Annotated in this window: 43 protein-coding genes and 1 pseudogene (2 of these 44 running past the window's edge); 33 read left to right on the forward strand and 11 right to left on the reverse strand. The window is 41.0% G+C overall.

What is annotated here, in order from left to right; genetic code table 11:
* From T359_RS0100940 to rsfS, 28 genes are all read left to right on the forward strand, one after another.
* Positions 1-1,180: the 3' portion of a DAK2 domain-containing protein gene (locus T359_RS0100940; RefSeq protein ID WP_026515842.1), read on the forward strand. 599 nt of this gene lie to the left of the window's left edge; only the last 1,180 of its 1,779 coding nucleotides appear in the window; its start codon lies beyond the left edge, outside the window; its stop codon occupies positions 1,178-1,180.
* Between the two features lie 72 nt (positions 1,181-1,252).
* Positions 1,253-3,322 (forward strand): ATP-dependent DNA helicase RecG, encoded by a 2,070-nt coding sequence (recG, locus tag T359_RS0100945; RefSeq protein ID WP_026515843.1) that lies wholly within the window; start codon positions 1,253-1,255, stop codon positions 3,320-3,322.
* A 75-nt stretch (positions 3,323-3,397) separates the two neighbouring features.
* Entirely contained in the window at positions 3,398-4,267 is an 870-nt protein-coding gene (locus T359_RS0100950) for a DegV family protein (RefSeq protein ID WP_026515844.1), read from the forward strand.
* Between the two features lie 29 nt (positions 4,268-4,296).
* Positions 4,297-6,216 (forward strand): DNA gyrase/topoisomerase IV subunit B, encoded by a 1,920-nt coding sequence (locus tag T359_RS0100955; protein ID WP_026515845.1) that lies wholly within the window; start codon positions 4,297-4,299, stop codon positions 6,214-6,216.
* A gap of 57 nt (positions 6,217-6,273) precedes the next feature.
* Positions 6,274-8,472 (forward strand): DNA gyrase/topoisomerase IV subunit A, encoded by a 2,199-nt coding sequence (locus T359_RS0100960; RefSeq protein WP_051544999.1) that lies wholly within the window; start codon positions 6,274-6,276, stop codon positions 8,470-8,472.
* A complete protein-coding gene (gene rsmD, locus T359_RS0100965; protein WP_026515847.1) occupies positions 8,469-9,023 on the forward strand; it encodes a 16S rRNA (guanine(966)-N(2))-methyltransferase RsmD in 555 nt (184 codons plus the stop codon). Before T359_RS0100960 ends, rsmD begins: the two co-directional genes overlap by 4 nt.
* Entirely contained in the window at positions 9,023-9,541 is a 519-nt protein-coding gene (coaD, locus tag T359_RS0100970) for a pantetheine-phosphate adenylyltransferase (protein ID WP_026515848.1), read from the forward strand. Before rsmD ends, coaD begins: the two co-directional genes overlap by 1 nt.
* A 20-nt stretch (positions 9,542-9,561) precedes the next feature.
* Positions 9,562-10,239, forward strand: coding sequence for an ATPase (locus T359_RS18880; RefSeq protein ID WP_035783436.1), 678 nt, complete (start codon positions 9,562-9,564; stop codon positions 10,237-10,239).
* Positions 10,240-10,304: 65 nt separating this feature from the next.
* A complete protein-coding gene (locus T359_RS0100980; protein ID WP_026515849.1) occupies positions 10,305-11,039 on the forward strand; it encodes a pseudouridine synthase in 735 nt (244 codons plus the stop codon).
* Positions 11,040-11,058: 19 nt separating this feature from the next.
* Positions 11,059-11,664 carry a hypothetical protein gene (locus T359_RS0100985; RefSeq protein WP_026515850.1) on the forward strand — a complete coding sequence of 202 codons (606 nt, stop codon included), beginning with the start codon at positions 11,059-11,061 and terminating at the stop codon, positions 11,662-11,664.
* A 10-nt stretch (positions 11,665-11,674) separates the two neighbouring features.
* Positions 11,675-12,670 carry an RluA family pseudouridine synthase gene (locus T359_RS0100990; protein WP_026515851.1) on the forward strand — a complete coding sequence of 332 codons (996 nt, stop codon included), beginning with the start codon at positions 11,675-11,677 and terminating at the stop codon, positions 12,668-12,670.
* A gap of 2 nt (positions 12,671-12,672) precedes the next feature.
* Positions 12,673-13,212, forward strand: a complete 540-nt coding sequence (locus T359_RS0100995; protein ID WP_026515852.1) for a Holliday junction resolvase RecU — start codon at positions 12,673-12,675, stop codon at positions 13,210-13,212.
* Between the two features lie 94 nt (positions 13,213-13,306).
* A complete protein-coding gene (gene hisZ, locus T359_RS0101000) occupies positions 13,307-14,422 on the forward strand; it encodes an ATP phosphoribosyltransferase regulatory subunit (RefSeq protein WP_026515853.1) in 1,116 nt (371 codons plus the stop codon).
* An 11-nt stretch (positions 14,423-14,433) separates the two neighbouring features.
* Positions 14,434-15,069, forward strand: coding sequence for an ATP phosphoribosyltransferase (gene hisG, locus T359_RS0101005; protein ID WP_026515854.1), 636 nt, complete (start codon positions 14,434-14,436; stop codon positions 15,067-15,069).
* Between the two features lie 3 nt (positions 15,070-15,072).
* Entirely contained in the window at positions 15,073-16,362 is a 1,290-nt protein-coding gene (hisD, locus tag T359_RS0101010; RefSeq protein WP_026515855.1) for a histidinol dehydrogenase, read from the forward strand.
* A gap of 198 nt (positions 16,363-16,560) precedes the next feature.
* Positions 16,561-17,148, forward strand: coding sequence for an imidazoleglycerol-phosphate dehydratase HisB (gene hisB, locus T359_RS0101015; protein WP_026515856.1), 588 nt, complete (start codon positions 16,561-16,563; stop codon positions 17,146-17,148).
* Position 17,149: 1 nt separating this feature from the next.
* Positions 17,150-18,439, forward strand: a complete 1,290-nt coding sequence (hisIE, locus tag T359_RS22010) for a bifunctional phosphoribosyl-AMP cyclohydrolase/phosphoribosyl-ATP diphosphatase HisIE (RefSeq protein ID WP_026515857.1) — start codon at positions 17,150-17,152, stop codon at positions 18,437-18,439.
* A 9-nt stretch (positions 18,440-18,448) separates the two neighbouring features.
* Entirely contained in the window at positions 18,449-20,329 is a 1,881-nt protein-coding gene (locus T359_RS0101025; RefSeq protein WP_026515858.1) for a TIGR03960 family B12-binding radical SAM protein, read from the forward strand.
* Positions 20,322-21,059 carry a TIGR03936 family radical SAM-associated protein gene (locus T359_RS18885; protein WP_051544841.1) on the forward strand — a complete coding sequence of 246 codons (738 nt, stop codon included), beginning with the start codon at positions 20,322-20,324 and terminating at the stop codon, positions 21,057-21,059. Before T359_RS0101025 ends, T359_RS18885 begins: the two co-directional genes overlap by 8 nt.
* A 2-nt stretch (positions 21,060-21,061) precedes the next feature.
* A complete protein-coding gene (locus T359_RS0101035; RefSeq protein ID WP_026515859.1) occupies positions 21,062-22,225 on the forward strand; it encodes a ribonuclease E/G in 1,164 nt (387 codons plus the stop codon).
* A gap of 93 nt (positions 22,226-22,318) precedes the next feature.
* The gene (gene rplU, locus T359_RS0101040; protein ID WP_026515860.1) at positions 22,319-22,621 is read left to right on the forward strand and encodes a 50S ribosomal protein L21; all 303 of its coding nucleotides are present in this window, start codon (positions 22,319-22,321) and stop codon (positions 22,619-22,621) included.
* Between the two features lies 1 nt (position 22,622).
* Complete coding sequence (locus tag T359_RS0101045; RefSeq protein WP_026515861.1) at positions 22,623-22,952, forward strand: ribosomal-processing cysteine protease Prp; 330 nt, start codon at positions 22,623-22,625, stop codon at positions 22,950-22,952.
* 3 nt (positions 22,953-22,955) lie between these two features.
* Positions 22,956-23,243 (forward strand): 50S ribosomal protein L27, encoded by a 288-nt coding sequence (gene rpmA, locus T359_RS0101050; protein WP_013280832.1) that lies wholly within the window; start codon positions 22,956-22,958, stop codon positions 23,241-23,243.
* A 111-nt stretch (positions 23,244-23,354) separates the two neighbouring features.
* Positions 23,355-24,710, forward strand: coding sequence for a GTPase ObgE (obgE, locus tag T359_RS0101055; protein WP_026515862.1), 1,356 nt, complete (start codon positions 23,355-23,357; stop codon positions 24,708-24,710).
* The gene (gene yhbY / locus T359_RS0101060) at positions 24,710-25,021 is read left to right on the forward strand and encodes a ribosome assembly RNA-binding protein YhbY (protein ID WP_026515863.1); all 312 of its coding nucleotides are present in this window, start codon (positions 24,710-24,712) and stop codon (positions 25,019-25,021) included. Before obgE ends, yhbY begins: the two co-directional genes overlap by 1 nt.
* A 33-nt stretch (positions 25,022-25,054) precedes the next feature.
* Entirely contained in the window at positions 25,055-25,663 is a 609-nt protein-coding gene (nadD, locus tag T359_RS0101065) for a nicotinate-nucleotide adenylyltransferase (protein ID WP_026515864.1), read from the forward strand.
* Positions 25,660-26,241 carry a bis(5'-nucleosyl)-tetraphosphatase (symmetrical) YqeK gene (gene yqeK / locus T359_RS0101070; RefSeq protein WP_026515865.1) on the forward strand — a complete coding sequence of 194 codons (582 nt, stop codon included), beginning with the start codon at positions 25,660-25,662 and terminating at the stop codon, positions 26,239-26,241. The genes nadD and yqeK overlap by 4 nt, the downstream gene beginning before the upstream one ends.
* A gap of 13 nt (positions 26,242-26,254) precedes the next feature.
* Positions 26,255-26,617, forward strand: a complete 363-nt coding sequence (gene rsfS, locus T359_RS0101075) for a ribosome silencing factor (RefSeq protein WP_026515866.1) — start codon at positions 26,255-26,257, stop codon at positions 26,615-26,617.
* Between the two features lie 14 nt (positions 26,618-26,631).
* On the opposite strand, the gene lexA is transcribed toward rsfS, so the two are convergent.
* Positions 26,632-27,249 (reverse strand): transcriptional repressor LexA, encoded by a 618-nt coding sequence (lexA, locus tag T359_RS0101080; RefSeq protein ID WP_026515867.1) that lies wholly within the window; start codon positions 27,247-27,249, stop codon positions 26,632-26,634.
* 204 nt (positions 27,250-27,453) lie between these two features.
* Between lexA and T359_RS21220 the strand changes: the two genes are divergently transcribed.
* Together T359_RS21220 and T359_RS18895 are read left to right on the forward strand one after the other, a co-directional pair.
* On the forward strand, positions 27,454-27,873 hold the full coding sequence (locus T359_RS21220) for a LysM peptidoglycan-binding domain-containing protein (protein ID WP_051544842.1): 420 nt from the start codon (positions 27,454-27,456) through the stop codon (positions 27,871-27,873).
* A gap of 76 nt (positions 27,874-27,949) precedes the next feature.
* On the forward strand, positions 27,950-29,479 hold the full coding sequence (locus T359_RS18895) for a DHH family phosphoesterase (protein WP_035783629.1): 1,530 nt from the start codon (positions 27,950-27,952) through the stop codon (positions 29,477-29,479).
* Positions 29,480-29,513: 34 nt separating this feature from the next.
* Here the strand turns inward: T359_RS18895 and T359_RS0101095 are convergent, their stop codons facing one another.
* Positions 29,514-30,590: a tyrosine-type recombinase/integrase gene (locus T359_RS0101095; RefSeq protein ID WP_026515868.1), complete on the reverse strand. Its 1,077-nt coding sequence runs from the start codon at positions 30,588-30,590 to the stop codon at positions 29,514-29,516.
* Positions 30,591-30,701: 111 nt separating this feature from the next.
* Between T359_RS0101095 and T359_RS18900 the strand changes: the two genes are divergently transcribed.
* The 3 genes from T359_RS18900 to T359_RS0101110 all read left to right on the forward strand — a co-directional run bounded on the left by T359_RS18900 (position 30,702) and on the right by T359_RS0101110 (position 48,412).
* Positions 30,702-31,826, forward strand: a complete 1,125-nt coding sequence (locus T359_RS18900) for a D-alanyl-D-alanine carboxypeptidase family protein (RefSeq protein WP_051544843.1) — start codon at positions 30,702-30,704, stop codon at positions 31,824-31,826.
* 352 nt (positions 31,827-32,178) lie between these two features.
* On the forward strand, positions 32,179-33,327 hold the full coding sequence (locus T359_RS0101105) for a hypothetical protein (RefSeq protein ID WP_026515869.1): 1,149 nt from the start codon (positions 32,179-32,181) through the stop codon (positions 33,325-33,327).
* A 22-nt stretch (positions 33,328-33,349) separates the two neighbouring features.
* Complete coding sequence (locus T359_RS0101110; RefSeq protein WP_026515870.1) at positions 33,350-48,412, forward strand: YDG domain-containing protein; 15,063 nt, start codon at positions 33,350-33,352, stop codon at positions 48,410-48,412.
* Between the two features lie 65 nt (positions 48,413-48,477).
* On the opposite strand, the gene T359_RS18905 is transcribed toward T359_RS0101110, so the two are convergent.
* The 9 genes and pseudogenes from T359_RS18905 to T359_RS0101150 form a co-directional block, all read right to left on the reverse strand.
* Positions 48,478-49,074, reverse strand: coding sequence for a helix-turn-helix domain-containing protein (locus T359_RS18905; RefSeq protein ID WP_035783439.1), 597 nt, complete (start codon positions 49,072-49,074; stop codon positions 48,478-48,480).
* Positions 49,075-49,127: 53 nt separating this feature from the next.
* Positions 49,128-52,052, reverse strand: a complete 2,925-nt coding sequence (locus T359_RS21225; RefSeq protein ID WP_026515871.1) for an EAL domain-containing protein — start codon at positions 52,050-52,052, stop codon at positions 49,128-49,130.
* Positions 52,053-52,076: 24 nt separating this feature from the next.
* Positions 52,077-53,735, reverse strand: coding sequence for an ABC transporter substrate-binding protein (locus tag T359_RS18915; protein WP_197027040.1), 1,659 nt, complete (start codon positions 53,733-53,735; stop codon positions 52,077-52,079).
* 173 nt (positions 53,736-53,908) lie between these two features.
* On the reverse strand, positions 53,909-54,847 hold the full coding sequence (locus tag T359_RS0101130) for an AEC family transporter (protein ID WP_026515872.1): 939 nt from the start codon (positions 54,845-54,847) through the stop codon (positions 53,909-53,911).
* Positions 54,848-54,877: 30 nt separating this feature from the next.
* Complete coding sequence (locus T359_RS0101135; RefSeq protein WP_242839019.1) at positions 54,878-55,531, reverse strand: YczE/YyaS/YitT family protein; 654 nt, start codon at positions 55,529-55,531, stop codon at positions 54,878-54,880.
* Between the two features lie 73 nt (positions 55,532-55,604).
* Positions 55,605-55,769: pseudogene (locus tag T359_RS23320) on the reverse strand (DUF6688 family protein); the annotation flags it as partial.
* Between the two features lie 118 nt (positions 55,770-55,887).
* On the reverse strand, positions 55,888-56,475 hold the full coding sequence (locus tag T359_RS0101140; protein ID WP_026515874.1) for a DUF6033 family protein: 588 nt from the start codon (positions 56,473-56,475) through the stop codon (positions 55,888-55,890).
* 230 nt (positions 56,476-56,705) lie between these two features.
* Positions 56,706-57,341: a cytidylate kinase-like family protein gene (locus tag T359_RS0101145; RefSeq protein WP_026515875.1), complete on the reverse strand. Its 636-nt coding sequence runs from the start codon at positions 57,339-57,341 to the stop codon at positions 56,706-56,708.
* Between the two features lie 45 nt (positions 57,342-57,386).
* Positions 57,387-57,671: the end of an RluA family pseudouridine synthase gene (locus tag T359_RS0101150; RefSeq protein WP_026515876.1), read on the reverse strand. It continues 648 nt past the right edge of the window; only the last 285 of its 933 coding nucleotides appear in the window; its start codon lies off the right edge, out of view; its stop codon occupies positions 57,387-57,389.

Here is a 57,671-nt window from a genome sequence, read left to right on the forward strand (position 1 = left end):
TGCTTTTGACGGATTCCTGGGTAAAGAGATCAACCTTACTATTTCAGAAGAGTCAGTAACACCTGTATCTAAGAATAAAGAGAATGCGGTTCAGGAAGAGGATATTAAATTCGGTTATTGTACTGAGTTCATCGTTCTTTTATCCAAACCTCTTAATGTTAAGCAGGAGATAGATTTCAAGGCTTTCCTTGAATCAATCGGTGACAGCATTGTTATGGTTGCGGATGACGAAATCTGTAAGGTACATGTTCATTCCAATGATCCCGGACTTGCAATCCAGAGAGCTCTTATGTATGGTCAGCTCTCTAATATGAAGATTGACAATATGAGGATGGAGCATCGTGAGAAGCTCTTCCATGAAAATAACGACGGTTCCTGGGCTGAGATCAAGACAGAGATCAATGGTGCCGCAGAACTCACTCCCACATACCTTCCCGGAGACGATATTCCTCTCGGAGATAAGGTTGAGATGGCCGTAGAAGTACAGGCAGAGCCCGAGATGCCTCATAAAGAAGTCGGATTTGTTACTGTTTGCGCAGGAAGCGGACTGGCTGAGATCTTCAGAGGCCTTGGTGTTGACTATGTTATCGAGGGTGGTCAGACCATGAACCCTTCTACAGCTGATATTCTTGATGCTGTTGAGAAGGTTAACGCTGATACAGTTATCGTTCTTCCTAATAATAAGAACATTATCCTTGCAGCTAATCAGGCAGCAATCATGTCTGAGGACAATGATGACAACAAGAAGATCGTAGTAGTACCTTCAAAGACTGTTCCTCAGGGTATCACAGCACTTATCAATTATGTTCCTGGTGCAAGCGTTGAGGACAGCGTTGCTGCTATGACTGAGTCACTTTCTACTGTTAATACAGGTGAAGTTACCTACGCTGTTAGAGATACAGTGATCGATGATGTACAGATCAAGCAGGGCGACTACATGGGCATCGGTGATGCCGGTATTCTTGCGGTTGGCGGCGAGATAGCTGATGTTACCTTCGATATGCTTTCCAAGATGATGAGCGATGAGCTTGAGCTCATAAGCGTTTATTACGGAGAGGATGTGGAAGAGAGCGAGGCTGAGAATCTTAGACAGAAGATCAGCGACAGCTTCCCTGGATGTGACGTTGAGCTTCAGTATGGCGGACAGCCTATCTACTATTACATTGTTTCAGCAGAGTAATCATATGAGATATTTAGCCGGGATTTATCCCGGCTATTACTTTATTACAGGAATTACAAAAGAGGTTTCAAGGTGGGAAAAAGAGAGCGACAGGAATCAGTTACAGGCATAAAAGGAATCGGGGATAAAACTGCAAAGCTTTTCGAAAAGTGCGGCGTCAGGACCATAGATGACCTTCTTACATATTATCCAAGGGGCTATGATCACTATAAGACTCCTGTAAGAGCCTGTGATGTCAGGCCCGGAGAGATCAATGCTGTCAAACTGACAATAATTGGAAGAGTTACTTTGCGACGAGTAAGGAATCTTTCCATTATTGCCTTTGAGGCTGCAGATCAGACCGGTAAGCTCAGAATGGCTTATTTTAACTCTCCCTACCTTATGAGTTCCTTGAAATCAGGAACTACTCATATATTCAGAGGTATGGTTCAGAAAAAGGGAAGTTTCCTTGAGATGGACCAACCCAAAATATATAAGGATGTGGAATACGCTGCTTTATTGGGAACCTTGCAACCCAGATATCCTCTCGTAAAAGGGCTTTCCAACAACACAGTTTCCAAGGCTGTAAGTGCGGCATTTAAAAGCGCCGGCGAATTTGAAGAATTTGTTCCGGCAGACATTCTTGGAAGGCTTAGCCTGGTTTCATTTTCTCAGGCTGTCTATAATATTCACTTTCCAAAGAATGAAAAGAGCCTTGAGGATGCCAGAAGAAGGCTTGCTTATAATGAATTTTTGCTATTCGTATTACAGCTTCGTCTACTGAAGGCTAATCAGGAGGATATTCCCAATGCATATCCTATGATAGAGACTTCAGATACAACAAGGTTTCTGGAGAAGCTACCATATAAACTTACAGGAGCCCAGGAGAGAGCCTGGGAGGATATTAAGGCTGACATTACAGGCAAAAGTGTGATGAACCGCCTTATCCAGGGTGATGTTGGCTCGGGTAAAACTGTTCTTGCTATGCTGGCACTTCTTATGACGGCTTCCAACGGCTATCAGGGGGCTCTTATGGCACCGACAGAAGTTCTTGCTGCCCAGCATTACGAAAGTTTTATGGGGCTTATCAAAAAATATAATATAGACAATCTTAAACCTGTTCTTCTTACGGGCTCACTTTCCGCCAAGGACAAAAAAGAAGCCCAGAGACAGATAAAAGAAGGAGAGGTCAACTGTATAATCGGCACCAATGCTCTTATTCAGGCAAAGGTGGAGTATAAGAACCTGGCTCTGGTTGTTACCGATGAGCAGCATCGTTTTGGGGTTAGGCAGAGAGAGTCCCTTGCCGGAAAGGGGATGAACACCCATGTTCTTGCCATGAGCGCTACGCCGATCCCCAGAACTCTGGCCATTATCCTTTATGGGGATCTTCATATTTCCATAGTGGATGAACTGCCTATGGGCAGACTTCCTATTAAGAACTGTGTGGTGGGCACCGATTACAGGCCAAAAGCCTACAAATTTATAGCTGATCAGGTTGCCATGGGCCACCAGGCTTACGTTATCTGTCCTATGGTTGAGGAGGGAGAACTGGACGGCGTGGAAAATGTCACCGACTACAGCGAAAAACTAAGGGAAAATCTTCCACCTTCCGTTAGAGTAGAGATGCTCCACGGCAAAATGAAGCCTGACCAGAAAGACCGGATAATGGATGCTTTTGCCCGAAAGGATATAGATGTCCTTGTCTCTACTACTGTTATAGAAGTAGGCATCAATGTTCCCAATGCCACTGTGATGATGATCGAGAACTCAGAGAGATTCGGTCTTTCACAGCTTCATCAGCTCAGAGGCCGTGTAGGACGAGGAGATGCACAGTCCTATTGTATCTTCCTCAATACTTCTGAATCCGATGAGGCAAAAGAACGTCTTGATACCATGAACAAGACCAATGACGGATTCAAGATCGCAGAAGAAGATCTGAAACAGAGGGGGCCCGGAGATCTCTTTGGAGTAAGGCAGAGCGGTGAACTCAATTTCAGGGTTGGAGATATTTATCATGACAGTGATCTGGTTAAAGAGTCTGCTATGGATGCCGACAGAATTTTAAACGAAGATCCGGAACTTTCTTCAATACAATATAGTGTACTTAGGAACGTTTTGACCACAAAATCTGCAAATTTGGTTGACTTTGCAACCCTTTAAAAGTAAGATATATTTTAGTTTATAGTTAAAATATAGGAGAATTGTCAGCATTTGCTGATAGGGGAGAATTCTGATATGTCTAAGATTGCAATAATCACAGATAGTAACAGTGGAGTAACTCAGGCACAGGCCAAGGAGCTGGGCTTATTTGTTGTTCCTATGCCCTTCATGATCAATGAAGAGGACTATTATGAGGATATTAACCTTACACAGGAGCAATTTTATGATAAATTGGCCGGAGATGCGAATGTTTCTACCAGCCAGCCTTCACCGGATTCATTAATGACTCTCTGGGATAAGGTTTTGCAGGATTATGACCAGATTATATATATTCCCATGAGTAGCGGCCTTTCAGGTTCCTGCCAGAGCGCTACCATGATTGCCAACGAAGAATACGAAGGCAAGGTTTTTGTAATTGATAATCAGAGAATCTCTGTTACTCAGAGACAGTCAGCTCTCGATGCCAAGGCTATGGCTGATGCAGGTCTTCCTGCAGAAACAATTGTCGAGAAGCTCATGGCCAATAAATTCGAGTCAAGTATTTATATCATGCTTGATACTCTTTATTACCTTAAAAAGGGCGGAAGAATCACTCCTGCCGCAGCTGCGCTTGGAACTCTTTTGAGACTTAAGCCCGTTCTTCAGATCCAGGGTGAGAAGCTTGATGCTTTTGCCAAGGCAAGAACATCATCTCAGGGTAAGAGTATTATGATCAATGCCATCAAGGCAGATATTGAGAACCGTTTCGGTGGAATGGATGCCAAGGATTTCTATATTGCCAGTGCATATACCAAGGATCTTGAGGCTGCTAATGAATGGAAAAAGGAAGTGGAAGCAGCATTCCCGGGATTTGATATCCATATGGATCCTCTTTCCTTATCAGTTGCTTGCCATATCGGACCGGGCGCACTGGCTGTTACGGTTACCCGCAAGCTTCACTTTTAATAATATTTAGTTTTTTTGGGGGTTATAGCATGGCAAATGAACAATATAATGCTTCCAGCATTACCGTACTGGAGGGACTTGAGGCTGTTCGTAAGCGTCCCGGAATGTACATAGGAAGCGTTACTACAAGGGGTCTCAATCATCTGGTTTATGAGATTGTAGACAACGCTGTAGATGAACATCTTGCAGGTTTCTGCAACAAAATCCATGTTACTCTTGAAGCCGACGGATCGGCTACTGTAGAAGATAACGGTAGAGGTATTCCCGTTGAGATGCACGCCAAGGGTGTTTCCGCAGAGCGTGTTGTTTTAACCGTACTTCATGCCGGAGGAAAATTTGATAATAATGCTTATAAAACCTCAGGAGGTCTCCACGGTGTGGGATCTTCTGTTGTTAATGCGCTTTCAACAAGACTTTCTGTAGTTGTTAAGAAGGACGGATATATTTATAAAGATACTTATGAGAGAGGTATCCCAACCACCGAGTTAAAGGATGGTCTTCTGGTTCCTATCGGTACTACCAAGGAAACAGGAACAGCCATCAATTTCCTGCCTGACGATACCATTTTTGAAAAGACCAGATTCAAAGAGGATGATATCAAGTCAAGGCTTCATGAAACAGCTTATCTCAATCCGTCGCTTACCATAGTTTTCCAGGATAAAAGACCGGGAGTTGAGGAATATATAGAATTCCACGAGCCTGACGGAATCACCGGATTCATCAAGGATATGAACAAGTCCAAGGAATCTGTACATGAAGTTGTTTCCTTCAGCGGCGAGAGCGAAGGCGTTGAGGTAGAAGTAGCATTCCAGTATGTTAATGAATTCCACGAAGAGGTTCTTGGATTCTGTAATAATATCTACAATGCTGAGGGGGGCACACATCTTACCGGTTTCAAGACGATGTTTACCAACATTATTAATCAGTACGCCCGTGAGCTCAACATCCTCAAGGAAAAAGACAATAACTTCACCGGAACAGATGTAAGAAATGGAATGACTGCCGTTATTTCCATCAAACATCCGGATCCACGATTTGAAGGACAGACCAAGACCAAGCTTGATAACCAGGATGCGGCAAAGATCGTTTCTAAGATCACAAATGATGAGGTTACAAGATACTTTGACCGTAATCTTGAAACATTAAAATCAATCATCGGCTGTGCAGAAAAGGCTGCCAAGATCAGGAAAACTGAAGAAAAAGCCAAGACAAACATGCTTACCAAGCAGAAATACTCCTTTGATTCCAATGGTAAGCTGGCTAACTGTATCAGCAAAGATGCATCCAAATGCGAGATCTTTATCGTAGAGGGAGATTCCGCCGGCGGAAGTGCCAAGATGGCAAGAGACAGAAACTTCCAGGCAATCCTTCCCATCAGAGGTAAGATCCTCAACGTAGAAAAGGCCAGTATCGACAAGGTCCTTGCCAACGCAGAGATCAAGACCATGATCAATGCCTTTGGCTGCGGCTTTTCCGAAGGCTACGGCAATGATTTCGATATCAGCAAGCTTCGTTATGACAAGATCATTATCATGGCCGATGCGGACGTGGATGGTGAGCACATCTCGACTCTGCTTCTGACACTGTTTTACAGATTTATGCCTGAGCTTATATATCAGGGGCATGTTTATGTTGCTATGCCTCCGCTTTATAAGGCAGTTCCTGCAAGGGGCAAAGAGGAATACCTCTATGATGATTCAGCCCTTGCTAAATACAGAAATACACACAAGGGTTCTTTTACTCTCCAGAGATACAAAGGTCTCGGTGAGATGGATCCCGAACAGCTTTGGGAGACAACCCTGGATCCCGAAAGAAGACTTCTTAAGGCCGTGGAGATTGAAGATGCCAAGATGGCTTCCCATATGACGGAGCTTCTTATGGGCGTTGATGTCCCTCCGAGAAGAGAATTTATTCATCAGTATGCAACTGATGCGACACTTGATATTTAAAGATTTTGAGGTAAAAGCGTGGAAGACAGAATTATAAAAACCGAATATTCTGACCTGATGCAGAAATCTTTCATAGATTATGCCATGAGCGTTATCGTTGCCCGTGCACTTCCTGATATCAGAGACGGTCTTAAGCCGGTTCAGCGTAGAACCCTTTACGATATGTATGAGCTGGGTATCAGATATGACAGACCCTATAGGAAAAGTGCCAGAATTGTTGGCGATACCATGGGTAAATATCATCCTCACGGCGACAGTTCCATCTATGACTGTCTCGTTGTTATGACCCAGGACTTCAAGAAAACTGTACCTTTGGTAGACGGCCACGGTAACTTTGGCAATATAGAAGGCGACGGCGCTGCTGCCATGCGTTATACAGAGGCAAGACTCTCCAAACTTACACAGGAGAACTTCCTTGAGGACCTGGACAAAAACGTTGTTGATTTTGTTCCCAACTTTGATGAGACGGAGAAAGAGCCCTCGGTTCTTCCTGTTAAGATTCCTAATTTCCTGGTAAACGGTTCAGAAGGTATCGCTGTTGGTATGGCCACCAGCACACCTCCTCATAATCTTGCTGAGGTAATTGATGCAGAGATAGCCTATATTCAGGATGATTCTCTTACTACCAGGGATCTGATGAAGTACATCAAGGGACCGGATTTCCCTACCGGCGGCGTTGTTATCAACAAGGATGAACTCCTTAGCATATACGAGACCGGTACCGGTAAAATAAGACTTCGCGGCAAGGTTACAACGGAGAAGGGCAAGAACGGACATATCAATCTTGTAATCACCGAGATCCCTTATACCATGATCGGTATGGGAATCGGTAAGTTCATGGCAGATGTGGCAGAGCTTGCTGAGAAGAAGATCACCAATGATATTGTTGATATTTCCAATCAGTCTTCCAAGGAAGGTATCAGAATCGTAATCGAGCTTAAAAAGGATACTGATGTCGAAAATTTTACCAATCTTCTTTATAAGAAGACCAAATTGGAAGATACCTTCGGCGTAAATATGCTTGCCATAGATAACGGAAGACCCGAGACCATGTCTCTTAAGGAAATTATGAGGGCATGTGCGGATTTCCAGTTCGAAGTGGCAACCCGTAAGTACACAACTCTTCTTAAGAAAGAGCAGGACAAGAAAGAGATTCAGGAAGGTCTTATCAAGGCCTGCAACGTAATCGATCTTGTTATTGAGATATTAAGAGGCTCCAAGGACAGGCCCATGGCCAAGAACTGTCTTGTTAACGGCGTTACGGACGGAATCAACTTCAAGTCCCGTGAGTCCAAAGCAATGGCTTCTCAGCTTCTTTTTACAGATGCCCAGGCAGATGCTATTCTTGATATGAGGCTTTATAAACTCATAGGCCTTGAGCTTGACGCTTTGGTAAAAGAGCACGAGCAGACCGTAGCAAATATTTATCGCTACGAGGATATACTTGAGAGTCATGAATCCATGTCTCTGGTGATTCAGGATGAACTCAACAAGATAAAGAAGGAGTTCAGAACTCCCAGAAAGACAGAGATAGACAATAAAGAGAATGCTGTTTATGAGGAAAAACCGGTTGAAGAAATCGATGTTGCTTTCATCATGGACAGATTCGGATATGCCAAGACCATTGATGTCAATACTTATGAGAAGAACAAAGAGACTATCGAAGCAGAATTCAAGTTCTCCTTCGTTATGAAAAATACCGGAAAAGTATGCTTCTTTACCAATACCGGTAATCTTCATACCGTCAAGGCCATGGATCTTCCTCAGGCCAAGATGAGAGACAAGGGTGTACCTATCGATAATATCAGTAATTTTGATACATCCAAGGAGACTATAGTTCTTGCAGCCAGCCAGTCCGATCTCAATCTCTACAGACTTATGTTCACAACCAAGATGTCTATGATAAAGATTGTTGACGGCGGAGAATTTGATGTTTCCAAGAGAACCGTAGCTGCTACCAAGCTCAATGATGACGACGAAGTAGTCAATGTTACTGTTCTTCATGCCCAGAAAACAGTTATTTTGCGTTCCAACGAAGGATTTTTCCTTAGATTCTATGTTGAAACCGTGCCTGAAAAGAAGAAGGCTGCTGTTGGCGTAAGAGGCATGAGACTTGGCAAAAATGATTATATCAGGGATGCGTTCTTCCTTAATGACCAGGAAGAAAAAGCTATAGATCACAACGATAAGAAACTGGAACTTGGCCACCTCAAGGTAACCAGCCGTGATACGAAGGGAACAAAGGTGAGATTATGAGAGTAATTGCAGGTTCTGCAAGAAGATTAAAACTGGTAACTCCTGAAGGAAACGATACCAGACCAACCCAGGACAGGATCAAAGAAACACTTTTTAACATGATCCAGTTACAGGTTCCCGGTTCGGTATTTATTGACCTTTTCTCCGGCAGCGGCGGAATCGGTATAGAAGCTCTTTCAAGAGGCGCTAAAAAAGCATATTTCATAGAAAATGCCGCCAATGCTGTTAAGTGCATTACAGCCAATCTGAAAACCACTCATTTTGAGGATGTAGCTACTGTGCTCAAACAGGATGTTGTAATGGGGCTTCGAAATATTCATGAGCAGGAGGCTGATATTATTTTTATAGACCCTCCTTATCATGAGGATCTGTATGAGAGGACTCTTAGCCAGCTTTCAGCTATGGATTATGTAACAGAGAATACCTTGATAATCGTTGAGAGTGATGTAGATATGGACTTTTCATTTGTCGGTGACTTTGGCTTTGAAGTCAGAAGAGAAAAGGAATACAAGACAAATAAGCATGTCTTTATTTACAGAAAGGAACAATAATGAAGATTGCCGTTTATCCCGGAAGCTTTGATCCTGTGACCTATGGCCATCTGGATATTATTACACGTGCCGCCAGGATGTTTGACAAGGTAATAGTGGTTGTGATGTGCAATTCAGCTAAAACTCCATTGTTTACCCTTGATGAACGTGTTAAAATGTTAAGAGAGTCTATAAAAGACCTTAATAATGTTGAAATAGATTCCTTTGGCGGGTTAATGATCGACTACTGTAAGGAAAGAGATATTCATACAGTTATCAGGGGACTTAGAGCGATAACCGATTTTGAATATGAACTCCAGATAGCTCAGACCAATAAAGAGCTGTCTCATAACGAAGTCGATACAGTCTTTTTAACAACTTCACTGAAATATTCATATTTGAGCAGTTCTGTTGTAAAAGAAATTGCCAGCTATAATGGGGACATAACTCCTTGTGTTCCCGGCTTTATTGCGGATACTCTGTATGAAAAATTCGGACATAAAAAAACTACTACATCTGATCTCGTGGATCAGAAATAAAAAGTAGGGGGATTATTATAATGACAAGCAGGATTGAACAGCTTATCGACGAAATTGAGACCTATATTGATAATTGTAAACCACAGCCTCTTTCAGCAACCAAGATCATTGTTAACAAAGAGGAAATTGATGAACTCTTAAGAGAGCTCAGAAGTAAGACACCTGAAGAAATTAAAAGATATCAGAAGATCATCAGCAATAAAGAGGCTATTTTAAATGATGCCCGTCAGAAGGCGCAGGCCCTTATTGATGAAGCTACAGTTCATACAAACGAACTTATCAATGAACACGAGATCATGCAGCAGGCATATGCGCAGGCCAATGAAGTTGTTTCACAGGCTGCCAAGCAGGCAAAAGAGATTCTTGATAATGCCATGAACGAAGCTAACGAGATGAAGGCCTCAGCAGTTGCATACACAGACCAGCTCCTTGCGGGAGTTGAGGATGTTATTTCCCAGTCAATCGATGCTACCAGCAGAAACAATGATGATATCATTGAATCAATCAAGCAGCATAGCGTTGATCTTGTACAGTCTGTAACTGCCAGCAATGACAGCATTCTTTCTGCACTTACTCAGTACAGCGAAATAATCAGATCAAACAGAGCGGATCTTCGTCCGCCGGAGGCTGTTTCATCAGATCAGATCTATGCACAGCCCGCAGCTGAAGAATCTATAAATCTTGATATGCTTAACTGATACATACAAGGCTGCCGCTATAGCGACAGCCTTTATTGATTTAAGCAGCATTTTAGTGAGGTCTTATGCGTTTAGATAAGTTCCTGGGGACCTACGATCTAGGCACCCGCAAACAGATAAAAGAATATCTGAAAAACGGCAGATGCACAGTTAACGGTGTCGTTGTGACCAAGCCGGATGTACATGTTGATGAATCAAAGGATGAGATTTCCTTTGACGGAATCCTCCTTGAATATAGTAAATACCATTATTATATGCTTTATAAGCCCGCCGGTGTTGTTTCCGCAACAACAGACGGACGAAATGAGACGGTATTGGATCTTCTCTCAGAAGAGAATGTGAAGGGCTTAAGCCCCGCAGGAAGACTTGATATTGATACAGAGGGACTTCTCCTTTTGACGGATGACGGAGGCCTTATTCATAGACTTCTTTCTCCCAAAAAGCATGTTGATAAGGTGTATGAGGTACATCTTGCTCACGAGCTGTCTGACAATGATATCAGCAAGTTGGAAGCCGGAGTAAATATCGGAGATCTTAGGGACGATGGAAGTCCTGATCTTACACTTCCTGCCCGGATAGAAGTTGCTTCTCCTGATGAAGAGGGACGTCCTGTGGTTCTTTTGACCATACATGAGGGTAGATTCCATCAGGTCAAGAGAATGATGGAAGCAGTCGGAAATGAAGTACTGTTTTTAAAGAGACTTTCCATGGGCCCGCTGAAGCTTGATGAAAGTCTTTCTCCCGGTGAGTATAGGAAACTTACCGAAGAGGAGCTTAAAGCGCTTAATGTAAGCGAATAATATTATTTATGGAGTAATTATGAGTTCTAAAGTTTATAAGGGCGATTTTGGATATATCAAGTACAGGAGAAAGGTTGCCATTATCAGGACTGCCATCTGTCTTTTGATTGCGGTGGGGCTGTATGTGGCAGGACTTTTGATCTTTAAGACCCAGAAAAATGGTCTTAGCATTATAGCAGCACTTAGCTGTCTTCCCACCGGTTGGAGCGGAGTTAATCTTGTAATGCTTCTTAAGGCTTCTTTTTGCAACGACAGTGATCATGAAAAGATAGAGAAGAGTAAGGGTGGTCTTTTGATACATTATGACCACGTTATTACCTCTTATGAGACCAATTATAATATTGATGCCTCTACAGTACTGGACAAGAATATCTGCATGTATTCCTCCGATCCCAAGATGGATATAAAGGACTGTGAGAAGCATATCAAAAAGATGGTGGCTCAAAGCGGTTATTCCAGCTACAGCATAAAGATTTTTAAGGATATTGATCAGTTCTGCAGCAGATTGGAACAGCTTGAGAAACTCAGGGCTGAAAAGGATATCGATCCTCAGGCTATAGAGGATGCCTGGGTTCCCGGAACAGTGCAGACCGCAGCATCAGTTCTTCTTTCAATATCATTATAATCGGAGCAATATGAAAGAAATCGTAATCGGAGAAAACCAAATAGATAAGAGGCTTGACGGGTTCCTGAAATCCTATTTTCCGGAAGCTTCCACCGGCTTTTTATACAAAATGCTTCGTAAGAAAAATATTACCTTAAACGGTAAAAAGGCCTCCGGAACTGAGAAACTCAAAGTTGGAGATAAGATCAATATCTTTTTTTCTGATGAAACCTTTGAGAAGTTTAAGGGAAAGAGCAGCAATGCATCATCAGCTGAGCCTTTTTCCGCAAAAGAGGCAGAGGCTATAAAAAGTCTTGGAGATATTAAGATCATTTTTGAGGATAAAAATATTATCCTTGTAAATAAGCCTGCCGGCGTACTTACACAGAAGGCTACGCCGAAAGATATAAGTCTAAATGACTGGCTGATCTTTTATCTTTATAACAAGGGCGAGGTTACTGCTGAAAGTCTTGATACTTACAGACCTTCCGTATGTAACAGACTTGACAGAAATACCAGCGGCCTTGTCATATGTGCCAAGTCCCTTTTGGGTGCCCGCACCATGAATGGGCTTCTGAAGGACAGGAATGTTCATAAGTACTACAGGACCATTGTCAGTGGCAAACTTTCTGAACAGATTACGTTAAAGGGCTATTTGTACAAGGATGAAGAGAAAAACAAGGTCTTTATCAAAAAGGAAGACCCTAAAGATGACAGATATACCTATATAGAGACCGAATACAGGCCGGTTAGCTATGATCGGGACAAGGACCTGACTCTTTTGGAGGTCAAGCTTATTACCGGTAAGCCCCATCAGATCAGGGCTCACCTTGCAAGTATTTCTCATCCTATAATAGGAGATGTAAAATACGGCGGTCAGAAGATCGGCTCACTTAAATATCAGCTTCTTCACAGCTACAGACTTATCTTTCCCGAGGATCTTCCTGATGCATTTGGGGACATTCGGGGAAAAGAATACAGAGCAGAGCTTCCTGCAATATTCGGGAAGTTCTTCAAAGAGGGGTAATAATGCCAACCTGGAAATCGAGAGGTCTTAGAGGTTCAACTTTAGAGGATATGATAAACAGGACTAATGAGCGCTATCTGGAGCTCTCTCTGGCCCTTATACAGAAGATTCCTACACCTATAACACCTATAACCATCGAAAAAGAAACAAGGCATATTACCCTTGCATATTTTGATCAAAAAAGTACCGTGGACTATATCGGAGTAGTTCAGGGTATTCCTGTATGTTTTGACGCAAAAGAGTGTGCTGCCGAAACTTTTGCTCTTGAAAACATCCATCCCCATCAGGTTTCCTTTATGGATAGCTTTGAAAAACAGGATGGTATCGCATTTTTTCTTATTTACTATACCGGCAGAAATGAGTTCTATTATTTACCCTACAGACAATTGAATGAATTTTGGAAACGAGCCGAAAATGGCGGCCGTAAGAGCTTTAGAAGAGATGAACTGGATGATTCTTTTGTGATTAAATCCCCAGGGGATAACGGGCTTTTGATTCCCTATCTGGATGCCATACAGCTGGATCTGGACAGGCGGGATTGATATATTGTTGACAATAATCAGGCTTTAAGTTACAATCTTTATTATATTAGCGAATTATCACACTACCACTGTACCATAATAAAGTGAGGTTAACATGACTAAAGTTTTATTACATACACCTGACGGTGTAAGAGACATTTACGGAAAAGAGTGCAGCGATCGGATTATTGTTACTGAGAAAATCCATAACAAGATGAAGCTTTTTGGCTACGAAGACATGGATACTCCTACCTTTGAATTCTTTGATGTTTTTGCAGAGGAGATCAATGCCACCGATGCCAAGGAATTATATAAGTTTTTTGATAAAGAAGGTAACACATTGGTTCTAAGGCCTGACTTTACACCTTCTGTGGCCAGATGTGCTTCCAAATCAATGCTGGATAACGGCAATCCTGTGAGAGTAGCTTATCAGGGCAAGTCATTTCTTAATGTCTCCAACCTGCAGGGCAAACTCAAGGAAAATTATAATATCGGCGTTGAGCTTTTTAATGATGATTCTGTCTATGCAGACGCTGAGATGATTGCTCTTTTGATCGAATCCCTAAAGAGCACCGGACTTAACGATTTCCAGGTTAGTATCGGTGATGCTGATTATTACAAGGGGATCTGCGAAGATGCCGGAATTGATGACGAGACAGAGGCCCTGATCAGAGAGCAGATTGTTCAGAAGAACTATTTTGCTGCTGAGAGCATTATGGCTGAGAGATCAATTCCTGAGAAATATAAAGACCTTTTAGTTAAGGTATCGGAATTTATCGGTTCTGATGAGGCCCTTAATAATGCTGAGAAGGAAGTTACCAATCAGAGATCCCTTTCGGCTATCAAGAGGCTCAAACGCTTGTATCAGGTGTTGAAAGAGTATGACTGCAACCAGTATGTATCCTTTGATCTTGGCATGCTCAGCAAATTCAACTATTACACCGGAGTTATCTTCAGCGCGTATACCTATGGCGTCGGAGATGCTATAGCCAAGGGCGGCAGATATGATTCCCTTCTTGGCAAGTACGGAAAAGAGTCACCGGCTATAGGCTTTGTTATCATCCTGGATGACCTTATGTCTGCTCTTTACAGACAGAATCTTGATATTGAACATGAACAGGCACCCTTGTTACTGGAATTTGACGAAAGCACTTTTGAAGCACAGTTATCAAAGGCTGCTGAGCTCAGAAAGCAGGGACAGAAGGTAGCTCTTGCTTATAAGAAAGGTTAACAGGTGAATTTATGAGATATCTTACTTTTGCCCTTGGAAAGGGACGTCTGGTGGATTCCACCATGGAAATTCTGAAGAAATGCGGCATAGAATGTGAGGAAATTCTTGATAAAAAGACGAGAAAGCTGATTTTTACCAACGAGGAACTGAAGCTTAAGTTCTTCCTGGCAAAGGGCCCTGATGTTCCCACATATGTTGAATACGGTGCAGCTGACATCGGTATTGTGGGCGCTGATACCATTATGGAAGAAAACAGAAGAGTATACGAGGTTCTTGACCTTGGCTTTGGCAAATGCAGAATGTGCGTATGCGGACCACATGATGCGAAAGAACTTTTAGAGCATAGAGAAATGATCCGTGTTGCCAGCAAATATCCCAACATCGCCAAGGATTATTTCTTTAATCAGAAGCACCAGACAGTTGATATCATTAAGCTGAACGGCTCTGTGGAGCTTGGCCCTATCGTTAATTTATCGGATGTTATTGTTGATATTGTAGAGACAGGATCCACCCTCAGAGAGAATGGCCTTGAGGTTTTGGAGGAAATTTGTCCTCTTTCCGCAAGGATGATCGTCAACCAGGTCAGCATGCAGATGGAGACGGAAAGAATTAGAAAACTTATCAATGCAATGAAGGAGAACCTTTGATATATGAAAATCTATGAACTTACAGAGGAAACAAAAAATGAACTTCTGGGTAATCTTCTTGGAAGAAATCCCGGAAGTTATTCAGAATATGAAGCAACAGTAAATGATATAATAACAGATATCAGGAAAAACGGAGACGCCGCTTTATTTGAATACACAAGGAAGTTTGACAAATGCGAAATCACTCCTGAAAACATCCTTGTTACAAGAGAAGAGATTGAGGAAGCATACAAAAAACTTGATCCGGCTTTTGTTGAAGTAATGAAAAAAAGCGCTGAGAATATCAGAGTCTTTCACGAGAAACAAAAGAGAAATTCCTGGATAGATACAAAGGAAGACGGCAGCATCCTGGGCCAGAGGATCATGCCTATTGAGATCTCCGGTGTATATGTTCCCGGAGGCAAGGCTGCATATCCTTCAAGCGTTCTTATGAATGTTGTTCCTGCCAAGGTTGCAGGTGTTGAAAGAATTATTATGTGCACACCTCCCGGAAAGGATGGAAGCGTCAATCCCGGCACACTTGTGGCTGCTGACATAGCAGGTGTTACTGAAGTATACAAAGCCGGTGGAGCACAGGCTATTGCAGCTATGGCTTTCGGAACAGAGAGTGTACCCAAGGTTGATAAAATAACAGGTCCCGGAAACATTTTCGTTGCTCTTGCCAAGAAGGCATGTTTTGGACACGTATCAATTGATTCTATTGCAGGCCCCAGTGAAATTCTTGTTCTCGCCGACGAAACCGCCAATCAAAGATACGTGGCTGCGGATCTTTTATCTCAGGCAGAACATGATGAAATGGCAAGCGCTATTCTTGTAACAACTTCAGAGGAAGTTGCCAAAAAAGTTTCTAAAGAAATAGAAGAATTTTTGAAGACTCTTTCAAGAAGTGAAATCATAAGAAAGTCATTGGATAACTACGGATATATTTTTGTAGCCAAGACCATGGAAGATGCAATTGATGCCGCTAATGCTGTTGCATCCGAACACCTTGAGATCATTACCAGGAATCCTTTTGAAGTTATGACCAAAATCAAGAATGCCGGTGCGATATTCCTTGGCGAATACTCATCTGAGCCTCTCGGAGACTATTACGCCGGACCTAACCACATTCTTCCTACCAACAGAACTGCAAGATTCTTCTCACCCTTAAATGTTGATGATTTCATGAAAAAGACCAGCATTATCGCATATTCCAGAGAAGGCCTTGAGAAAGTTCATGAGGATATCGAGCTCTTTGCTAAGGAAGAGGGACTTACTGCACATGCTAACTCCATAGCTGTTAGGTTTAACTGATTTAGTCAACGCCATAGAGGATTGACTGATATAGATAATAACGATAATATATCATATGTAATTGCAATAACAGCTTCTAAATTGCAAGAAGACTTTCTAAATTATCTATAAAATGCAAGTTTTATAAATAGTTTAGAATTCAAACAACAATATTTTGTAATCATAATAGCGGAGATACTAATTATGGAAAACGAGATTGTGAGCAGAATTGCAACAATAAAACGCGCAACAAAAGAGACTGACATTGAAATCACACTGAATTTGGACGGTTCCGGACAGGTTGAGATAGAAACCGGCATAGGATTTTTTGATCATATGCTTGAAGGATTTGCCAGACATGGTCTTTTTGACCTCAAAGTGAAGGTTAAGGGAGATCTGAATGTTGACGGACATCACACTGTTGAGGATACCGGAATAGTTCTCGGTAAAGCCATTGCAGAAGCAATTGGCGATAAGAAGGGCATCAGGAGATACGGCAGCATGATTCTTCCCATGGACGAGTCTCTGGTTATGAGCGCTGTTGATCTCTGTGGAAGACCATATTTTGTTATGGATGCTGACTTCACAGCTCCTATGGTTGGAGATTTTGATACCCAGCTTGTTCGCGAGTTTTTCTATGCTGTTTCTTGTAATGCTGCCATGAATCTCCACTTGAGAGTAATTACAGGTATTAACGATCACCATAAGATTGAAGCAATGTTCAAAGCCTTTGCAAAAGCTTTGGACGAAGCCTCAAGCTATGACCCTAGGATTAAAGACGTTCTCAGTACAAAAGGAGCCTTATAATATGAGTTTTAAAAAGCGTTTTATCCCTTGTATATATCTGAAAGACGGAAAGGCAATGTCTGATTTTGATTCAGATGTATGTTTATTTGAATCAGCTGTGGAAGCAGCTGAAAAATACAGCAACAATGGCGCTGATGAGATACTTGTTTTTGACCTTTCCCAGGCAGGAAATGATAAGGCTCATGAAGCAGCCCTTGATGTTCTTAAGGATATCTGTAAGGCCTCAGATGTGCCTGTTATAGGCGCCGGCAATGTCAAGAGAATGGAAGATATCAAGAAACTTCTTTATGCCGGATGCAAGAGAGCCTGTCTTGATTATTCCGATGGACTTAATGTGGAGATCACCGAAGAAGTATCTGATAAATTCGGTAAAGATAAGATTCTTATAACATACAGACAGAAAGCTGATATTCTTTCAAACAAGGAAAAAGCTGAAAAATATTGTGAGGAACTGGTTTGCCTATCCGGTAAAGAGGATGAGATTGTTTCGGATACTGACCTTCCGGTGATCATTTTTGCTGATGCTGATTTTACCGGTGAAGTGACAGGGCTTTTAACTGATGAGAGACTTTCCGGAATTAGCGGCCCTTTTATTTCTGAGAATTCTGATAAGATTGATGGATATAAAACCGAATGTTTATCCAAGAATATCCCTATCGATGTTCTAGAGCCTGAATTTTCTTTTGCCGATCTTAAAAAGAACTCAGACGGCATGGTTCCTGTTATTGTTCAGGACTATCGCACGGATCAGGTTTTGATGTTGGCATATATGAACGAAGAAGCATATAATAATACTTTGAAGACAGGAAAGATGACCTACTTTTCCAGAAGTCGTAATGAGCTCTGGCTTAAGGGTGAAACCAGCGGTCATTTCCAGTATGTGAAGTCTCTTTATGCTGACTGTGACCTTGATACCATCCTTGCGAAGGTCAAGCAGATTGGCGCAGCCTGCCACACCGGCAGCTATTCTTGCTTCTATAACGAGATTGCCAGCAAGCAGTATAGCGAAAAGAATCCTCAGAAGGTTCTGGATAGTGTCTATGAGGTCATAAAAGACCGTAAAGTTAATCCGAGACAGGGTTCTTATACCAATTACCTTTTTGACAAAGGTATCGACAAGATCCTCAAGAAGGTTGGTGAAGAGGCTACAGAGATGGTTATAGCCGCGAAGAACCCCAATGACAACGAAGTGGTTTACGAAATGTCTGATTTCCTGTATCATATGATGGTCCTTATGGCTGAAAAAAATGTCAGCTGGGAGGATATTACCGACGAACTGTCACGAAGATAAGGAAAAGATATGAATTATAATTTAGCTCTTTCAGATGACATCCTGCTTAGTATCGAGAAACCGGAAAGATATATAGGCAACGAAGTCAACTCGGTTACAAAAGACAAATCTAAGGTTGATATCAGATTTGCCTTTTGTTTTCCTGATGTTTACGAAATAGGAATGTCTCATCTGGGAATTCAGATTTTGTACGGAATGTTTAACTCTTATGAAGATGTTTGGTGTGAGAGGGTTTATTCACCCTGGACCGACATGGATGAACTTCTTCGGAGTAAAAACATTCCGCTTTTTGCGCTTGAATCACAGGATCCGGTAAAAGACTTTGATTTCCTGGGATTCACAATTCAATATGAGATGTGTTACACCAACATTCTCCAGGTGCTTGATCTTTCAGGCATACCGCTTCTGACTAAAGACAGGACCTGGGATGATCCTATTGTCATCGGTGGTGGCCCTTGTACTTATAATCCTGAGCCCATTGCTGATTTCTTTGACATTTTCTATATCGGTGAAGGTGAAACCAGATACAGAGAGCTATTTGATCTCTACAAAAAGGCTAAGGCTGAGGGCATTTCCAGAGAAGATTTCCTCCATGAATGTGCCAAGATCCCCGGAATCTATGTTCCTTCACTCTTTGATATTTCCTACAAGGAAGACGGAATAATTGCAGAGATCAGGCCTGTTTATGATGACATACCTGCAACAATCAAAAAGGAAATGTGTCTTGACCTGAATGACATGTTTTATCCTACCAAGCCCGTTGTACCCTATATCAAGATCACTCAGGACAGAGTGGTTCTTGAAGTTATGCGTGGCTGCATCAGAGGTTGTAGGTTCTGTCAGGCAGGACAGCTCTATAAACCTCTCAGGGAAAAGAACGTTGAGAGACTTAAAAAGCTTGCGCTTGAAGCCCTGGCAAATACCGGATATGAGGAGATTTCTCTCAGCTCGTTGAGTTCAAGCGATTACACACAGCTTCCTGAGCTCATCGACTTCCTGATCGAACATTGTAATGAGAAGAAGATAAATATATCACTGCCATCTCTTAGAATTGATGCGTTCTCTCTTGATGTAATGAGCAAGGTTCAGGACGTAAAAAAGAGCAGTCTTACGTTTGCTCCTGAGGCCGGAACCCAGAGAATGAGGGATGTTATCAATAAGGGACTTACTGAAGAGGATATTTTAAGAGGCTCTCAGCAGGCATTTCTGGGTGGCTGGAATAAGGTTAAGCTTTACTTTATGCTGGGACTTCCCGGTGAAACCGATGATGATATTCTCGGAATCGGAGATATATCCAACAAGATTGCTGCTCTTTACTATGAGACTCTTCCCAAGGATAAACGTAACGGAAGAGCAATTGATATCGTAGCCAGCACTTCATTCTTTGTACCAAAGCCCTTTACACCATTCCAGTGGGCAAGAATGAACACCAAGGAGGAATTCCTTGATAAGGCCAATAAGACCAGAAAAGGAATCATGGCTCAGATCAATCAGAAGCATATCAAATACAACTGGCATGAAGCTGATGCCAGTATGATGGAAGGTGTTCTGGCAAGAGGCGACAGAAAGCTTTGCAAGGTAATCCTGGAAGCCTATAAGAAGGGCTGCATTTTCGATGCCTGGGGCGAGTACTTCAAATTTGATGTATGGATGGATACCTTTAAGGAATGTGGCGTTGATCCGTTCTTCTATACCACAAGAAATCGCACCGATGACGAGATATTCCCATGGGATATGATAGATGCCGGCGTTACCAAGGCATTCCTTTTAAGAGAATGGCACGCTTCACAGGAAGGCAAAAAGTCTTCAAACTGCAGACAGCAGTGTCTTGGCTGCGGTGCGGCTTCCTATGGAGTAGGTGTATGTAAGGAGGGCCGAAACAATGCATAAATTAAGACTTAAATTCAGCAAAAACGGTCCCATCAAGTTCATTGGACATTTGGACGTAATGCGATATTTTCAGAAAGCCATCAGAAGAGCTGATATAGATGTTAAGTATTCTGAAGGTTTCAGCCCTCATCAGGTGATCTCTTTTGCCCAGCCATTGAGTGTTGGTGCCACCAGTGACGGCGAATATATGGATATGACTGTAAACTCCATGACTTCAACTCAGGATATCATGGACAGACTCAACAGCGTTATGAATGAAGGAATCAAGATCCTTGCAGTTACTGAGCTTTCCGACAAGGATGGCAAGGCTATGACATCATCCTTCGCTGCAAGGTACAAACTTTCCTTCAGAGAAAATCTTATGCCTGACTTTGACTGGACTTCAGAATTTGAGAAATATATCTCTCAGGACAAACTTCCTGCCATGAAGAAGACCAAGAGCGGTGAAAAAGAGATCGACATGAGGCCTATGATCTTTGAATACAGTCTTGATAAGGATGCCAAGGAGCTTGATATTCTCCTTAGTATGAGCAGCGCAGCTACCTTAAAGCCTACGCTTTTGTTTGAAGGCTTCTTTGCTTTTGAAGGAAAAGAATTCAACAAGAATGCTCTTAAGATTCACAGAGTTGATACCTATAAAGAGGGCTTTGAAGGCGAAAAGCACTATACTGAGCCTTTTATAACGGATGATACCTCAAAAAGGTTTTATTTAAGCGATGCACAGGTGTAATCATGAATCAGGCTATGATCATTAAGTCGAAGTATAACGGCATTCCTCTGGTAGCTGCGCTTATAGACGATAAGCTTGAGTTTATCTCTTTTGTCAGGGCCAGAGAAACCGGAAACATATATCTGGGCAGGGTTGACCATATTGTTAAGAACCTGAATGCAGCTTTTGTCAGATATTCAGAGGACAAGATTGGCTATTTGCCAATGGATAACATCAATAAAGCATGTGTTATCAATAGAAGCCTTTCCGATACTGATAAACTTCGTGCACAGGATGAAATAATAGTCCAGGTCGATTCCGAGGCTATTAAGACTAAGAAGACCAAGCTCACAACAACCATTTCAGTTTCCGGGAAGTATTGTGTTGTTACTCTGGGGCGAAACGGTGTCGGATGTTCTCTAAAGATTGAGGACAGCCTCAGGCGAATTCTTACAGAAGTGCTTAAGGAAAAATGTAAAGATCTTCTTGCGGATAATACAATTGGTATCCTGGTAAGAACAGATGCTGCTTATCTGAAAGAGGATGAGCGATTTGATATCCTGATGGAAGACATAAAGAAGCAGTATGATCGCCTTCAGGAGTTGATTAAGTGCGGAAGGACCCGTACTACAGGAACATTGCTTTATTGTGCTGACGGTGACAGCGATGATCCCATGGATCCACACATTACCAGGGCTGTCAATTTCCTCAGGTCCCACGGTATAGATTCATATGATATAAAAGAGGATTCCGGAATCTGGGGAATAGGCTCCAAGATCCAGGAACTTCTAAAGAGCAGAGTATGGCTCAAAAGCGGTGCTTATCTTATAATTGAACAGCTTGAGAGCTTCAATGCCATTGATGTAAATACAGGAAAGGCCATTCAGGGTAAGAACGATATATCTGAGAAAGTTAATCTGGAAGCTGCCAAAGAGATCATGAGGCAGATAAGACTACGTAATCTTACCGGCATGATTCTTATAGATTTCATTAATATGAAAAATGAAGAATCTAACGAAAGACTTATATCGGAAGTTAAGAATCTTTGCAGACTTGACCCTGTACATACCAACTTTATCGATGTTACCGGCCTTGGCATTATGGAGCTTACAAGAAACAAAAACGATAAATCGCTGAAAGAAATATTAAAAGATGAGAGTTTAGATGTTGACATTATAAAACAATAGTGTTAATATATCATGGTATGCCGCTTAACTAGGCATAAGTGGGCCCTTTAGCCCCGCCGAAGTTAGCGAGTTTTTTGAAGAAGGAGGTAACTTATGTACGCAATTATTGTAACTGGTGGTAAGCAGTACAAGGTTTCCGAGGGAGATCAGATCAAAGTTGAGAAGCTTGATGTTGAATCCGGAAAAGAAGTAACATTTGATGTTATTGCAGTAAATGATGGTACTCTTAAGGTTGCTGGCGATGTTAGCGCAGCAAAGGTTAGCGCAACTGTTGTTGAGCAGGGCCGTGATAAGAAGGTTATCGTTTACAAGTACAAGAGAAAGACAGGCTATCACAAGAAGAATGGTCACAGACAGCCTTTCACTCTCGTAAAGATCAACAAGATCTCATTATAATATGACATCAATTATTTTCACCAAGACATCCAATGATGCTTATAAGAGTATTGAGTGCAACGGACATGCCGGTTTTGATGATTACGGCAACGACATAGTTTGTTCCGCAATTTCAGTCCTTACTATCAACACCATCAATTCTCTTGATACACTTACAGGAGATGAGATCGATGTTTTTCAGGATGAGGACAAGGGTATCATAAGATTTTCCTTTTTACAGGAACCATCTCATGATGCAGACCTATTAATAAGATCATTCGAACTTGGTATTGAATCAATTTATCAGCAATATGGTAAAAAGTATTTGAACATTAAATTTAGGAGGGAATAAGTCATGATGAATATGAACCTTCAATTTTTTGCTCATAAGAAGGGTGTTGGATCAACCAAGAACGGTAGAGATTCAGAATCCAAGAGACTTGGAGCAAAAAGAGCTGACGGACAATTCGTAAAGGCCGGTAATATTTTATACAGACAGCGTGGAACACACATTCATCCTGGTGTTAATGTTGGAATCGGTAGCGATGACACATTATTTGCACTTGTTGATGGTGTTCTTAGATTTGAGCGCAAGGGCAGAGATAAAAAGCAGGCTAGCGTTCATCCTGTAGAGAATAAGTAATCAGGTATTTAATCGGGCTTCAAACTTATAAACAGTTTGAAGCCTTATTTTTTGAAATAGAATTTGTTATTATATTATTAGTACCCGAAGACAACATAAGAGGATTTGGACATGCCTGTATTTGTAGATAAAGCGAAAATATTTATATCCAGCGGAAAAGGTGGAGACGGCCACATCTCCTTCAGACGAGAAAAATTTGTGGCTAACGGCGGCCCCGACGGTGGAGACGGAGGAAAAGGCGGAGATATCATCTTTCAGGTAGATGAAGGCCTTAATACTCTTGCGGACTTCCATTACGGCGGAAAATATAAAGCCGAAAACGGTCAGGATGGAAACAAGAGACGTTGCCATGGTAAGAACGGCAGCGACCTTATCATAAAGGTTCCTGAAGGAACTGTAATAAAAGAAGCAGAGAGCGGCAAGGTCATTGCAGATATGAGCCGCGATAATAAAGAAATGGTAGTCCTTAAGGGCGGAAAAGGCGGAAATGGCAATATGCATTACGCCACATCCACCATGCAGGCACCAAAATATGCACAGCCCGGACAGCCCGCCCTGGAGCTCGAGGTTCTTTTGGAGCTTAAGGTTATTGCTGATGTGGGCCTGGTTGGATTCCCCAATGTTGGAAAATCAACTTTCCTTTCCAAGGTATCCAATGCAAAGCCCAAGATTGCCAATTATCATTTCACAACCCTTACTCCAATGCTTGGTGTAGTGGACCTTGATGATGCAAGAGGCTTCGTTGTGGCTGATATTCCCGGTCTTATAGAGGGAGCATCAGAGGGCGCAGGACTTGGCCATGAGTTCCTTCGCCATATTGAGAGAACAAGAATGATGATCCATGTGGTGGATGCAGCGTCAACAGAAGGACGTGATCCCCTGGAGGATATCGAACTCATCAACAACGAGCTCGCAGGATACAATGCAGATATCACCAAAAAGCCACAGGTTATTGCTGCCAATAAGATAGATATGCTTCCTGAAGGCGAAGACGCAGAGATAATTCAGAAGATAAGGGATCAGTATGAACCCCTTGGAGTCAAGGTTTTTGCCATATCTACCCTAACTGGAAAAGGGGTTAATGAACTGTTATACTATGTAAGTAGGACGCTTTCCGAGATCCAGGAGAAGCCTATTGTATTTGAACAGGAATACTTCCCTGAGGAGGCTCTCAGAACAGCGGATGAGGCCTTTGAAGTATTTTACGACCAGGAAGAAGCAGAATATGTTATTGAAGGACCTAAGATTGAAAAGATGCTTGGTTACACCAATCTTGAATCCGAAAAAGGTTTCGCATTCTTCCAGAAGTTCCTTGCTGATAACGGAATTCTCGATGAACTTGAGAAGCTCCATATTCAGGAAGGCGATACAGTCAGAATGTATGGATTCAAATTTGAATATTACAGAAACGCAGATACTCAGCCTGTGTTTGATGATTCAGTAGAAGATGAAGAGGAAGAAGAGTAATGACACTTACAAGTAAACAAAGAGCTTATTTAAAGAGCCTTGCGGCTGATCTTGAGCCCGTTTTCCAGATCGGAAAAGCAACTGTTACCCCTGAAATAACAAGCGCTATCGAAGAGACCTTCAATACCCATGAGCTTGTTAAGATAACTGTTCTTAAGAACTGCGTTGAGGATGTTAAGGACGTAGCTGTGACAGTTTCAGAGAGAACCAGATCTGAGCTTGTTCAGGTTATCGGAAGAAGATTTGTGCTTTATAAGCCCTTTAAGTATGAACCTAAGATTATTTTACCCAAGGCGTCAAAGAAGAACTGATAATATTCTATTTATACCAGAGGAGGCTTTATTATGGACTGCAGAAGGATTGGTATACTAGGAGGAACATTTGACCCAATACACAACGGACATCTGTTGTTGGGAGAGGCGGCAAGAGAACAGTTTGATCTGGACAGAGTTATCTTTATCCCGAACAATCTTGCCCATTTAAAGAACAGAACACAGGTATCAAGCGGTGATGTAAGATATCAGATGGTCAAAATGGCCATCAGTGACAATCCGTATTTTACATGCTCAAGGCTTGAAATAGACAAACCGGAAGGCTGTTTTACAATTGATACAATACAGGATCTTAAGATGATGTATCCCGGTGATGAGTTATATCTCATCCTTGGAGCTGATTCAATCATTGGAATCGATACCTGGTACGAGGCAAAAGAGCTTCTGACATCCTGTATCATTCTCGCCGCTGTCAGGGAGGAAGACGATCTTCCAACCCTTGATAAGAAGCGCAGAGAACTCAAGAAAATCTATAACGCTGATATACGACTTATGACTTTTAACAGAGTTGATATTTCCTCAACAGATATCAGAGACAGAGTTAAAAGAGGCCGCAGTGTAAGATATATGATGCCTGATGAGTGCATAGAATTCATGTGTATCAAAGGATTGTATAAATGAGGATACTTGATATATCTCAAAAGCTTCGAAAAGAGCTTGAAAAAGAGCTTAAGCCCGATAGATTTGACCATACTTTAGGCGTAGCATATACTGCAGCCAGCATGGCCTTTGTTCACGGTGCTGATGTTGAGAAGGCTCTTATCGCAGGAATGTTGCATGACTGTGCGAAATGCATGTCTCATGAGGAACAGATCAAGGTTTGCGAAAAGAACAAGATAGAGATCACTGAAGTTGAAAGACGCAATCATTCACTTCTTCATGCGAAGGCAGGTATGTATCTTGCCAGAGCTAAGTATGATATCTACGATACAGAGATCCTCAATGCCATAAGATGGCATACCACCGGCAAGGAAGATATGTCCCTGCTTGAGAAGATCGTCTATATAGCTGATTTTATAGAACCTAACAGAAAACCTCTGGAGGGGATGGACGAAATTCGTAAAGAGGCTTTTACAGATATCGATAAATGTCTTGCACACATACTTCACGATTCGGTATTATACTTACAGACTATAGGAAAAGAGTGCGATGAGGCAACAATGAATGCCTATCTGTACTACAAAAAGTTTTATAAATAAAAATGAGGTGTATATGGCAGATTTAGCAGTTTCTAAGAAAATGGCACTTATGGCAATCGATGCTCTTGAGGATCGAAAGGGCGAGGACGTTACTGTAATTGATATCAGCGAGATATCTACCCTTGCAGATTACTTCATAATTGCCAGCGGTACCAATGTGAATCAGGTTCAGGCTATGGCAGACAGCGTACAGGAAGTTCTCGGAAGAGCAGGACACATGACCAAGGATGTGGAAGGCTACGACACTGGCAACTGGGTACTTCTTGATTTCGGTGATATCATCGTACATGTCTTTGATAAAGAGAACAGATTGTTCTACGATCTCGAGAGAATATGGAGAGACGGTAAGACTATAGAAAAAGCAGAGCTCGAATGAGCCCTGCTTCTTTTTTAATAAAATCTCATGATTCCAAATACTTTGCCTAAAATCTGGCAGTCATCTACTATAATAGGATCCATGGTGTCATTTTCTGGCTGGAGTCTGATATGACCGTTCTCCTTATAAAATGTCTTAACCGTTGCGGAGTCATCAATAAGAGCAACTACCTGATCACCGTTCTTAGCAGTGTTGCACTGCTGAACAAAAATCTTATCGCCGTTAAAAATACCGGCATTGATCATCGAATCTCCCTTAACATTGAGAATAAAGGCATCGGATCCCTTGGGACACATGCTGGCAGGAATCGGAATATATGAGTCGATATTCTCTTCGGCGAGAATAGGCATACCTGCAGCAACCTGACCAATTACGGGAATACTGACAATCTCTGTTCTGACCATATTGAAGCCGTCATCACAAACCTCGATAGCTCTGGGCTTGGTGGGATCTCTTCTGATATATCCGTTCTTCTCAAGAGTCTCAAGATGAGAGTGTACAGAAGATGTGGACTTGAGATTAACAGCCTTGCAGATGTCTCTTACTGCCGGTGGGAAGCCTCTTACCAGTGTCTGTTCCTTGATATAGTCTAATATTTCCTGCTGTTTCTTAGATATATTCCCTTTCTCCATGAATACCTCCTAAATCTTTAATTAGACACAGTATAGCATAACCTGATGGTAAAAGCAAATATCTGTTCGGAAAATTTGTTCGGAAAATTTGTTCGAAAATCCTTGACATCCAAAAGTATGTTCGGTATTATACTAACAGAACAGTTGTTCCGCACGAATGTTTGCCAGAAAGGAGTCGACTTATTGTCGTCTAAGGTGAAGAGAATGAGTGAAGCAATGAGAGCAGCAGCGTCATTATATAATAATCCCAGATATTTCAGTCATAGCGAGGAGCGTATCCGCAGGAATCAGCTGAGACGCCAGAGAATAATCAGAAGACAGTATATGGCCCTTGGTGTTATTTGTGCCATTATCATCTTCACATTATGTTTTTCATTTTCTACAATCCTTTCCGGTGCGGAAGGTGAAGACCATGTTACCAATTACAAGTATTACAAGACAGTAACCGTTCATTCCGGTGATTCCGTATGGTCTATTGCCAGTGCCAACTTCGACGATGAACGTTACAGTTCTCTTAATAGCTATATTGGTGAGATCAATTCAATCAACAATCTTGATTCAGCCTCAACACTTAATGCCGGTGAAACAATAATCGTTCCTTATTATTCCACCGAATTTAGATAAAATATTAAAAAAATATTACATTTTTCACAAAAAATACCTTTTCTTGATATATAATGACATGAAGAGGTATTTTTTCATGAAATTATCAAGCTTACTTAAGTATGAGAATATAACAATACAATGTCATGACAATCCTGATGCAGATGCTATCTGTTCAGGTTTTGTTCTGTATAAGTTTTTTGAGAAACATAAGAAGAATGTCAGACTTATATATTCCGGTAACTTCGAGATCAGCAAGAGCAATCTGGTTTATCTTATAGATGAGCTTAAGATTCCGATCGAATATGTTGATACTCTTAAGTCTAAACCGGAATTACTTCTTTTAACAGACTGTCAGTATGGAGAAGGCAATGTCAAGAAGTTCAAGGCTGAGAATGTGGCTGTTATCGATCACCATCAGGTTACAGGTAAGCTCCCTAAAGAGAATGAGGTTAGAAGTAATCTTGGCAGCTGTTGTTCGGTTATCTGGAACCTTCTCAAGATAGAGGATGAGGAATACTTTATCGATACCGCAGTGGGAACTGCTCTTTATTATGGATTATACTCCGACACCAACGCTTTTTCAGAGGTTTCCCACCCGCTGGACCGAGATATGATAGATACACTTCCCTATGATAAGAGCCTTATTCTTAAGCTCAAGAATATGAATCTTACCCTGAAGGAAGCCAGAATAGCCGGAGTTGCCATGCTGGGTGTGGAATATCACAAGGATCAGCGCTATGCGATTTTGAGAAGTGAGCCCTGCGATCCCAATATTTTAGGACTAATAGGAGACTTCATCGTTGCAGTAGATTCCATAGACGTTTGCCTTGTATACAGTGTTCTATCTTTTGGAGTGAAATTTTCTATTCGCAGCTGCTCCAAAGAGACCAGAGCAGATGAGCTAGCCTCATATATAGCCAGAAATATCGGATCCGGTGGAGGACATACAGAGAAGTCCGGTGGACTGCTTAAGAATGAGCTGATCGTTAAGCATTATTCCGATTATACCGAAATTGATGATGATTCAGCGAGGCATTCTATCAGCAATATTATCAGAGAGAGAATGTCTGATTACTTTGAGAATTCCGATATCATCTATGCTGTCAATACAACCCTGGATATTACCAAGATGAACCATTATACAACGCCTCCGATTGTTTTGGGTTATGTAAGACCTCAGGAGTTTATCCAGCCAGGTTCCATGGCCATTGTCAGAACTATCGGCGGTGATATCAATGTTGAGATCAAAGAAAATACAGTTCTTATCATCAACTTGTATGGTTATGTATCTCCGATATCGGAAGAGAAGTTCAAGAGCAGTTATCAGAGATCCCGTAAGAAGTTTGTCCTTGAGGTAGCGGACTATCAGCCTACCATCAAAAATGCCGACAATGGCAAGACATTTTCCCTTATGCCTGTAGCTAAGGCATGTCTTACCTCCGGAGAGAATAATATTTATGCAAGAAAACTTAAAAAGACCACCAAGCTGTTCCCCTATTGGGATGCTGAGAAATACATGGTTGGTCAGAAAGGGGATTATATCTGTGTAAACAAAGATGATCCCCATGACATGTTTATTATGGACAAAAATATGTTTAAATCAATTTATAAAAGCGTCAAATAATTTAAGAAAAAAGGATGGCAATTATGCCATCCTATTATTTTTCCCCCGGAGTTTCTCTTAATTTAACTATTCTTGCAGCTCTGCGCCTGTTTTCATCATCCTGGGCCGCATAGTGTTTTCTTGTGGTGTTTACGTCTTTATGTCCAAGAACGTCGGCCACAAGATAAATATCCCCGGATTCTCTGTAAAGGTTGGTACCATAGGTACTGCGAAGCTTATGGGGAGTGATCTTTTTTAGTGTAGTGACATTTCTGGAGTATTTTTTTACAAGGTTCTCAACAGCTCTGACAGTTATACGTTTATTTTGAAGAGACAAAAAGAAAGCTTTTTCACTGCCTTCTTCAGCAATCTTCAGTTTTCTTTCTTCAAGATAGTTAAGAAGCGCATCTCTTACTTCATCAGGGAAGTATACCGTGGTGTTATAACCGCCTTTTCTGTGAACCCTGAGACCATTGGTGTTAAAATCAATGTCATCGATATCGATTCCGACACATTCGGAAACTCGGATTCCTGTTCCAAGAAGAAGAGTAAGCAGAGCCACATCACGAAGCTTTGTCTTTTCATGATACTTAAGCTGGCTCTTGGTAAGCTTCTCGCCGGCCTCAACCTGATCAAGAAGGGTAGCTACCTCGTCCGGTTCTAGCCTTATGATCTCATTCTCATGGAGTTTTGGCATCTTAACAAGTTCTGCAGTATTCCTGGATATGAGTTCTGCCTTATAAAAATAGCTGTACATACACCGAAGAGCGGACATTTTTCTTTTTTTGCCCTGTTCAGCGTTGGTGATCTCCTTATCCTTTTTCTCATAAAGGGAAAGATATTCCAGATATTCCTCGATATCTTCGCGTTCTATCATATCAAGGATATCAAGAGAATAATCAACTATTTCTTTTTTCTTAAGGACGGGATTCACATTGTGAAGATACTCGAAAAATGTCCTTATGTCATAGGCGTAACCAAGCCTTGTTCTGGCGGAAGTTGTGGGTTCGATTCCTCTGAAAAACTGTCTGCAGAACCGGGGAAGAGTATCAAGAACCTCCCTCATCTTAATGGTGTTGATCTTATCCTGTTCGTTATAATATTTTTCATCATTTCCAATTCTGTTTTGCATAGAATAATTATACCATGAACAGTCCAAAATTTAAGTAAAAATGCCACTTGATGGGACTTACCGTAAAATGATAGTATAATACGGTATTATTTTTATGGATGGTTTTTAGTTTTGGACAGAAAAGCAAATTACAGAAAAAAGGACGGCCAGAGACTTACGGCCGCTGAATATAAATCACGTAGAAAAAAAGAGATAATACTGCATTTAAGTCTCCTGGGAGCCGGCGCTCTCGGGCTTCTTATTGCAGTAATTTTTCTTATAGTTAAAGTGGCAAATAAAGCCCCTGTAGAGGCAGAAGCTGCCGATGAGCCAGCAGATATGGCTACAGCGGAGCTCACCGTTATTGAGACTATAGTAAACGATATAGAAGAGCCTGAGGTAGTCAATCCCTATTTGGAAAAGTCAGAGGATGCCTCATCGTTTTTTGAAGGCTATGAGGTTGATACTTCTTCCATGCCTTATCTGGGCAGTGAAGAAGTTATCAGTAAAAATGCCGTTCTCATCAATCTTGATAACGGAAAAGTAGTGGCTTCAAAAGACGGTAATGTTCGGATAAATCCGGCTTCCATGACCAAGATACTTACACTTCTTGTGGCTGCTGAGCACATCACAGATCTTGATGATACCTTCGAGATGACTCAGGCCATAGGAGATTTTGTATTTAAGAAGGACTGCAGTGCTGTAGGATTTTGCGTAGGTGAGAAGATCACTGTAAAAGACATGCTATACGGAACTATACTGCCATCCGGAGCCGATGCAGCCATGTGCCTTGCAGAATATGTTGCCGGTTCCCAGGAAGCCTTCGCAGATATGATGAATGACAAACTTAAGGAGCTGGGCCTTTCCGATACTGCTCATTTCACCAATTGTATTGGCATATATGATCAGGAACATTACTGCACATTGATCGATATGGCCATGATTCTTAAGGCTGCAGAAGAGAATGAACTGTGTCATGAAGTCTTAAATGCCAGAAAGTATACCACATCTCCTACAGATGAACATCCTGAGGGACTTCTTATTTCCAACTGGTTCCTCAGAAGAATAGAAGATAAGGATACCCATGGTGATGTTGTGGGAGCTAAGACAGGTTTTGTTAATCAGTCAGGCTGCTGCGGTGCCAGCTACCAGATATCCAATGACGGAACACATTATATATGCGTTACAGCAGATGCTTACAGTTCCTGGAGATGCATATATGATCATGTGGCTATTTATGACACATATACCAACTAATGTAATTTAATAATTTCCGATTATACCTTTAAACCATAGAGTGTTCGGCTCTATGGTTTATTTTTATGAATTTTGTTGAATATCAAATCAGATATTCTCTCGGAATCAAGTAAATGCAAATAAATGATTATGAAATATGAATTAATTATTCTTAATTACGAATTAAATAATACTTTTTATAGGGCACAATCTGTTCCCTGACGTAGTTTGAAATAATCGGATAATGTATAGTAATAGTGCGATATTATGTGTGCGCATTAACGCTATAGCATATATATGCATATTTTATGAAATTTTATTTCTTTTTTATAAAATCTGACACGCAAAAGTATTTTATTTGGAGGGGAACAAAATGATTGGTAAAAAAAGCATTGTATCAGGGTTGATCGCAGGAATTGTGTTCATGACATGCCTTACCGGCAGCAAATTTGATGTATCCGCAGCCGGAAATAATGTAGTAACACTTTCGGGAACCTTTTCGGGAAGCCGGACAGTGTCACAAGATACAGGCACATTGATACTGGATAATGTCCATGCGACCAACGAAGATAACATTGTATATCTGCCGGATGGAATAACCATTGAATTAAAAGAAGGAACAGAAAACGGTGTGTACTGTTTGCTGGGAGAAGGCGACATAACCATAGTCGGTTCAGGAAAGCTGAATGAAGGATGCGGAATCATAACCAACTCCGGCACCATCAGAATTGAACTTACGGATCCCGGTGCTATTGATCTGAAAGTTGGAATGTTAATGAACTATGAAGGATCGATAATCATTGAAAGCGGCACCGTTGTTTTGGGAGGAGATGGATTCCTGGGCGGCAAAATAGCTGCACTGGGTGGCGACGTCAGGATAAATGGCGGGAACGTCTCGGTAGGAGGCTCCTCAATAGGACTTTACAGTGAAGGTAAAGTTCAGTTTGCTGGAGGAGAGGTTACAGCCGGAGGAGCTCAAATGGCTGTAATGGCTCTTGAGGGCATTGAACAGGACAACGGTAATCCCGAACAGCTGGATATTATAGTCAGTGATAACGAAAGCGGAGGACAGGTTTCTTATGTATCCACAAATGAAGGAACCTTTGCCAAAAGCCTGAAACTGTCCGAGGATGAAGTGATAGTCACTGATAATGAAGATATTTCTCTTTTATCAGCTCCTGAATCAGAGTTTTCAAAACAAATGGCAGAGACCATGAGTGAACAGGTAGTAACAGAAGAGGATATTCAGAAAATAGAAGAGGCTCTGATAGAAGAGGGTGTGGATCCCTATGATGGTGTTAACCTTCCTGAAGGAACAGTTGTTGCAAAAGCCGAAAAGGAGCTTAGCCCGGTGAAAATTATAGAATCGAGACCGGGAGAACTGCAGGGCCAGGAAAACAGCAAAATGATTGGAGGATTCTGGTACAGAATGAAATGGCCGATCATTCTTTGCGGATCATTGTTAACAGGAACAATTATCGCAATTATCATCTTATTGATTGTAAACAGAAAGCGTATCTAATTAAATGTCAGGAGAGAAAAGAATGAGTGGAAAAATTAAAAGCAGCTTAACCAAACACCTTTTAAGAAAACTCTTATGTGCGACATTGATAGCAGCGCAGATCATTCTGCTGTGTCCGCAGTCCTTTATTGAATCAAGGGCAGCATCAGCCAAAGAACCGGACTATACAGTTTACAGAGATGCTGATGGCAATAAGCTTTTCTTCAATAAGCGGTATGATGTGGAATTTCATTATCCATCTTTTGTTGAAATGGGAGATCCAAATAAGAAAAAGGATGGAAAAGATCTGTCCGATGTCATGCATTATACTGATGATTATTTTAAGGAATCTGCTATCAACAGAAATGTAACTGAAGGTTCTGTTGACTGGACACAGCTTGATAATCTGCCTCTGGCATCAGCATCACTGTGTCTTGCCATGTCTGCTTTTGCATCTAATATTGACAATTACAACGCTTCTCTTAAAAGGCCGGATTACTCTAATAAGTTTAGAAACGGAGAAGACCTTTTAAAGAAAATTGGGTTTACAAATCTTTATCATAATGATTGGTTTACCGTTAAGCCTGAGAAGGATTCAATCGGTGTTATCATCGGTGAAAAGGAGATAAGTTTTGGTGGTAATGACAACTATGTTCTCAGAGCTGTAGCTGTCCGCGGAGCCGGATATGAAAGTGAATGGGCAAGTAACCTTACCATAGGTCTTTCCTCCGAAGGACATGTGGGATTTAATGATGCTGCAAAAAAGGCATTTGCGGAAGTAAAAAAATATCATAATTCTCATCCTGTAGAAGAAGGAGTGAAAGTAAAATACTGGGTAGTTGGATATAGCCGTGCCGGTGCAACAGCTAACCTTCTGTCAGGTTTAATCACGGATAATGCTGCTGAATTAGGTACAAGTAAGAGAAATGTTTACGGCTATACCTTTGAGGCTCCACAGGGAGCTCAGCGTCAGGGCAACGAGAGCACACTTCAGCTAAAATACAGAAACATACACAATATTATCAACCAGCTGGATCTTGTGCCAAAGGTATCTCCATGGCAGTTTGGCCATCAGAGACTTGGTATAGATTACATTTTGCCATATTACAAAAACACATCTTCTGACGAATATAAGAACTATAAAGCAAATATGCTGGCTAGTCTCAGTAAAGATTCGGGATGCGAGGAGCTTGTAAAAAAATATCCTGATGAAGGCCCCATCGATATTTATACATTTAATCTGAATGTATTGGCAGACAGGGTTGAAAAACGAGATGGCAGCAAAAGAATGGGAGACCTTGGCGGTACCGTATATATGGATACCTTCATAGATAAGCTCCTGGATAAAGTGACTCATTCACCAGCCTGGGGCACACAAGTAGCAACCTGGTTTGTCACTCCTACCATTGATGACGTCAAAGCATATTATGTAAAAGATTATCAGGAGGATCTTAGATCATTGGTAACCTGGGTCATGTCTGGTAAAGCCGGATCACGAGGATGGTTTATAACCGGTATTGCCGGCTTATTGGGCCTTGGCGGATTCGCTACAGGTTTCGCATTGAATCCTGTTGTTGCAGCAACTATCGCAGCAGAAATTTCATCTGTCTGCGCCCAGCCCAAATGGCTCCAAGCCATACTTTATCCTGGAAGACTTGCACTTTATGGCACAATCACATCTGCCCTTGCACCATTTTTGTCCGTATATGTAAGTCCTCCGATAATGGTATCCGCTGTTCATTTGATTCCTGTTTTTGTGGAGCTTTTCCTTAATGACAGAAGTCAACAATACCAAAATTTTACAGGAACAGCAGCACATTATATGTGGGATCTGTTCACAACTCACATACCTGAAGTAACCCTGGCATGGATGAAGTCACTTGATGATTCCTATGCTGATTTTAGAACAAGACCTGACGTAACAAAACTAAGTATAGATGCAAGAGATGTTCAGGAAATAACATTTTATAAAAAAGACTCTGAGATTCCGTTTGCAGTTTTTGCCAACAATAACATAATGACCAACGATGCAGGTATAAAGTGCTATGGCGATTCCACCGGAAAGCTTGATATTTGCTATACATACAAGGATGTAAAAGTAAAGTACACAACTAAGCATGAAGAATATAAAAAAATAACATTTGATGCCCAAACAAAAACAAAATCACTCCCGGAAGAATACAAAGCACCGTATTTATGCAAGGGTGATGTAATTGAAATGACCCAAACCGATAATGGTGATTTCAAGCTTAAAAAAGTATTACAACATGTTATCGAGGTTGAAGGCGTAGCCGACACAGAATCTCGTAATAATTACAATCAATTTTTGAATGATATAACTGCATTCCACTATGATGATAATGTAAAGACTGAGCTTCAGCTCACATTGGCCGGTAACGATGAATATAAATTTAAGGTAACCGGCAAAGCTGATTTCAACTTACCGCTTATTAACAGTTCAAGTAATGCAATAGGCGGAAAGCCGTATTATGCTTCTTCTTACAGTTATAAGCGTGCAGGAACCAATAAAGAAATAGATGGTGGTAAACTTGCAACTGCCGGATTTTTCAGTATAGATCAGACAGGCAAAAACTATAAAGAAGCAGTAAGTACTGTTTATACTCTGAAATTCACTGAGGCAAAGAATGTAAAGCAGAACATTACAGTTCTTAACGGTGCAAAGCTCTTTTATGCCAAGGCAGACGATAAGCATAAGGCAGGACAGGAAGTAGAGTATGTCAGTACAACAAGAGATTTCGGTGGAGATTATCTTTCTAAGAGCAGGACAACCTATGAGGTAGAAGTCGGCACAGAAGTAATTGCACTTCCTAATGCTCGTTGGATTTCTGACGAGTGCATGTTTAATTGCTGGAAATGGGGAACCGGACAGGGTAGCTTCTTCGAAGCTACAGGTACAAGTTCCAATGATTATGTACTTAATTTTAAAGTGCCTTATTCAAGAGGCGGCGGCTTTACTTTGTCTACAATGGTAGGAGAAAAGGCTATCGGATATGTAAAGGAAGTAAGGCTTGAAAACTCTGCCATTAAAGGTACGGAGAATATTGCAACTCATGATCTTTGGAATGCCGGAATCATGAGACAGTCTGATGGCAGTTATTATTTAGGCGGAACATTGAATGATCAGGTTATTAATTTTGGTAAGGAAACCCCTAAATATATAACTCTGATAAACAATTGGAAGAAGGCAGAGGGCGACGCCGGTAAATATCAGTATACCGGATGGGACAGCACCTATTCTGATAATCTCAATTTCAATGTTGTAAAGAAGCAAGATCATACATCAGATACAAAAGGTGAAATAGATAAAGCTTCCCAGGAATTCCATTTCAGTTTAGGAAGTGATGGAAAATATGTTAAAGTCGCACCTTCAATGACCGAAATCACCAATACGCTGGTACTCTTTAACGGTGAAGCAACCATTAACGGTAAGACATATTCATTTAAAAACAATGGTGAAGTACCTGTAGGTATTGGCAAACAGGCAACAGTTAAGGCTACAAAGATTTCAGCTGCAGACCTTATAAATAAAGACATCGAAGGAATGTCACAGGCTGAAATTGATGCAGAACTTAAGAAAAATAATATTGATATTAACGGCTATCAATTTGATAGATGGACCGTAACTGATGATAATGGCAATGACGTGACCAATCTGTGGATGGCTGAAGCCGACAGAACAAAAGCAGAAGGTGTTAAGCTCACAGGTCCTGCCTTTGCAGATAATGAGAAACCAAAGACATATTATCTTATGGCTGACTACGCCAATAAGTCCCAGACTATCTCTACTGATCATGGTCTTATAGCAGTGCGTGATTCTCAGGGCGAAGAAGTTTTCTATGGCTCCGATGAAGAAGTTAAGCTAAACTACGGCGATTCAGTCACATTAAATGCAGGTACACGTTCATTCAAGGCTACGCTTAACACAGACGGCATGAATGATGATGAAATATTTGTTGCAAGACATGATCTTACAGATTCGGCATGGTCCTTTGAGTACGATTCTGATAGATATTTCAGCGATTGGCTGGTGAAAAAAGAAAGTGACAGGTTTGCAGCGGATATTCCATCAGAAAATCTCGGAACCATCGATAAGAAACAGGCTGTACAGACCTTTACTATGCCGAATTATGATGGAAAGATGTACTTTGTTCAGCAGTCAACAACCACTGTTCCTAAGCTGTACAATCTTACTCTTTCAACTGAATTCGAAGATGATATTGTATATTTCAGAGCTCAGGGAAGCCAGCCTCTATATGATACAGCGGCGGTTCCTCAGGCAAGCAATATTCAGCTTTATGCTCCGGAAAAACTTGGAGATATGATTTTCTCAAGCTGGAATGCATATACCGTAGACGAGTATGGTGATACAAGACCTGTATACCTCGTAAACTTCAATACTTCTGATCCAAATGCATCATTTACAATGCCTAATGAGGATCTTACAATTACACCTGTTTACTTATATGAAGACGAATATGTCAATGTCGTTGTAGTAAACGGAAAATTGACAAACGATAGTATGCAGTGCCACCCGGGCGAAACAATCGGTGTAGCAGCTAATAAAGAGAATGGAAATGAGAGCTTCCTTGGCTGGGAAAGCTCTGATGACGGTGTTCTTTTCAATACTCCTAACAGCACCAATTCAATTGTAATTTTACCTAAGGACTGTTCAGGTAAGACAATTACGATTACTGCAACATACGCACAGGCTAGTTATGTTGTAAAATCAATCAATTCCTTACCTATTCAGTTTGCTGCACCTAATACTGCTGCAGAGGACATTAAAAAAGCTCTCAATAATGTGTCTACTGTAGATGTTAAACTTGTTTCCATCAATGATCCTGACGCTATCTCTATTGGTACTGTTCCGATTGACTGGAATCTTGACCTGATCAATCGTTATGGAAATGCTCAGGAAATGGCCGGTGATAAGACTGACTTTACAATTACCGGTAGGATCATTCCTCAAATGGGATTGGTTGAAAATGAATCAAAAGTTTTCAAGATGGATGAAAACATCTCGAAGACTGTAGTATTAAGATTCGTACTTACAGGTATGGGCAAAGATTGCAAAGTTCAGGTGAGCCGTGAGGAAGGAGTTTATAAAGAGCCTATATCTGTTGTATTATCTGTTCCTGACGGATATGAAGGTTTGTATACTGTTGATGGTTCTCAAATAGATAGGAACGATACAGAACACACCTTTAGATTTAACGGAACCGCAACAGTTAACTTCAAAGGTAAGGCAGGAATCAAGACAACCTATACCTTAAGAACAGATACTTATAAATTTGAGAATGATGTAAACTATTATGGCTTCAATATTACATACTGTTTCGTAATTGACAGAACAGCAGAACAAAATTATGCCAGAAACTTCACTCTCAAAGATGAAAACGGTAAGGTTCTGAAGACTAAAAAGACCACTCCGGGAACATATATTACCTTTAATTCTGAGGATATAGAGGATGTAAAGGATACAGCTATATATGCTCCTTGGAAATGGGTATATACCTGGACTGATGAAAATGGTGAAAAACAGTCAAATACCATACTAGGTAAGGGCTTTGGCTTTAGAATGCCAAATTCAGATGTTGAGGCAACACTTTATAAGAAGAAAAAAGTTCTTGGTGCTATCCTTGATCTGGATATTACAAACTATGAGAATAATGCAACCAAGGCCGGTGAGATCACTTATGTACTGACAGATTATAACGGTAAGACTGTGCTCACTCAGCCTAAGAAAGCAGAGTTCAAATGGTTTAACACCGGCTGTATCGATATAAATATGGATCTCAATGAGGGCGTAGTCCTTCTTGATCCTAATTCCGAATATGAGCCTATATTCCCTGCAAGAAGAGAATTCTTATCTGCAACGGATGTTCAGATGTACTGGAAGCAGGGCAATCAGGTTGTGCCTATTCCTAAGGACAGAATCTACTATGGCGGAACAAATTACAGAGGTTCTGTATATTTCAGCCTGATATATAATCCTAAGGAACAGCTCAAGGCAGTTCCTGTATTTAGCGGCGAGAAGATCGTTAAGAACGGAACATCACTTGATGATATTCTTCCAAAGACAATTGATGTGGCTCTTGTAAGCGGCAAAAAGATGACAATTAATACTCCTGCAGCGGATTGGAGTCTCAAGACCACTTCAATGGATGAAAATTATACTTATGATCCTGACAACAATCTTTCACAGAAATTTGTTGCTGTGATCAATCTTAAGTCCAAGATTGAAGCTGGCTCAGTAGGTGGAACCCAGGTTAATATACCTGATAATATTTCCACAGAATACAAGATGAGCATCTTTGTAGAAGAAAAGCCGGTTGCAGCTGCAGTTTACTCCTTGCTGCCACAAAGCAAAGCAGACGATGTAATACAGGTTGTTTATAACAATCCTATAAATGTAAAACTTGCTACACCTACAAAGAATGTCAATATCTATTACACTGTTACAGAGGATGGCTCGGAGCCTAAGGATCCGACTAATACTGATAATCTGTATGATGCAGATACCGGCCTTAATCTTTCGGGCGAACCCGGAGCAACAAAGCTCTATAACATCAAAGCAAGAGCAAAGGGTGATGGTTACGCTGACAGCGTAGTTACAAGCTTTATATATAAAGTTACCCTGGCTTTGAATAATCCTGAGGAACATGAGGTATTCTATAAGGCCTATGGCACTGATGACGTTTACGAAAGTGTAACTACTGCATATGCAGGTGAGTATGTTGTCATTAACGGAAGCACAATCGCAAATGCAGGTAAAGACTGGTCTTCATGGAATAGTATAAAAGATTCCACAGGCAAGGCCATAGAGTGTATTGATGGCCTTGACAGCAGTAAGCGGGTTATTCGATTCCTTATGCCTAATGATGATGTATATTTAGATGCAACATTTACAGATGGCATAAGTGAGGATACAGATGATACCAAGATCGAAATATTCATGAATGAACCTGAGCCTGACACAGCGGCTGATTCAGACCTTAGTATCAAACTTAATATAAGTAAATGGAAAAATAATGAGGGCTGGATTGTTAATGATAGTTATACTCAGACCGGCAGTATTACATGGAATATCGGTGATTCCAAGGTTAAATTTGGATGTCTCAGATATTATCTCGACCTGCCTCTTAGCAGCAACATACAAGCAGCTCTGGAAGGCATTGTAAGTAAGCAGACTAACGGAAGTCCCGAGAATCTGATTATTTACCTCAACAATGACAACGGAAACCGCAGCTATGTAACAGTGAAAGATGGAGTATACCATCTCATCATTAACATTGACCCGATCCTTAACAGCATAAACGGATTTGAACCTATTGCACCGGTTACATTAAAGCATGGAACTTATCAGGAAGTAATGGATCAGCTTAATGAAGATGAGTCTATCTTCGCTGTGGCAAAGAGCGCTGAGGGAACAAAGGCCATAGTTGATGTACCTGTAGTTTATTGGGCTGTTGAAGGTAAGGAATATGATCCTTCAAATCTTGAACAGCAGGAGATCATCCTTGTTCCTGATATCAATGCCAATGAGTCCAACTTCGATAAGGGCTATACTCTTAAGGGAGTTGATCTTACCAAGCTGCCTAAGAAGACTGTAACCGTTTCTGCCGCTCCTAAATCAGAAGCAGTTACTGCAACACTGGAATATGAGAAGAATATTCCGTATATAAGACTGAATGCCGCAGAAGGTGCGAAGATCTATTATACTATCACCATCGACGGAAAAGAGCCGGCTAACCCTGAAATTAAGGATATTAATCTTTATAACGGCAGCGGAATTCGTATTTCAGAGAGTAGCGAAAATGTAAGAGTAAAAGCAATAGCTGTTGAAGACCTTAAGTTCCAGAGCGATGTTGCTGAACACAAATTCAGCAATGTTATCGCCTGGTATGAGATGTCTGTAAATGCTTATAATCCTTACTTTGAAGAGGCTGTTAAATTCTCAGTTTATAACAGTGAGGAAGATGAACTCTTATCCGGTTACACTGAAGCTGTTGCCAGCAATGATAATGTAACTGTATGGGCACCGGAGCCTGAAGAAGGCGGCTATGAATTTGAAAAATGGGAAGTAAAAGGACTTACCTTAAGTGCAGATGCTCTTAAATCAGCTGAGCTTAAGTTTAAGATGCCTGCAACGGATATTGAGCTTACCGCTCTTTATAAGCCGGCTGTAGAAGACATCGTCCTTACTCTTATGGAGATAGAGCCAACCAAAGTTCTTCCTGATTACATCAAGAACATGACATTTACAATGGCGGGAACAACCTGGGAGCTTGATTCTTCCAATATTAGTCTTGAATGGACACCTGATGATGATAAAGCTGAGTTTGCAACAGGATATTCTGTAGAAGCCAAACTTGATTGGGATACTGATGCAGATGATAATAAGTACTTTAACATCAGAGAAGTGCAGATTAATGAAGACGGCAGCATAACTCCTCTCGGTGCATGGGATAGCTATGAAGAGTTCAATGTTCCTGCCGGAATCAACGCCAGAGTTAAAATCTATGACGAAGATGAAAGAACCTATGGCATTCTTGATGACTATGGCTGGGGCAACATTGAAAGGACCCAGGATGGCGGCGTCAAGATAACCTATGGCTATAAGCTCACCAAAGAAAAGGATCCCGGTTATGTTCCCACAGAGCAAGAGATCCTGAATGATTATATCAATTATGACAATGAAACCTTCGCTGATGATGGAGGTATTTATGAGCTTTACATTCCTGCAAAGGATGAGGTGATTCCTACAGATGCTGCAGCTTTGGCAAAGGCACAGGAAAAGTGGATACCATTAGAATCAACTAACCGTTCATTGTATGAGCTTCCGGGAAGATCCTTCTATGTACGTTCATGTGAAACAACTACAACTAAGGCCGGAAGTTGGGTAAAGATAACCCTTAGTTCAAGACCTGAAGCTATTTCGGCAAGTGACTTTGAGCTTGATTACGAAAACGAATCTGTTTCACTTAAAGAATTGACAACAGGCATACAGCAATGGCAGTATGCTTTGGAAAGTGCGGACTTTAACCCGACTAATGACACTCCTGATTTCTATTCAGACAGTATCGTTGACAGTGATGAGGATCTTTACCTTGATGAAGCAGATTATGATGATGAAGCATCAAAGCTTGTTCTCAGAAAAGCTGCCAATTATGAAAATCATGTATTTGCAAGTAATATCACTGAGGAATCAATAATCGCTATTCCTGCAAGACCTGAGAAGCCTGTTATTCTGTCAATTACAGATGATTCTTCAACTCGAATGGGCACATTAAAGGGTCAGCTTAAGGATGTTACTAAGGAAAGCCGCATTAGAATCCAGTATCAGGAAAAGGATTCTACCGATTGGACCGAGACCTTTATCACCGAAGATACAGATGCTACCGGTAACTTTGTAATCTCAGGAATTCATGTAAGTCCTGTTCGCTTCAGAATATGCTATAACGCAAATAATGAGGAAAGCGTTCTTTCATCCAAGTGGTCAGATGCTACCGAATTTATCACAGTTGCCAATACTTCTTCTCTGATTGAAAAAGAGATTACAGTAAAAGATAAGGCAAGTGGCAATGAGCTTGTATCACCGGTAAATAAGACCTATGGCGATGATGACTTCATAATTACCTGCAGCGTTGATGAAGAAACCGGCGCTAACAGCAAGTTCAGTTATAGCAGCAGCGCTCCTTCAATAGTAAAGATCACATCTACAGATACTGAGGGAGAAGCAAAGGTTAACATTCTTTCAGCAGGTGTTGCCAAGATTACTGTTAACTATGAGTCAGATGGCAACTTCGGTAAAAAGGAACTGACCATTAATGTAGTTAAGAAGCCTGTTACCATCACAGGCCTCTCAGCTTCCAATAAAGCCTATGATGGAACAGTTGCAGCAGAGGCAACAGGAACAGCTGTTGTATCCGGAATCTTAGAGGCTGACCGCGGCAAAGTATCTGTTAAGGAAGGTTATGCTGTATTTGCTGATGCAGCTGCTGGTATCAATAAGACAGTTTCCTTCCGTGAATATGGACTTACAGGTGAAAGAGCAGTCAACTATTCATTGTCATCACAGCCTGCAGATGTACTTGCCAATATCACCAAGGGAACTCTGGCCGAAGCAATCGAAATATCTTCAGTACAGAGCTACGACGCAAAATCCATTTCAGTATCTATTCCTGAAGAGTTCTATGAAGATATGGGAACTACCACCTATACCGCAGGAACAGCTTCTGTAACAAATGGATACGGCGGAAAAGGAACTGCTGTTGTCACTGACTTTAAGGTTGACAGTGAAGGAACAGTAACGGCTAATATAAGCGCTACATTGGATGCTGTAGACGAGATAATCGTATTACCGGTTACAATAACTTCAGCTTATTATGAAGATATTTCCTGCACTATCAGCATCAGACTTGTTAACAAGTTCCCGGCAAATATCGCATTTACAGATAAGGCTGAGACTGTTACAAGTTATACAAAGACATACGGTGATACAGGCTTTACTGTAACACCTGTAGTCACAACCGAGACAGATTATGCTGTTAATAACGGTAAATATACATTTACCAGTAGTAATGCATCTGTCGCAAGAATAGATAAAGAGACCGGGGCTGTTACAATTATGAAGCCCGGAACCACAAACATAAAAGTACAATATGAGGATGCTAATCTCATCGGAACAGGCACTATTGTACTTACCATCAATCCTAAGACCGTTTATGTATACGGAACCGCAGTTGAGGATAAAATCTATGACGGAACCACTGCAGCAGAAATCAAGTCTGCAGGTAATGTCAAAGGCCTTGTAGGTTCTGATAATGTGACGGTTAAGGCAACAGGAACAGTTACATTCAAGGATAAGAATGTAGGTGAAGAAAAGGATATTGATATTTCAGGCCTTACATTTGCACTTGAAGGTTCCGATAGCTATAAGTATGTTCTTGGAACATATGCAGAAGGTGAGACTCCTGAAGCAGCCAAGGGTAAGATTACATCTAAGCCTGTAACTGTTACTATTACTGCGAAAGACAGACCTTATGAAACCAATAAGAAGGATGTAGAACTTGATGCAGATAAAGCTGTAATTACCGGTGTTCTTGAAGCTGATGCCGGAAAGGTTACATTGGATGTATCAAAAGCAGTCGCACTGATTGAGGATCCAAAGGTTGGCGAAGGTAAGAATGTAACAGTAAGAGGAATTGCACTTACAGGTGAAGAGGCAGCAAATTACGCAGTTGCTCAGCCTGAAAACCTGAAAGTAAATATTTTAAAGGGTATAGCACCTACACTTAGTGATGTGACATCACGTCAGGCATTTACAACAAATCTCATCACAACAAGTGTTGCAGGCCTTATGCCCAATGATGCAGAAAATATCACATATAAAAAGGGTACTGCATCAGTTGTTGATAATGATAATAAGCCTGTGGACGCAGATAATATAATTGCTTCCTATGAAGTAAGCGACAGCGGCCAGGTAACAGTAACGCTTATTTCCGGCATTGACGGACTTAAGGTGATCGTTCCTGTTATTATCGGAACTGACAATTATAATGATGCAACTGTAAATGCAGTAATAACCCTGCTTGATAAGACTGATGCCGGCGTTACAGCATCCCTCAGCACAGGTGATGCCGATGTGGTTTATGGTATGTCCGGAATCAAGCTGAATTCACAGGCTGCAACTACCGGAAATAACGGTAAGTGGACATATGCCAGCAGTAATACAGATACAGCACTTATAGACCAGAGCGGAAATATTACTATCGTCAATGCAGGTATTTCCGTAATCAGCGCTATTTATGAATCAGATACAAGTTACGGTGAGGCATACATTGAATTCAGCGCAGCACCCAAGCCTATAACACTTGTACAGGCTGTAAATTCCAAGGTATATGACGGAACTGCCAATGCAACTCTTAACGGCAAGCCTACCATTGAAAGAGCATATACTGACACTGAGAGTGATATCTATCTGGTAGAAGGAACAGCAAGCTTTGAGGATAAGAATGCAGGCTCACAGAAGACTGTAACCTTCAGCGGATATTCACTGGCAGGAACCAAAGCAGCCAACTATGTCCTTACAGATCAGCCTGCAGCACAGAAAGCTGATATCGCCAGAAAGGATGTAACCGCTGAATTTACAATTGAGTCTCGAGATTTCCAGAAGGATAATCTTGCTGTAACAATCAAGAATGCAGTACTTAACGGCACACTTGCCGGTGATCAGGTAAGTATAGATACAACAAATGCCAAGGCTCTTATGAAAGATGCCAATGCAGGAGAAAAGGCTGTATCTATTGAAGGTGCTGTATTAACAGGTGATGATAAGAAGAACTATCGACTGGTAGAGCCTCTTACATCAACTGTAACCATCAATAAGCTCCGTTATTCCGGTGATACCTACTATGAGTTTGACAGAACCTTCCTGGGCGGAGCTAAGGGCTATGACACAATTGACCTGGCAGCATACATACCAGGAGATTATGGCAGCTTAACATTCAATATCAATGGATTCAGTCCTTCCAGTGATATGTTTGTCAAGGCGCCTGTAATTGAAGATGGTACAAAGCTCAAATATACAGTAGCAGAATCAGGAAGCAGCAAAACTGAAACTGTAAGAGTTGTAGCTGCACTTATGAACTATACCGATTTTGTCTTCACGGTACATATTACAAGAGCAGATCTCGGCCTGTTTATTAAGACTGATGAAGGTGCTGTAGAGACATCCAACTGGCAGCTTTATGTTGGAGAAGATATAGATATCATTCCTGTATTCTCAACAAATGATATTAACCAAAATGTTGTTCTTACCAGCTCAAATCCTAATGTTGCTACAGTAAATCAAAACGGTAACATTAAAGCTAATACCGTAGGAACGACAACTATCACAGCAATCAGTGAATATGCTGACAGTGCAGGCAAGAATTATACCGCAAAGATGACCATCACAGTAACGGAAGCAACCACCAAGCTTTCATTCGAGGAGTCTTCCTATGATGTAGGCGTAGGAGAGGAAATCCTGATTGTTCCCGATATCCTTCCTTACGATGCTATGCAGAAGGTTGAATGGTTCATCAGCAATGAAGCAATTGCAAAGATGTCAGTGGAAGAAGACACAAGCAGTGCAGTCATAACAGGACTTCAGAAGGGTACAGCCAAAGTTACAATAAAGGCCGTTGACGGTTCTGACAAGACAGCTAGCTGCACGATACATGTAGGTAATCCTGTAGGAGATTTCACAGTTGAAGCAAAAGGCAAGGCTAAAGCCGTTGCAGTAGACAAGTCCCTTAAGATGCTCATTAAGTGGACAGAAACAACACCTCAGAACAAGGATATAATCTGGGAAGTTGAAGATGAATACGGAGACGATGGTTCATACATTGCCAAGATTTCAGATGATGGAACTCTGACAGGTGTAACTGAGGGAAGAGTAACTGTTATAGCTACCAGTGAAGGCAATTCTTCCAAGATGGCATTTGCTGACATAGATGTATATGTACCTGTCAAATCTGCTTCACTTAATATCACAAGTGGAAGTATAGCTCAGGATAAGGCTAATACATTGCAGCTTAGTGCTACAGTTACGTCTGCTGCAGAAGGACTGGAAGTAACAGGCACAGAAATAGACACTGATCCTGATATCATCTGGGCTATAGACAGCAGTTCAAAATATGCATCATTCCTTGCTGTAGATGAGAACGGTCTGGTATCACTTACAGAGGAAGGCAGGAAGGATGCTGCAACAGGAAAGACTGTTCCTGTAAAGGCTACAATAAAAGCATTCGCAGGATACGAGAAGACTCTTGTATGCAAAGTTAAGATTGTAAAGAGCCAGACTCTCAGTGCAGTAACACTTTCAGAGAAATCACTGACCCTTAGTGTAAACTCTGCAAAGTCTGTTAATATCAGTCTTAATCCTACAAACTTTGCTGATGCTGTAACATATGCAGCTACTTCAAGTAAAACAAATATTGCAACCGCATCTATCACAGACGGTGTTCTGACAGTTGAAGGAAAAGCAAAGGGATCTGCTGTAATAACAGTAACTGCAACAAGCGGAAGCGTTACCAGGAAAACAACCCTGAAAGTATCCGTAAAAGCGCCTGTAAGCAAGATCTCATTTAAGAATAAGAACTTTGCAAAGACAGAGGACGGATCCTATGCAGCATTGCTCAAGTTAGGAAAGAAGATTAAGGTAAGTACAGCGGTAGAGCCTAATGGAGCTATATCCGCAAATGGTCTCACCTGGGTATCCACCAATCCTTCAGTTGCTTCAGTTAACAGCAATGGACAGGTAACAGGAATCATGGATGGCTATGCAGTTATATATGCAATTGCTCCTGACGGTTCCACAAGCTGTGCACTTAATATTACAGTCTATGAACCTGTACAATCGGTTAAGATTGATAAGAGCAAGCTTACATTGGCATCCAACAGTGACAACAGAATAGGAAAGGTATATATCAGCGGAATGGGACCTGATTATGCTACATTCAAGACCATAGAATTTAAGGTTCCCAAGAACAAGGACAATATTAAGATCATGGCAGTTGATGCAAATGATATTGTACTTACCAATGACTTCATGTCTGAAGACGAAGATTACACAGATGCTATAGTATCTAACGGTCAGGCGTTAGCAATTTATGCTGATAAGCCCGGTGTTGTTACTATTAAGGGTACTACCATAGACGGCACCAAGAAGACAGTTAAGTGTAAGGTTACTGTTTTAGGTGAGATCACCAATATGACGGTTGCCGAAAAGAAGACAAAGAACGGTCTTAACGGTATTGAGAATAATGAAACTGTAATGAAGGCAGGTTCAAGTCAGACCATCAAGCCTGTATACGAGATCAATGGGGTAGCACCTTCCAACAAGAAGGTCTATGCAGCATATAAGAAGTATACTAAGCTTGGATGTGCTTACAGAAGTTCAAATACATCTGTAGCTACCGTAAGTAAGACCGGCAAGATTACCGTAAACAAAACCGCCAAGTCCGGAGATACCGCAAACATCTATATCACAAGTCATGACGGCAAGTTCACAACAGTAATCACTGTAAAAGTCAAATAAAAAGTAACATAAGAAAAGGCTGAGCTCCAAATTAAGGGGCTCAGCCTTTATTATCTAAATAATATTTATGTTAATTCATTCACATGAAATCTAAGATGTTTAATTTGTTCGGAAACTTTTTTCCTTGTTAAAGGTTTGATAATGTATCCGCTGCAGAAAAGATTCAATGCATCCAGAGCATATTTTGAATCCTTGGATAAAAAGATAAGATTTATCTTAGGATTTAATGCTTTAAGGTTCTCTGCAAAGGCAAACATTTCATCAGGATTATTATCAATGTCAATCAAAGCGATGGAAACAATGCTTTCAGTTGCAAAACTTATAGCTTCATCGATTTTTTCCAGGGAAATAATACGTGCTTTATCCAGTATTTTTTTCAATATAAGCTCATCGCTTACCTGAGTGGAAGAATCCGGATCAAAGATGAGAATATTTGGAGAAATAGCAGTGAATTCATCATCATTATCCAGGAAAAATCCCGTATCAACTTCAAGGGCGCTGGCAATGATAGGCAGGGATACAATGTCAGGTTTTCGACGTCCGGATTCCCAATTACCAATGCATCGCCTGGTAACAAACAACAGATCGGCAAGTTCTTTCTGGGTTAACCCCCGCTGTATGCGCATTTCCTTAAGCTTTTTACCAAATATCTGACCTGGCATATTGGCTACTCCTTCATATACAACTATTCGTTAAACATGTGTTTTGCGAATAGTTACGTGTCTTCCTCAGTGGTCCTATTTATAGTCAGAACTGCCACCGCAACTGCGCTTGTGCCTGTCACGGGATTGACAGCTATACGTCGGATCAATGTGTGAATTATAGTATCCGGTACAACTGTTTCATCAATTACAAGACGACCTCCATATTTACCACATTGCACAACACCATTAAAGAACTTTGATTCACTTCTTAAATCGGTGTCGTAAATATCTCTTGTGTTAGTTTTGTACTCTATATTTATCGTTCTCTTTAAGAATTCCCGGTAAGAACTATTGCAACGGGTATACCATACCTTTGTTCCTTTCACTTCCATAATGCACATTGGAAGTGTATTGAAATAACGTGTAAGTATCTCATCATTTTCATTTGTTAGTGACGAGAAATCATATAGGTTCAGGCGACCAATGGATGCATAATAATTTGCTTCTTCCGGATTTTCAAATGTCAGCTCGGAATCGTCTTCAAATTTTTTTACGATTTCCTCAAATGGTATTGGTTTTCCATAATAAAAGCCCTGAATTCTTGTGCAGCCAATCTCCTGCAAAAATTCTGCCTGTTCTGCCTGTTCCACGCCTTCACACAGGGTGTCCATTCCAAGACTGATAGCCATATTTACCAGTTCTGTAACAATGATCTTACCCTCTTCGCCTTCATCAAAGCGCTCCATAAAGCGCATATCAAATTTTATGAGGTCAAAATGAAGCTGGTGAAGAACATCCAGTGAAGAATAACCGCTTCCAAAATCGTCCATCCATACAGGGAATCCAAGCTTTTGGAACCTGGCTATCTGTTCTTTCATAAAGTCAAATCTTTCGCCGATTACACTTTCTGTAATCTCGACAGAAATCAGCGAATGGTCTATTTCTGCAGCATCTACTCTCTTACAGATCTCATCAACTATATCACAGCTCTCAAAGTCCATACGGGAAAGGTTAATGGATTGCGAAACAACATGATAGCCCAAGTCTTTCATATGTTTCATCTTTTTCAAAACCTGTTCCAGCACGTACAGATCAAGCTTGTAGATCAATTTATACTCTTCCAGAGCAGGAATGAAGGAACCGGGAGAAAGGAAGCCCAGCTCAGGATCTATCCAACGGGCCAGAGCTTCTTCATCACATATTTTACCGTTTGAAGCCCGGACTATAGGCTGATAATATACTTTGATCCAACCCTCTTCTATGGCTCTGTCCAGATTTTGTATAATGTGAATATTGATCTCACTTCTTTTGAGCATATCTTCGTTATAGAATGTGACAGTTGAAGACAGCTCTCCTTTTCTGCTATCAGCAGCAAACTTAGCACGATCGCAGGCTACGTTTACATCTACATTATCAAGACTGTTGGGATATATTCCTATACGAATCGGCAGCTCTTTTCCATCATTAGCTGTTTTACAGTCATCCAATACTTTCTGGATGATTTCGGCAACTTTATCTTCTTCTGCAACTGCTGTAAATTGATCGCCACCAAAACGACAAACCCTGTGTTCTCCAAAATTTTGAGCGATGATCCGGGAGAAATTCATAATAAGCTTATCTCCCATTTCAAAGCCGTATTGGCGGTTGAAATATCTTATTCCGATAATATCCAGATAAACCATTACAGGTTGATTTCCTGTTGCCTCAATTCTGTTTTTTTCATCCATTGCCAGTTTGAAGAAATGACGCATATTAGGAAGGTCAGTCATTCTGTCATAGAAAATCTGATGATTCAGGTCATCAATATACAGCTTTAACTGATCTCTCATTCGTTTGAAAGCAGTGGTCAGTGCACCAATCTCATTCTTTCTCTGATATACCAGGTCAACATCATATTCACCGTCTGCAAGCCTTTGCGAAGCTTTGGTAAGCTGTGTCAGAGGGCTGGTAATAGCACGCATCAGTACAAAAATTATAAATACAAAAACCAATATAGTGATCAGTGTAATCAGCGCAATGTCTTCAACAAGTGTGATCCATGGGGCATTTATCTCATCCGTTGGAGCTATACATACAATTTTCATGCCGGTAGAGATAGTTGAAAAAGACATCTGCCTTTTAACACCATGGGCCATATAACGAATCAGATCATCTCCGCTGTTACCCTTCTTAAAGGTCTCTTCTGTTACGCTGAGCTGAAGTTCGTCAAAGCTGCTGTTTATAGGAAGATCAGGATGATAGATAACCTTTTCTTTGTCATCTAAAAGGCAAACAAAGCCGGTATTATAGATTTTAATATTTTGGACCTGATCTATCAGAATATCGCAGGGAATATCCATTCCAAGAACACCGATAAGCATTCCGGCCTTGTATATGGGGACAAAATAAGAATAAACAAATTGTTTTTGGCATAAATAAGGGCCTACCCAGCCGGGACTTCCCATGTTTACGGCCGTTTCATACCAGGTAGCTCCCAAATGCTCTGAGGGTGTAAGTTTTGTGGCATCGAGAGGAGCTTGCTCAATAAGACCGGCCTTTCCTTCTTTCATATAGAAAAAGCCATGAACATTTTTGCTGACATCCGGGCTGATGCAATAAAAATATGAATTTACTCCGGGGGTGTTCTCAGCAACACCTGAAAATATAACCTGGATTTTGGAACAATATGATTGAAGATAATCATCCAGAATTCTTATCTGTTCTTTAGTCTGAATACTATCGTTTGTTCCGGTTTTGACCGCACCACAGTTAACCAATATAACACTGTCTAGCTCTTCAACAGCAATATTGGCAGTTATTTCAGCGGACTGTGCAATACCATCGAAATATTTCTCAAGAGTTTTGTCAGTATCCTGATTTATTAAGTTCATCATCCGCACAGAATTCTGGTCTGTTTCCTTCTGGATAATAAAATAGCTTGCTCCAAACACAGCCAATACACTGGTAAGGATGACCAGAACAGTGATTATTGTGATGTAAGAGCGGATAGAATGCATTAATAAACTCCTTTTTTTATGCAACTATTCGTCACCATAGTGTATGGTCATTTCACGATATTTGTTCTTAACGGAGCCATTCCATGAAGCCTGTATTCCTTCAAGTCTCTCAGAAACTACGTAATACCTCATTCTGGAAAAAAGCGGTATCCAGGCAGCTTCATCCTGAACTATTATCTTTTCAAGTTCATTATATTCATTTATGCGTTTTTTAGGATCTGATATTGCTCTGGCCTTTTGGATACGAGCCATAATGTCTTCTCTGGGATAGCACAAACTACGGAATGTAGTGTTATGGCTATTCCCATAGAATGTATAGATAAAATTGTCCGGATCGTTAAAATCAGCCATCCATTGAGCCGTGTAGCAAGCCAGTTCACCACTCTTTCTACGGCTCATAAAATCACTTTCGTCTATTACATCTATTTTGGTTCTTATGCCTATCTCTTCCCACATGGATTTTGCCATCTCAAGAACCTGTAATTCCCATCGTGTTGAAGCGGAATTAACGCTTACAGTCAGGTCAAAACCATTCTCATAGCCTGCTTCAGCCAAAAGCTCTTTTGCCTTGCCGTTGTCATAGGGAATCTCCTCCAGATTAGGATTATAACCATATAAACCATGGGGGAAAATTCCATTTTCCAGATTGCCTCGTCCACCATAAACCGCAGACAAAAGCATGTTTCGATCCAGCGAAATCTGCATTGCTTTTCGAACACGTACATCATCTAAAGGCTTAATGCTCTCATTTAAGGCGATGTATGTTATACCGATACGAGGAACGCTGAATAACCTGTCCTGATATTCGCTTCCGTGTAAAAAGAATTCAGCTGAATTACCGACTTCATCAAGGTCCAAAACATCAATCTCTCCGTCTTCAAACATTCTACGGATCTCTCTGTCATCATTAACAAAGCGAAGATCCAGTCCTTCACATTTCGGAGGTCCCATCCAGCAGCGCTGATTGGCGGTCAGGATCATTCCCACACCTGGTTTCCAATCTCTCAATACAAAAGAACCTGTTCCTATAGTCCATTTTGCATCTGTTCCAAAAAGATCTCCTGCTGTGGTTGTAGTTTCCTGATCCAGGATTGAAGCGCCCGGCATAGTAAGGCAGGCTAAAAATGCTTCAAAGGGCTGTTCAATTGTTATAACAAAATCCAGGTCACTTAGGATCTTAAATCCTTCAAGATGATCTGTCTCACCGTTTTCCAACGCTTCGGCACCCAATATAATATCGACTATGTCCTTGTTGCAGGAATCGGGATGAGTTAAGAGTCTCTCAAATGTAAACTGAACATCTGAGGAAGTAAGGGGCTTACCGTTACTGAATTCAACATTTTCCTGCAGATGGAAGGTGTATTCGCGGCCGTCCTCAGATATATTCCAGGACCTCGCAAGAGATGGAAGAATTTCCATATTTCCATCCTCATCATTCTCCATTTCAACAAGACGGTTGAATACATTTTGTGCTACTGTGTAATGAATTGATGTACATTGAAAATCAGCCGTATCAGGTTCATCCTCAACAGCCACAAGGAAATGCGATAAATTATATCTTACTACTGTGCTCTGCTGACTTATTTCATTAGTCTGTACCTTTGATCCACAAGCGCTAAAAACTAGACTTATTGTCACTAATAAACAACTGATGGCCGTTTTATTTAAACTATTCTTTTTCAATAACGGCCTCCTTTCAATAAGCTGAATATACATAATAATCAACGATATATAGGCATATTATTACCAATTAATTGTAACATGTACGAGCTTCAATAAATCTTAAATGTCCATAAATAAAAAAACACCACAGTATTAAGCCACTGTGGTGTTTTTTAGTAAAGAAATGTATTAAATTACATAATTCCAATATTTTTAAGAATTAGTATCCAGAAGAATATAGTGACAATCGAAAGAACCGTAGTAATTACAACGTACTCTCCTGCCAGATCCGCATCAGCATCCATGCTCTGCGCCATTGGATAAGATGCTGCAGCCACGGGAGTAGCGAACATACAAAATATTACGAAAAATTCGCTGTTTCTAAAGCCTATGGCATACATAATAAGAGTTATCAATGCCGGTACAGCTACAAGCTTTGAGGTAGTTCCAATGGCCAGAGGCAAAGCATTTTTTCTCATACTTGAGAAATGAAGGGTTCCACCCAGAACAAACAGGGATAAGGGCGTTGCCATGTTACAGAGCTCAGAAATCGGTAAAACCAGGCAATCAGGCATTGTAAGAGGAAGCATATTAAAGAGTACACCTGCAATTGCACCAATGATCAGCGGATTCTTAAGAATGTTTACAAAAAGCTTTCCGAAAGATACCTTCCCGCCTCTGTAATATTCAAGGATAGCAACAGAAGCAATATTATAAATCGGAACAACGAAGGCGACTACAATGCTGGCCATTGAGGCCCCGTCTTCACTGAATACGCTCTGTGCCAGCGGAATCGCATAAAGCACTGAATTACTTCTGAATATGGCCTGAGTGATGACTCCTCTTCTTCTGTTATCCTTAGAAAAAAGTGGAACCAGAAGAAAAGCAAGGATGATAAGGGCAAGAGTTGCTGCCACTGCAAAGCCCACATATCCGGCGCCGCTGAGCTTTCCAAAGTCAACATCATAGAGATTGTTGAACATGATAAAGGGAAAAAAGACTTTAAATACTACTCCGTTAAGTTCCTTAAGAAAGCTCTCCTTTACCAGCTTCAGTTTAATAGCCAGAGCTCCCAGAAGAATATATACCATAAATGGGATGACGGCATTTGTCGCTACTACAAGATTTTCCATTATTTTATCCTATATTTATTATGTTTTTGTTCAAGCTGCTTTCTTTGACAATATCACCTTCATGGAATCGATAAGATTCTGGTGATGAATACTGGTAGCATCAAATCGAACGGTTTTAAAGGCCATCTGCATTATTGGGCCGGTAGCAAAAGCGCATATAAGAGTCCCGATTCCCACAGGCCCTCCCAGAAGCCATCCTATAAAGGTTGCAAGGCTTAAAAGAGTAATACTTACTGCTCCGATAGGAATTTTCTTAACTCGCTTTGCAAGGGCCACCAAAAGGGTATCTCTGGGTCCACAGCCAAGTGAAGCACTCATATAAGTAAACTGGGTATAGGCCATAATAACAAGGCCAATCAGCATCACCGGTATCCCTGTGATAACAGAATCGCATTTCGGTAATGCTCCTATCCTGTTAAAGAAGTCTACTGATTTGCCCACCACAAATGCATCAATGAACATTGCTATTCCTATGGGTTCCTTAAGAAGAATATCAATTCCGAGAATACTATATGAAACAGCTATAGAAGCCGTTCCGTATAGTATTCCAAGAGTATTGGAGAGTCCTAGATTCAAAACATCCCAGGGACCTGCGCCAATGTTGGCCTGCATAGTGAGATAAACACCGAATCCGTTAAAAAATAAGCTGATAGCTGCAATTATCATATTTGTGATGATTGACATGATATTGCGGTTTTCTTTTAAATTACCTGAAATAAACACTTTATAAATTTGCCTTTCCGGAAGGCCTCAAAAGTTAATGTCTGTACTCCGGGACTTTTCCCATATACTGAACTGTTATCCTGTTTTCCGGATGAACATCAATCGTGTACAATACAATTACAAACAGCCATTCCAACGGCTTCATTATAAAGTAAACTATATCTGCAATCCACTGTTTTTTTATTAATTTTGCAACCGGAAATCCATACTTTTACAACAGCATCAGGAGCCTGTCCAAACAAAACAAGAATTATATTGGTAAAATAGCGCAAAATAAAGGACAGGTTCTGCGACCTGCCCTTTTATAAATAAACTTATTATTCTGTTTTTGAAGCTGTAATCGAACTGATCAGCGAATCCATGGACATATCGGAATAGCTGTTTCCATTTATATCGGCAAAGAAGTTCATCTTTCCGTTCTTATCAAACTTTATACCAAAGTTTGCAATCTCATCATTTTCATCCGTATTTTCGCCAATCTTCTGACTCATGTCACTGATGGTCTTCATTGCATCATCAATCTGTCCCATAAGCTTGGCCTTAGCTTCTTTATCCTTGGGATCATCCGATGCCAGAAGCTTCATCTCATCTTCCGAAAGAATAATGCTGTACTCTAGGTCACCGCCAATCTGAGAAAGATCATCATCGGGGCCGGCCACGAAAACATCTGCGTTATCATACTTTTTCTGAAGCATGTCGGCAACCTTGCCAAACATCTCTACTTCAGGAGAAAATTCAAGCTTCGCACTTTCGCTAAAAATCTTGTTGGAAGCACTTGCCTTTTCTTTCACATTGTCTTTTTGTGACGCACCACGGGATTTGGCACCGGAAATGGGGCCATTTCTGGAATTGGCATTAGTGGGTCGGTACAACTGATTAATGTTGCCACCTATATTGTTTGCCATAATCGTTTCCTCCTTGAAAACTCTAAGCAGAATCCTTTCTGCTATAAACTTTAAAGTGACTATCTCGGGGCAAAGTCATAATGCCCCTAATTAATATTCTCTTAGTTACGGTCATTGTAACATCGCATTGTCAAAAATATTATTAAATAAGAATAAAATGTATACTCAAATGAAAATAACTTCCACAAAACATTAACTTTTTGGGGAAGTTATTTTCAATGTTATATGCATTATTTTTTTCTCATCTGTTCAAAATCTTCAATGTACTGAATGATGAACTTCACTGTGCCATCTACACCGAGAATGCTGGAATTGATTGAAAGATCATAGCTGTCAGATCTGCCCCATTTCTTGGATGAATAGTAATTATAGTAGCTCTGACGCTGCTTATCTTTCTTGTTCATCATATCTCTTGCTTTATCATCAGAATTTATGTCGTCAAAACGATCTTTGATACGCTTGATCTTGAACTCCTCATCCGCATGGATAAATATGTTCAAAACATTGTCATAATCGCTGAGAGCGTAATCAGCACAGCGGCCAACAATTACGCATGGACCTTCTTCAGCGATCTTCTTGATAGTATCAAACTGAGCCAGGAATACCTTATGGCTGATAGGCATATCTACAAAGCTGGAAGAATTATAGCCAAAGGAATAGGTGTCCATTACAAGATTATATAAGAATGAATTAGTCGGTCTCTCATCATGGTTCTGGATCATTTCTTCACAGAAGCCGCTTTCCTTGGCAGCTCTGGATAAAAGTTCCTTGTCATAGCATTTGATCCCGAAATGATCGGCTACCATCTCTCCGATCTCTCTGCCCCCTGATCCAAATTGACGACCAATTGTAATAATAGTATTCATATTTGCAATCCCCTTTCACAAATATACTTCTACAATCATTGTACTCTATTTCAAAATATCAAGCAAATGGGAAAAATACTGCGGAAGCGGAGCATCCGTTTCAATATATTCCTTAGTTGTGGGATGAATAAAGCCTAAAGTCTTGGCATGTAGGCACTGGCCCTCTAATTTGAACTTGCTTTTACGTCCTGAAGCATATACTTCATCTCCAAGAAGCGGATGCCCGATATAAGCCATATGGACCCTTATCTGATGAGTTCTGCCGGTCTTTAGCTTACATTCTATATATGTGAATCCGTCCTCGTAAAAGCGCTTCAGAACACGATAGCC

The sequence above is a fragment of the Butyrivibrio sp. MC2021 genome (assembly GCF_000621605.1).
Taxonomy (GTDB): domain Bacteria; phylum Bacillota; class Clostridia; order Lachnospirales; family Lachnospiraceae; genus Butyrivibrio.

Coding starts and splice junctions, on each gene's coding strand:
- T359_RS0100950 (WP_026515844.1), top strand. CDS start 3,398: ATGTCTAAGATTGCAATAATCACAGATAGTAACAGTGGAGTAACTCAG.
- T359_RS0100955 (WP_026515845.1), top strand. CDS start 4,297: ATGGCAAATGAACAATATAATGCTTCCAGCATTACCGTACTGGAGGGA.
- T359_RS0100960 (WP_051544999.1), top strand. CDS start 6,274: ATGCAGAAATCTTTCATAGATTATGCCATGAGCGTTATCGTTGCCCGT.
- rsmD (WP_026515847.1), top strand. CDS start 8,469: ATGAGAGTAATTGCAGGTTCTGCAAGAAGATTAAAACTGGTAACTCCT.
- coaD (WP_026515848.1), top strand. CDS start 9,023: ATGAAGATTGCCGTTTATCCCGGAAGCTTTGATCCTGTGACCTATGGC.
- T359_RS18880 (WP_035783436.1), top strand. CDS start 9,562: ATGACAAGCAGGATTGAACAGCTTATCGACGAAATTGAGACCTATATT.
- T359_RS0100980 (WP_026515849.1), top strand. CDS start 10,305: ATGCGTTTAGATAAGTTCCTGGGGACCTACGATCTAGGCACCCGCAAA.
- T359_RS0100985 (WP_026515850.1), top strand. CDS start 11,059: ATGAGTTCTAAAGTTTATAAGGGCGATTTTGGATATATCAAGTACAGG.
- T359_RS0100990 (WP_026515851.1), top strand. CDS start 11,675: ATGAAAGAAATCGTAATCGGAGAAAACCAAATAGATAAGAGGCTTGAC.
- T359_RS0100995 (WP_026515852.1), top strand. CDS start 12,673: ATGCCAACCTGGAAATCGAGAGGTCTTAGAGGTTCAACTTTAGAGGAT.
- hisZ (WP_026515853.1), top strand. CDS start 13,307: ATGACTAAAGTTTTATTACATACACCTGACGGTGTAAGAGACATTTAC.
- hisG (WP_026515854.1), top strand. CDS start 14,434: ATGAGATATCTTACTTTTGCCCTTGGAAAGGGACGTCTGGTGGATTCC.
- hisD (WP_026515855.1), top strand. CDS start 15,073: ATGAAAATCTATGAACTTACAGAGGAAACAAAAAATGAACTTCTGGGT.
- hisIE (WP_026515857.1), top strand. CDS start 17,150: ATGAGTTTTAAAAAGCGTTTTATCCCTTGTATATATCTGAAAGACGGA.
- T359_RS0101025 (WP_026515858.1), top strand. CDS start 18,449: ATGAATTATAATTTAGCTCTTTCAGATGACATCCTGCTTAGTATCGAG.
- T359_RS18885 (WP_051544841.1), top strand. CDS start 20,322: ATGCATAAATTAAGACTTAAATTCAGCAAAAACGGTCCCATCAAGTTC.
- T359_RS0101035 (WP_026515859.1), top strand. CDS start 21,062: ATGAATCAGGCTATGATCATTAAGTCGAAGTATAACGGCATTCCTCTG.
- rplU (WP_026515860.1), top strand. CDS start 22,319: ATGTACGCAATTATTGTAACTGGTGGTAAGCAGTACAAGGTTTCCGAG.
- T359_RS0101045 (WP_026515861.1), top strand. CDS start 22,623: ATGACATCAATTATTTTCACCAAGACATCCAATGATGCTTATAAGAGT.
- rpmA (WP_013280832.1), top strand. CDS start 22,956: ATGATGAATATGAACCTTCAATTTTTTGCTCATAAGAAGGGTGTTGGA.
- obgE (WP_026515862.1), top strand. CDS start 23,355: ATGCCTGTATTTGTAGATAAAGCGAAAATATTTATATCCAGCGGAAAA.
- yhbY (WP_026515863.1), top strand. CDS start 24,710: ATGACACTTACAAGTAAACAAAGAGCTTATTTAAAGAGCCTTGCGGCT.
- nadD (WP_026515864.1), top strand. CDS start 25,055: ATGGACTGCAGAAGGATTGGTATACTAGGAGGAACATTTGACCCAATA.
- yqeK (WP_026515865.1), top strand. CDS start 25,660: ATGAGGATACTTGATATATCTCAAAAGCTTCGAAAAGAGCTTGAAAAA.
- rsfS (WP_026515866.1), top strand. CDS start 26,255: ATGGCAGATTTAGCAGTTTCTAAGAAAATGGCACTTATGGCAATCGAT.
- lexA (WP_026515867.1), bottom strand. CDS start 27,249: ATGGAGAAAGGGAATATATCTAAGAAACAGCAGGAAATATTAGACTAT.
- T359_RS21220 (WP_051544842.1), top strand. CDS start 27,454: ATGAGTGAAGCAATGAGAGCAGCAGCGTCATTATATAATAATCCCAGA.
- T359_RS18895 (WP_035783629.1), top strand. CDS start 27,950: ATGAAATTATCAAGCTTACTTAAGTATGAGAATATAACAATACAATGT.
- T359_RS0101095 (WP_026515868.1), bottom strand. CDS start 30,590: ATGCAAAACAGAATTGGAAATGATGAAAAATATTATAACGAACAGGAT.
- T359_RS0101105 (WP_026515869.1), top strand. CDS start 32,179: ATGATTGGTAAAAAAAGCATTGTATCAGGGTTGATCGCAGGAATTGTG.
- T359_RS0101110 (WP_026515870.1), top strand. CDS start 33,350: ATGAGTGGAAAAATTAAAAGCAGCTTAACCAAACACCTTTTAAGAAAA.
- T359_RS18905 (WP_035783439.1), bottom strand. CDS start 49,074: ATGCCAGGTCAGATATTTGGTAAAAAGCTTAAGGAAATGCGCATACAG.
- T359_RS21225 (WP_026515871.1), bottom strand. CDS start 52,052: ATGCATTCTATCCGCTCTTACATCACAATAATCACTGTTCTGGTCATC.
- T359_RS0101130 (WP_026515872.1), bottom strand. CDS start 54,847: ATGGAAAATCTTGTAGTAGCGACAAATGCCGTCATCCCATTTATGGTA.
- T359_RS0101135 (WP_242839019.1), bottom strand. CDS start 55,531: ATGTCAATCATCACAAATATGATAATTGCAGCTATCAGCTTATTTTTT.
- T359_RS0101140 (WP_026515874.1), bottom strand. CDS start 56,475: ATGGCAAACAATATAGGTGGCAACATTAATCAGTTGTACCGACCCACT.
- T359_RS0101145 (WP_026515875.1), bottom strand. CDS start 57,341: ATGAATACTATTATTACAATTGGTCGTCAATTTGGATCAGGGGGCAGA.